This is a genomic window from Klebsiella sp. RIT-PI-d (assembly GCF_001187865.1).
Classification (GTDB): Bacteria; Pseudomonadota; Gammaproteobacteria; order Enterobacterales; family Enterobacteriaceae; genus Superficieibacter.
This window is the reverse complement of record NZ_LGIT01000009.1, coordinates 1,613,051-1,670,721: the sequence shown is the minus strand read 5'-3', so window position 1 is coordinate 1,670,721 and position 57,671 is coordinate 1,613,051. Positions and strand designations below refer to the sequence as shown.

Here is a 57,671-nt window from a genome sequence, read left to right as displayed (position 1 = left end):
AATTCTCAGCCAGTATCTAGTATTTACCAAAAACCAGTAGCAGTCGATGAGAATGTGTACACATCTAAAGGTACGCGTATTGCAGATATTGCACTTTCAAACTACATAACTCAGAATTTGTCTACAAAGGCTAAAAATGCCGATAACGGGAAAGTTTTTTCCCCTAACCCTGAGCAACAAAAAGATGTAAATGATGTTTTACAACTTTTCAACAATGCATTAGAAACGTCTGACGACAGTGAAAATGTAACTTTTACGTTGCCTAAAAGCTCTGAACAAGTTGGTTTGATCTGTATGCTTATAGAGTTAGCAAATCAATCTTCGATTGCCGATACCGAGCTAAGTAGTATGTTTGGTATAATTAGTGCAGAGAGTACTGAAAGTGCTGCTCAAGCCCAGCAAGCCCAGGGGATGGCTATCTTCACCAAAAGTATTCTTTCCTCATCTATTAATCTGGCAGGTACTGCAAACGCTACTCACAAATCTGTTAAAAACTACTCTGCAACTAAAACTAATATCAATCAAAACCTGGCAAATATGCATGAGGCTGATCTTCAGATCAGGCAAATGCAGAATTCACTTAATGCAAGTAAAAATGATCGCCTCGATCTAGCGGATATTACATCCTCTTCCTCCACGATTAAAAAAGCAGATGGCTCAATTGCCGAGTTACGACCTCAGGATCGTGCATTAAGTTCAGAAAACAACGCAATAGCCGCACGTAACCTTGATGAAATTATTAGTAAGCGTGATGCTTTCAATAGCGCTTTCTTACAAGGTGAAGCGCGCACACGCCTGACATCTTCTCAGATTGAGGCCCAACGAGCCATTGGTGTTGCTGGAAGTAGTATCGCTGACGGTACAGGCTCATTGGCACATAATATTGAGCAGAAAGAAGAGACGGAAGAGCGTTCTGAAGCGAAAATCATGGATGGTGCAGTGGAGATGTCCCGTCAGCAGGCTCAAAAATCGCAACAGCTGCTTTCTAGTATGATGAATTTATTAAATGATACTCGGCGTAACACTTCCGATCTGGCTAGCTCTTTTGCATCTAATTTAAAAGCATAGTGATTGGTAGACTCTAAATTTTTATTAATGTAATTATGTATCTGGCTGAATAATATATTTTATGTGGTTCGCAGTAAATGTAATATTATGCCAGATACGTATTGTTCAAAACCTTTGGTAATACTTTCTGGCGCTAAAGTATTTATTAATAAATGACACAAAAATTCTGTATTGGAAACTATTATGTCTGACATTAGAGATGTTTCAAGTTATGCCCGTCCAGTTTACAGGAATGATTATTTTGGTGCGCAGGACTATATGTCTTATGCAGGTGCTCCTGCAGGAATGGAACGCACTTTGCGAACAACCGACCTGTCTATCACTGATGTTCGACAGGTCAATAATTCTCAATTGTCCTTGCCTCAGGCTGCTTCTTCAGGAACAAGGCAGAATTATCGCTATTATGATTTATCACAGATTATAGGTGAAGGTGCGATTAAAGGACAGTGCAATTTAAATGAGATGAATAAAAAATTAGCAACTTTGGTAGTGACACACCTTAGTCAATCTAATCCACAAATAACTCAAGAATTCGTTGAGTTAATGCTTAAAGAATTTATTCAGGGAACATATCTTAATGTTACCGCTCAGGAAGCTTTTATCGCGCTGGCCTTTTTTTTATCTGATGCCAGAAACTGGATAGATAACCATCAAGGCATTATCTTTCCTGATTGGGCTGTTCATTTTTTTCATGAGAATAAACAGTGCATCATTGATTGTGCAAATGATATTCACGATCAACTTCAGGGTAATCATCACTCTCAGAAATTTGAAAAAAAATACCGTTATCACGGAGATAAGGTTTATAATGATGGAGTTTTAAAAACCACTATAAAGCCACAGCGTAAATTAATGTTGAAAGCCGGTGAAGCATACCTCACGCAACAGGATAAATCCAGGGGATATAAAGGACTTACTGATCAACTGCTAGCTTACCACGATGCGGTGGTAGATGGTTTGATGAATGAGATTTGTCCCCATGTTATTGCTGCGGCGCAGGAAAAATTTTCCGTTACATTATGTCATGACAATATTTTAGAAATTATTTCCAAAGATTATCATTTTAAGCAATTTCATGAGCAAGCTAAAGAATTAAAGAAAAATTTACTGTTTTTCGATAATTTATCTTATAACGTACCCAAAGCTTCATCAAAAGCAAAGCATTTATTTCATTTTTCACACACTCATAAAAGCCAACAAAATAATAGTGAATTCCATCCTGACTTTGTAAGGGCAGCAGGATTACTACTTATAAATCTTTATTCTTTCCCAATACCTGATGCTTTTAGAGAAAATATTTTGAAGGAGGGTAGCGATGCCATCTAAATTAACCCGCAGCACATCTGTTGATTCGGCCTTACTAAGGCCCGTCGTGGTCAAAAAAAACCTATCTCAACTTGCCTCAAATCTGCGAAGTGTAAATACTGTTCCTGTAGCAAAACCAGCGGCAACCGATCCTACATCGAAATTTGAATTACTTAAGTTTAGAAATCAATATCGTGAAAGTGTTGCTACAAATTTCATGTCATCTTTTAGTGAAGATTTCAAACTAGCTTATGAGGCCGGTGATAAAGTCCAAAAGCGAAATCTCGAAAACATTGCGGTGGCCATTTATCTGGCTCAGGCTGAGATAATTCGTGACAAGAAAGACGATACTGCTTTTAAAGAGGCAGTATCTGGATGGCTTACTGCTATAAAAGAAGGACATAAAGATCCAAATAGCAACTTCACTAATGAAGCAAATTTTAATGTTCATCATAAGAATAAAGCTCGTGAGAATTATCTGAAAGCTGTTAACAAGTTAGGCAATGTTCTTAAGGAAGCCTTTTTAAATCCTAAACAGCTTGCTAAAGCTGCAATGTGTGATATTAGGCAAAGATGTAGTGATGTTTTAGAGCATCATGGTATTGATATCACACAAGTTCAGGACTTTCTGCAGCAAGCGGCATTTAATGCAGAAAAAAATATGTGTGATGCGCTTGAAAATTTGTCGATGCCGGGAAAAGAGGGCACTGCTTTTTTGCAGCAATCAATTTTCCATGTCAATTCGATGCTTAATTATCCAAACTACTTACGTGAGGTAATCGCTAAAGCGGAAAAACCAGCTGAACAAACACCTCCTCCCCAGCAAAAAAATGATGCCACACCTGCTTCAAATGAAAATAGTGTGCCATTAGGTCGTCAGGATCAAGTTCCGCCGGCATCAAATGGATATTATCCTCCTGCGGCACCGGTTGTTAATCTGAGCAATATTGGTAACCCTGTAATTAATATTGATTTAGCTGATAAATTCGAGCGGCTTGAGAAATTGCTTGAAAAAGGAACCAATGTTTATCACATCCACAATTATAATATTTGTAGGTGTCAGCATGCACTTGGTAGTTCAGCAGAACCTCATAATTTACCTGGCCTAATGCATTTCACCGCTAATGAGAATGCCTATCCTGCACTCGATCGTTCTTCAGAATTTATTGCCTCTAATGTTGAATTAATATCATCCGTGCATCCTGATGCTCAGAGGATGAATAATAATACGGCTCTCACTGGATCATCTACAAGTCAGTCGGTTTCAATCGATCAAATCGATGGAGCCGCCTCTTTAGATGTAGTTGAGAATCTTCATTCTGAAGATATTAATGTAGAAAATAATGCGCAAAATTTCCTGCAGTCTACATTGAGTGAGAGCGCCAATAGTTCCGGTATAATTAATGACTCTACCGGGGTTGACAGTGATAGAGCGGTATCTGATACGGATATCCCGGTATCCTCGGAAATTCATAGTCAAGAAGCAACTAATGATATCGATACTAAATCCATAGCAGATGCTACGTTATCTGTCAGAAATCGCACAGCAATATTCGAGAAGATGTTTAATAATATTCCCGATTCGACAAAATCTTTACAACCGCAGGGGCAGCCTGTAACCGCCTCCAGACGGCCGTTGCCACATATTGATTCCTTCATTGCAAAAGAGGAGCGTGCAGGTCGCGGTGTGACATTGAGTCAAACAGGCTTATTAAGACCCAATATTCCAGGCGCTGATTCAATCACTTTATCTGCCAGACAAGCCGAGTTGGGTCGAACCGAAAATTCTCTAAATGAGACATCAAAAAATAAGTCGTCATTTAGTACGTCTGAGGATATTGATCTGACGGATACTGTTAATGATACAGAAAAATTGAAATCTTTCGTTTCCACCGCATCAATAATGCTTCAGCAGCCTAAACGAGGAATTGAATTTAATAACCTATCACGGCCGCAACAGTTGAACCGCACTGCATCATCTTTACAGGATGCTACCCTGCCCAAAAGCGTGTCTCACGTCCAAACTGTTGCCTCTGACATAAATGATATTTCAGACGAGAATATAAAAACCGTTCAGTTTAATAATGCGATTAATTTTTCTGACCCCGGCGTAAGCAACACTACGTCACAAGTATTCGCTACTGATATGACTAGTCAGCGTGAGACCTTTGGCGCGCCCAAAACCAGGCCCTATAGTCCCTATCTGGATGAAAGTGGCAAACCGCGGCCACGCATTGTTACAACTGTAGATGGTTTACATCCTTCGAAATATTAAATCGGACAACATATTTATGAAAAGTATCGATGAAGTAAATACATACTTGCTGGCGGAAGTCGCAAAAATAAAGTCATTACCTGTCGAATCTGTAACTTTAGAGAGTCATATTCTCTACGATCTTTATTTCGATTCAGTTGATCTTATTGATCTCCTTACATCGATTGAATATGATCTCCATGTTGTTATTGACGATGATGAACTTGATAAGTTTACGACGCTTGCATCTGTAAGCCAGACAATTTTGCGGTTTAGCAAATAGTCTGGTGTAGTGTTGTAGTCGGCAGTACCATCCGTAACGATATTGTAGACTTATCGGGTGTAGTAGCATACTGCTTTGAGATGATGCATATGGATGCTTCATCTATGTAAAAACGGCTGACTCCTTCAGATAGTCAGTCGTTTCCTTCGCCCTGGTATTCTACTTCTTTTCTCTTCCGTCACCAGCCTATCGCAATACGGGTAGGCACAGGACATACTAATGTTAAGATCAAGACAGAACCTTGTGGGTCTAACTGGCTATGTTTATGAAATAAAAATATATACAAAAGGGAGGTACAGAAGAAACACGATTTGTAAAAACAAGGCAGTGTGAAGCGTGGAAATAAAAATTGGCTCCTCTGACTGGACTCGAACCAGTGACATACGGATTAACAGTCCGCCGTTCTACCGACTGAACTACAGAGGAATCGGTTGGAACGTATCTTAGCGGCGCAAAAATTTTTGTCAAACCCTATACTGTTTGAGTGGCTCTTTTTGCAACAATCTGTTGTATTTGCCAACGAATTTTGCAGGAAAATACTTTGCAGGTTTACTCTTTCTCTCCCATTATTTGAAATGTTGTTTCAACATTCTTTTTTAAGGGCAATTTTGGACGTTACTGCTTCTCTGCGCAGGGTCGTTACTCGAACCCCCTGGTACGCGAAACGAAAGAGTTATCGGGTTCTTTTCTGGCGTGAAGTTACGCCACTGGCCATTCCTATTTTCCTCGAAAATACCTGTGTTCTGCTCATGGGCGTTCTTAGCACGTTTCTCGTCAGCTGGCTGGGTAAAGAGGCTATGGCAGGAGTGGGGCTGGCTGACAGCTTCAATATGGTTATCATGGCCTTTTTTACCGCAGTCGATCTTGGTACCACAGTGGTGGTGGCTTTTAGCTTCGGCAAGCTTGATCCCAGCCGGGCGCGAGCGGCGGCCCGGCAGTCGCTGGTCATCATGACCCTGTTTGCCATTGGATTGACGCTCCTTATCCACGCTTTTGGCAGTCAGATCATCGATTTCGTGGCTGGAGAAGCGACGCGAGAGGTTAAGGATCTGGCATTAACTTATCTGGAATTGACAGCTCTAAGCTATCCGGCCGCGGCGATTACTCTGATTGGTAGCGGGGCGCTGCGCGGGGCAGGAAACACTAAGATTCCGCTGCTGATTAATGGCGGGATGAACATCCTTAATATCCTGATCAGTAGCGCACTTATTTATGGCGTGTTTTCCTGGGACGGTCTTGGTTTTATGGGGGCAGGTCTCGGGCTGACGATAGCGCGTTATATTGGCGCAGTTGCGATTATTATCGTGCTGATGATCGGTTTTAACCCGGCGCTTCGTATCTCCCTTAAGAGTTACTTTGCGCCGCTGAATTTCAGTATTCTCTGGGAAGTGCTGGCAATCGGAATTCCGGCGAGCATTGAGTCGGTGCTGTTTAACGGCGGGAAACTGCTGACCCAAATGTTTGTCGCCGGGATGGGGACCGATGTGATCGCGGGGAACTTTATTGCGTTCTCCATTGCCTCGCTTATTAACCTGCCTGGCAATGCACTGGGTTCAGCGTCGACTATTATTACCGGTAAACGGTTGGGTAAAGGCCAAATTGCGCAGGCTGAGCGGCAGTTGCGCCACGTGTTTTGGCTATCAACGATCGGCCTGACGATCATTGCATGGCTCAGTGCGCCTTTTGCCGGATTGATGGCATCTTTTTATACCCATGAAGACGATGTAAAAGAGGTGGTTAAAATTCTCATCTGGCTGAATGCTCTTTTTATGCCTATCTGGGCAGCCTCATGGGTGCTACCGGCTGGGCAGAAGGGCGCTCGTGACGCTCGTTTTTCTATGTGGGTTTCAATGCTAAGTATGTGGGGGTGTCGCGTTGTCGCCGGATATGTACTTGGGATTATGTTGGGAATGGGCGTTGTTGGCGTCTGGCTGGGGATGTTCTTTGACTGGACGGTGCGCGGCATCTGCTTCTACTGGCGAATGATCTCCGGGCGCTGGCTCTGGAAATATCCACGGTTGAAGAAAAACGTCGATTAACTGAACATAAATGCGTTCTTTCTGCGCATTTCGGAGAATAAATCGGCAAACAGTTGGATTTGTACAAACAGGCTTTGACAAGGGGGAGGCGGGTCGCTAATATTCGCCCCGTTCACACGATTCCTCTGTAGTTCAGTCGGTAGAACGGCGGACTGTTAATCCGTATGTCACTGGTTCGAGTCCAGTCAGAGGAGCCAAATTTAAAAAGCCCGCTTTTGCGGGCTTTTTGCTTTTCTGAATTCAGATTATTTGTTTACCGGGCAGAAGATCAGAGTTTTAATCTTTTCAGCATGAACATACTTAGCGTTCCTTTACTCCCCAGCCGCCAGATATGCGTCATATTACCGATCGACTAGTTAGTCATCGGCACGTCATTCTCTGACACGGTGAGTGGCGCGGTTGCCGCCAGCAGCCACGGATGGGCATCCTTTTCCACCAGAGGCAAAAGCGCTTCGCGCACCTGCTGGTGATAATCATCCAGCCACTGCTTTTCCTGTTCGCTTAGTAAAGCCAGCTCAACCTGACTAAGATCGATGGGGATAAGCGTCAGGGAAGAGAAGCGGCAAAATCCCGGACTACTTTCGACAATTTCTACCTGATTCTCAATCCGAATACCGTAGCGATCTTCCAGGTACAGACCTGGCTCGATGGTAATAATATTGCCAGCGGTAAGCGGCCATGGATTCACTTTTTTCGCCATCCGGTGCGGCTGCTCATGGATCAACAACTGATGCCCCACGCCGTGACCGGTGCCATGATCGTAATCCAGCCCCAGCTCCCACAGTGGACGGCGCGCGAAAGCATCAAGCTGATGACCTTGTGTACCCGAAGGGAATTGCAGCGTGATCAAGGCCAGAAAACCCTTTAAGACCGCGGTGTAATGCAGGCGATGCTGTGGCTCTAGCGTACCGAAGGCCATTGTTCGGGTGGCGTCTGTCGTACCGTCGGAGTACTGGCCGCCCGAATCGTTAAGATAGAAGTTGGCACCGGTGATTGCCGCGTTAGTCTTCTCTGTAGAATGGTAATGGCACATCGCCGCATTGCTGCCTGCAGCAGAAATCGTGCTGAAACTCTGCTCAATAAAACCAGGCTGTTGCTGCCGAAAAGTCAGTTGCTTTGCCTGGGCTTCAAGCTCGGTAAGCGGGTTATGTGCAGCTTCACGCAAGGATACTTCCTGCGCCAGCCAGGCTAAAAAATTGACCCAGGCTGCGCCGTCATAGCAATGGCAGCGACGATAGCCCGCCAGCTCAGTCGGATTTTTATTCGCTTTGATTAAAGTGACCGGGTCGGCCTGCCAGGCAACAGTACCGCCTGATTGTTCCACCGCAAAGCGCAGTGCGACAGGGGCATTATCGGCATCCAGTTGAATACACTTGCCTGCCGCAATTTGCTCAAGATGCGGAATAAGCTTTTCTGGCGGCAATATCTTAAGCGAGTTTAAGAGCGCCGCAGGCAAATAGGCGGTTTTATTTTCTGCCACGAACCATTCTATCTCACCATTTTGACTCAGCAGCGCAAATGAGAGCGGTACTGGACTCATTGCAATGTCTGCACCGCGCACGTTGAGCAACCAGGCAATATTGTCCGGCTGTGTAATAACAAGATAATCCACCTGATTTTCACGCAGCAGCGCTGCGATACGCTGGCGTTTTTCTTCGCTGCTTACCCCTGCAATATCATCGGGCATCTGCCGAATCGCAGCATTAGGGGCCGCGGGGCGGGTGGTCCAGATGGCGTCAAAAGGATCCTCTGCGAGTGGCATCAGTTCACAGTGTGTTTTTTTCAGTGCTTCATACTGGCTGTTGACCATCAGCAAGGGTTCAAACGCGATCCGGCTTGCCGGGCTAAGTTCGCTGCTGAGCCATTCGGCAAGCGGCTCATCGTGCAGGTGGTGTATTTCCCAGAGACTAAGATCTACTTCATTGCGCGCCTGAACCTGATAACGTCCGTCCACGAACAGGAGCGCACGATTGTGCAGAACCAGCGCCAGCCCGGCAGAACCAGTAAAGCCCGTTAGCCAGGCAAGTTTGTCATCATGCGGCGCGCAATCTTCACTCTGATGCGCGTCCGCACGCGGAATGATCATGCCATCAAGCGCCTGCATCGTAAGTATGCGACGCAAATCGGAAAGAGAGCTGCTCATAAAAATCCTTATCGTCATTAACGGAATGGTGGTTCGTTAAAGGTGCGCAACTTACGCGAATGTAGACGCTCGCCTTCGGCACGAAGTTGATCAATAGCACGGATACCAATCTGCAAATGCTCCGAAATTGCACCCTCATAAAAACGGTTGGCCTGACCCGGCAGTTTGATTTCACCGTGCAAAGGTTTGTCCGAGACGCACAGCAGAGTGCCATAAGGCACTCGGAAGCGATAACCCTGTGCGGCGATGGTTGCGCTTTCCATATCAATCGCCACCGCGCGGCTCAGGTTAAAACGCAGCGCCGATGCGGAGTAGCGTAATTCCCAGTTGCGGTCGTTGGTAGTAACGACGGTGCCGGTACGCAGACGCTGTTTAACTTCCTCCCCCGGCATTCCGCTGACCTGCTTAGTGGCGTCGTAAAGCGCACGCTGCACTTCCGCAATGCTGGGGATAGGGATATCCGGGGGCAATACGGCATCCAGCACATGATCGTCTCGCAGGTAAGCGTGGGCGAGGACGTAGTCGCCAATAGACTGACTTTCGCGCAGCCCGCCGCAGTGGCCAATCATCAGCCAGACATCCGGACGCAGTACCGCGAGATGATCGCAAATCGTTTTCGCATTCGACGGGCCCACGCCGATGTTAACCAGGGTAATACCCTGACCGTCGGCGGTAATCAGATGCCAGGCGGGCATCTGGTGCTTTTTCCAGGCCAGATCGGAAATAGCCGCTTCCGGCGCTTCAGTTTCAGCGGTGATCCAAATCCCACCTGCGCAGGAAAGGGCAATATAAGGACTGTCGGGATCAAGGATCTGGCTGCATCCCCAGCGAACAAACTCATCCACGTAACGGGTGTAATTGGTAAACAGGACGAACGGTTGAAAATGTTCGACCTGCGTGCCGGTATAGTGACGCAGGCGTGCAAGGGAGAAATCAACGCGACGGGCATCAAAATGCGACAGCGGATAAAATTCGGTAGGGTGAAATAGCCCGTCAGCCGTCTCATCGCCAATCTGAGCCAGTTCGGTGGTTGGAAAATGGCGTGTTAACCCGGCACTCATGGAGCGATCAAGGATGATTTCGGAACCATCAATGACATAAGGAAACGGAATTTCATGCTGTGAAAGGCTGACGGTAATCTCCGCACCATAATCTTCATAAAGCAGCCTGAGTTGTTCCGCGAGATAGTTGCGAAACAGCGCCGGGCGCGTCACCGTGGTGGTGTAACACCCTGCATGCGTAAACCGGCCATAGGCGCGGGTTTTCTGCGCTTTATGCGCATGACCATCCCACGTGACAGAGATTTGCGGATAAACAAACAGCCCTCCCGCCCGCGCTTCGCTATCAGGTACGGTGGCATCGGCGACATAACAGGCAATAGCGTCCCGCAGAGCATTCACCGACTGCTCATAAAATGCCTCCAGCTGATCCAGCGCTTGTTCCGGATTGAGTCCGGTAACCTTGTTGTTCATCATTCGCTCCTTGTGTCAGATAAACTGCATATACCCGATAATAGGTCACAGGAATGTGAAACAAAAGCCAGCGGATCAACGGGACGAACAACAGTCATTGATTAGACTGTCGGGATTTAACGGCAATCATGGTGACAAAAGGATGATATTGCCACGGCACGGCATCGCCTTTTTGATACATCTTCGAAATTGTGCCGTCAAGGTACAGCATCTGTCGAATGTCCAGTTTTGACTGAGCGTAGCAGGCAAAATCATAAAAAGTGGTGGCGCGTTCACTTAACATAAACACTACCCGGCCCTGTGAGGTTACACCCACCGCGTTGCGAATTTTTTGTGAGCTGGAAGTGGGGAGCAGACGCTTGTTGATGTTCCCGTTTTCAATCATCAGTGGCCCTGATTGCACCGCATAGGTTATTCGCATTGATGCTTTGAAGTTAGCCAGGCTGACGATCCCTGCCTGCTTCCCTTTTATATAAAACACGCCGCCGGGACGAATAAAAAAGTTACCGCCGCCGGAGGCCTTGTTAAGCGGGATCCATTGATGTCCCTTTTCAATATACAAGCCGAGCGGCGTATATGATTTAGCATAAATACCGCCATTCATCGCCATCTTTATTCGCCCGTCAGTATTAACGTCAGCCAGCAGCTTTTGTAATGATCCCCAGGCGGTGCCGTCCGCTTTTTTCCAGTACATCACGATATCGTCATGCAGAGGATCGGCAATATAGCTCTGAACGGAGAGCGCCGGATCGTTCAGCTTACAATCGCTGGCAAGAGCAGAACAGGAGAGTAGTGGAAGCGTTAAAAACGCCAGAAGAGCGAATTTCATTAAGGTCAATCCTTACAATGAAATGAATGCGGAGGCGATTCCTCTCCGCAAGAGTGGGGTGCAGATGGATAATGCGGCGTTCAGGCGCACGTGAAAAGCAAAAAACGTGTCAAAATTTGGGCTTACTACCCTGGAGTGCGGCGGTCGGCCTTGTTTTTATCGGTAACGGGCTGGTCTGTACGTTAAGTCGGGATCCCGGCGCGGGGCGAACGATGCGAGAGAAACCAGTATGTGCATCTTGTGTAATTGCACGTTATTGATCTGTTGAACTGTATAGACGTTGTGAACGAGTGAGTTGAAGAGTTTATCAGAGAGCTTGGTGCTGCGGATATTCGTGTCGGAAAGGAACATGCGTGTTCGTTTCATTACCTAACTGAGGTGATCCTGAATCAGCCTACCCATTTTTCTGGATACGAAGAGATAAGTAGATATGTACCGGGAGGGATTCTTGTGCTAACTCTCTGAATCAAAGTACCACAAGGACATACTGAGACACGCAGAAGTAAAAATTTGGCTCTCTGACTGGACTCGCCTTAGCCATTAACTGGCTGATTGGTAAGCTAAAACTAAAAGTTGGGGTTGTCAAGACCACCAGAATGACCACCTATTTTTTCTGGTTTTTTCTTTCTGTACACAAGTCGAGTACTATGGCTTGTACACCACCTCATCTATGCTTTCCTTCAAACCAGATAAAGCGCAAAAAAGCTGTGCGGTAGATCAGCCAAGGATTGCTACATAACATCAGGAGCCAGATAAATGATGGAAGGTAAACTAATTTTCTGCTCGGACTCAATACTACGCTTTCGTTCTGATTACGATGAAACAACAGCTCTTCCGTTACTCTCAATACAGAAAGCCATTTCAGATACCGATCCCTTTTTTCTTCTCAGGTTCTTTCGTCATACCGTGATGATTGAAGAAGGAACAACGCTGGCGAATATCTTTTTTGCAATTGAGCCGTGGAAGGAATTGCTAACCGCTTACTTGGATCGGGATGTTGGAGCCTATATTGACGAAGTAAGAAAACCATCTAAACCGACCACATGGGATCTTGAGTGGATTGGCATTGATCGCCGCAGCTCTGTTTACCACGCATATCAGCATCAGGATATGGGGGACGGTGAGGATTTAACAGCCTGGTTCAACCGTGAGAGGATCCCCACTGACGAATTTGATATAGAAAGTAGCTGCGATGCTTCCGGTTTTATCAAAGGTGATAAAGAACGCTGGAGCCTTAGCGAAAATGTCCACGAAATTAAAAATCTGCCAGTGATCCTCTACAGTAAGCAAACGCTGATGACCTTACAGAAGGATGAGCTGCTAAGAGAAAGTGCCTCTGGGGTAAATAATGCCGATCGTAGCCATTTTGTTTATGGGGATACCTCTTTTTCCTTCTATGAAGTAATGGAAGCGATCTTCATTAGTGGTTTGTTCTTCCATACCCCAAGTACTGCGACAAACTGCTTTGACGGGTTAAAAAACAGTCTTGATGGACTGGAAAACGAGGCGTCGAAGGAGACTGAATCTGATCTTACCGACAGTGAAGAAGAGAAACCGCTAAAAGTAGAAGTTGTCGAGGGGGCTTTTGATTCCCTGATTACCCATATGGAGTCTGAAACCGAAAACTGGCAGCTGCTCAAGAAACAGTGCCAAAAAGAGGGTTCTTTGCCAGTCAGAATTGGGGGTATTACACCTGCAAAGCCGCCTGAGTTGCGATTGTGCGGAGAGATTTGCCGGGATAGTAGTGGCGTTTAAGTTGTTATCGATTTCTATAATGTTTTTGAGGCAGAGGTTGAATTTATGTCACTGTTTCAGCGAGAAAAAAGGATCACCAGCTATTTATTTGATATAACAGCATGGAGACTGAACGAGAAAAGCCGAGGTGAGCTTTATCATGGACAATGTCGCACCTACACCGCAGCAGTTTACTAGCCCACTAAGCTGCATACTGTTAAAAATCAGTAAATACCAGCCGAATTTACATCTTAGCCCTAATGAGTTTAGCTATCTGGCGGCGATGGCTATGTGGGGTATGGAGGAGTCAGGTGTCGAATCAAATAGTGAGCATTACTTTGTACAATCCGGCTACGATGAGACCACATGTCACAGCATCATCCGTTACGTTGATGAAAGAATAAATGAGGATCCTAATACCTCCGATGTTCGGGTTAATAACTTTCTGAAACGAGCGCTGGAACAAGGATTGTTGTCACTGGCCGGAATGTCTGTCGCTGATGTTGGTGGAACATATCGTCTGACTCAGTTGGCACATGATTTGTTAAAACCTTTCCAACAATATGATGAATTAGAGGATAAAGAAACATTAAGTCAACGTTATCTGAGAATTGATCAGGAACTGTCCAGTTTAAATGCTGCCAGCGATGGAGAAAAAATTACTGGTAGTGAATGGTTGGTGAAGGTAGAACTTTTTTTACCGAGCCTGAAGGATCTGCTGACGGGCGTTTTTAAAAATCAGGAATTCCTCATCTCTAAATTTCATTCAATGCGCTCCGAGATACAAACCGAAATTGGTATTTCTCTGGAAACGGAAATTCAGCAACTTCTGGAAATAATACGCACGCTGGCTGGCCAGATCAACGATTTGAGAATGTTAGTAATGAACCGTGCCGATGCGGTATTAATGCAACTGGAAATTTTGCAAAATACAGTCGTACAAAAAGGTGGGGCTCAGCGATTAAAAAATACATTATCCTCTTTGTTTGGTTCATTAATGGATGTTCGAGAATTTGCTAATCATTCCTTAAGGGATTTATCCGGATTCTTTAGCAGCGTGCTGGACCGTATACGCATCCGTATCGCGTTAGATCCCAATGCTAATCTGGGGTATTTAATCGATCGTACTATCGAGTTGTTTGGTCGGTCATCATGGTCGTTAGTATTACCTTCGACGGTTAAGCTAATGCAATTACGTGAATGGGACACACCGCCGCCTCCAGCGGATAATGCGTTGTTCCTCGATGATAATGATGATGAAGAACTGGTGCGGGAGATGCCTGCGTTTCAGTTAGAGAGTTTCGCAAGGGAGTTTGTTGAGAAGGCATTAAGTGATAATAAACCGGTGAGTAACGTTTCTGTTATCAGAAATATTTTAAGTAAATTCCCATTCAATGAAATGGATCGCTTTCGCTTGGCACAGTGCACAATAAAAGAACTGATGAAACAAAGTGACAATATTCAGGATGATATCTCCCCAGAATGGGTTTTAATGGATGAGTCAGCAAATTACGAAATCGAAGAGCAATGGCTAATTTCACAAGGTGATCTCAATGACTGAGCTTGGATCTACACAGGGTGATCAATTTAATACATTTCTGGATGTGATGAAATCACCTCTATTCCCCGTCGTAGATTATAAATTACGTAGAGGAATTAATATATTACCTGCGGATTATATGCTGTATTCATTTGTTAATCAGGCATTTAATCCGCTTTGTGAATATTACGACTGCTTGTCTTTATCTTTATGCTTTTCCAATGAATTTGTTTATTATTTACTGCCTCAGCACCGTGGGAAAATACCATTAGAGCGATTTAATGAGTTGCAGATGGTCACTGGTTTGATAATTGTTGCAATGGAACTCGAAAAACAGCTTAGTCAAAAAGAGTGGTTCACAACGAATCAACTACTGGATCGAATGAGCAATCAATTATCCGAAACCAGACTGCTGGAATTATTTCGCCGTCGTCCTGGCCAACAGACCCAATACGATTTATCTAAAATCCAGGATGAAATCAGAAAGTCGCTCATAGTATTCGATCGCTATGCTTTTATTCAACTCTCTAAGGATCGGCAATCCTTCCAGACAACACCCGCTATCTATCGTTTTATTGAACCGCTGCGAGGATTACAGCAAGAGTCAGAAATTCCACAACGCCTGGCTGAACTGATCCAGGAGGGTTATCTGGTCAATATTGATGAGGCGGTGCGGGATAGTGTAGATGAAGATTTGGCAGAAAGCGATCGTTTCTCTGCCGAAGAAGAAATGGATGCAACGGGTGATTTATTTGCTTCCGGGACTCATAAAGGGGAACAATTGTGAACCACTACCCTCTGATACGTAGCCTCAGTATTGTCAACATTAATGGCATTATGGCCCGAACGTTAAATCTGGTGAATCCTCACGCACTGCGTACATCGCGACAGTATGGTGGTACCGTTTCATTGTTGGGCAATAATGGGGCGGGAAAAACGTCTTTGTTGGGCGCGTTTATGTTCAGCCAGATCCCTGATATTCGCTACATTAGCTTAGGGACTAAGGATGATTTCAAAGTTTCAACATCAATAAAAGACAGTGAAATGTTTCCACGTTTAGGGCAGCCCAGTATTGTTGCTCTGGAGATTGAGGCCCGAGGGACAGGCCACCGGCATCTGTACGTCGTCAGGGCTGAAAAAAAGACAGGAACAACATTAGAAACCCAGCTATTTTGTTTGAAACTTCCAGATAACGTTAATCCACTGGATTGTTTACTTGATCGTAAAGGACAAGTGGCTCACCCGGTAACGACAGACCAGTTACGGGATAAAGCCGCACTATTAGGATGCGCCATTCAGTCATTTAAAGACCCAAATGCCTACATGTTGGCACTGTTTCAGCATGGCATTTTACCCCGAGCCTGTCAGTCACCCGATGATAAATATCGTCTGGCCCAGATCCTTCATTCGGCAATGGCAGGGCGTCTGGATAAATCGATAGAAAAACACCTCAGCGCTTATTTAATGGCCCATACTCGCGGGAATATACATTCCGTAGTGAATATGGTGCATGAGTCCATGATCAAAGTCAGGCTTACGCAGCAAGACCTGCAAAATTATCAAAAGGATTATCAATTTTTTAATTCATTACTTACGTTGAGCTTATCATTTTCAGCCAATACGTGGTCAGTTATTGAGAAAACACTGGCGATGAATGATGAAGAGCGCACTATTATTCAGAAAGAAAAATATCGAATCGAACGTGAGCTGGAAAAAATTGAGGAAAGCCTGAGTTCCCTAAGGCGCAAGGAAGACGCCATAAAATCGGAACAGTCAATAGCGCAACAACAGATGAGTGATATTGAGCCTCGGCGGCTATGTGCTCGTGATGGTAGGATTTACTTCGATCAAGAGCAAAAAGCAATTGGTGAACTGAATAAACTTGAACCGCAGTTAGAGAGTGCGGAAGAAGCAAGCAAACTCCAGCAAGGTATTGTTGATGAGCTGGAAAGAAAGAAAAGTGAGAATGAAGAGGGCCAGCTACGCATAGCCCAACAGTTATCTAATGTTGTCTCGCATTATAACATTGCTCAGAAAATGGCATCGCAATATAACCACGCAAAACAGCTATATGATGAGATTAACCAATGGAACATGGTTTTTACGCTGTCTGGATTAACCGCATTCATTGAACAGCTAGCGAATCAGGAAAAAGAGGCGGGGAATGCATTCAGTCATGCAACGCGTCAATTACGATCTCATCAGGATATCCTGAATGCTTATACTTTCGCCGCAAACAGCGCACGAAAATTGGGGGATGATATCTCTCCTCCAGACGCTCAGCGCTGGTTTATGGAAAAATGTGCTCAACTGGAAAAATGGCGTATCGAAGACGCTCAACTGGGTGGATGGCGACAGCATCAAAATACGTTACAAAGCGATCATCAAAAACAGCGGCGTCTTCAGCAACGGCTTCGTGATGCTGGCATGCTATCGTTACCATTGAGCGATGAGGATTTTGCGCAGCAACTGGCGATGCAACAAGAGCAAGAATTGCACTTAAATGAACAAAAGGAACAATTAACGCAACGTCAGACTGAAGTACAGGAACAAATTAAGCAGCTTGATATCGATATTGTACGCTATGAGCAACAGAGTCAGCAGTGGCACCAATATCAGCCATCGGTTAGCTATTTACGCACTATTTTTCCTGATGATGATTTGACGCCGCAACGCTGCGAACAACTTATTCTTGACCATGCGTTACACATTAAATCACTTCGGCAGGTAGCCATTGGCTACGAAACGGAAATCAAACAATGCCAGGGGCGTCGTGACAAACTGAGTGGAAGAGAAGCCGGAAGTCTTGAGTATTTACGGACTCTTGCCGCTGATGTATCGGGAATATCGGTTGCTGAGCTGTACGCAGATATCGAAGTACAGGACGCCGGATATTTTGAGGCAGCATTAGGGCCGTTAATGTTTGCCATACTTGTCAATGGTGATGTCGATGATGCCGCTAGGCAATTGCTTACACAATACGATGAGCAATGGCCGCTTCCCGATATTTTATTGATCAGTGTCACCCAGCCTATAGACGTTTTGCGCAACGAACCGTTCGAGTCGGAATTACTTTTTAAAGATATCACCGACGAATATAACACGGAGGAGAGTATTCTCCCGCCCTGGTGTGTTATAGATGAACCGCGATACCGCCGCATCAGCCAGATACGTTCAGAGCCCGTATTAGGTGATAAAGCCCGCGAGGCGCTTATCCTTCAATTGGACCAACAGATTCAACTGGCAGAAGAAAAGAGCGAGACGCTGGAACGTGAGATTGAAGACGTTGAACGTAACAACGAACATCTTAAGGCCGTTAGCGCGGCCCCCTCATTTATTTGGGATGATGAACCGCCGCTGGAGGATACTCGCCGACAGCGAAGTCATCGTTATACCGCTCTGACAGATATTGAAGAAAAATACAGAAGCGTGTCCAGTCAGTGGAAAAAAAGCCGGAATCTCTTACTGGCGCTACAGGAATGTGAGCCAGACAGTAAAATCCTGTTTCGGGATTTTCCTCAGGAGCTGGCCGAGATTGCTGATCAGATAAAGCGGGCTGAAGCTGCCGGGCGTGATATTAGACGCTATCAGCCATTAATTAATCAGATAGAAAAAGAGTATCCATTACTACGGGAAGAATACCCTGAGAATATAGCGCAAGTACGCCAGCAGGTTGAGCAGAACGAGAAAACCTGGCAAACCTCTGCAATGCGAGTTCGACTGGTGAAAGAGTTAAACAGTGTGCGTGCTCACCTTAACCAGGAATATGTTAATGCTCAGAAAATACTGGAAGATGAAGCACAAGCACAAATCCTCTTATCTGGCGATCAAAAACGGCTGGATCAGGACGGCGAACGAATTAAACAAGAACTCAAAAATGCAAAAAAAGAGTTAGCTGAAAAAGATAAGTTTTATTCAGAAATGACATCCGAGATTACTCGCCACCACCAGAATCGTGATGAGGCTAAAAAAGATCTGGATAGTTTGCCATTTCCCTACACATTCGGCCTGGAAACTAAACTTGCCTCACAACTCGCGCATTTACAGGGCCAACTTAAAAAACTGAATAACAGTTTAAGAGAGTGCAATACAAAAACGACTGAGACGCATCAGCAACGCTTAAGCGAAGAGTTAAACCTGAAAAACCAGAATGATAAACTCACTGTCCTGATAGAAAAAATTGAACAGATAACTCAGCAGCGCAACGGAATTATAAGCGCATTAAAAGTCGATGGCTCTTATGGTGAGCTGGAACCTGCAATGCGCGAGATGCTGATAAATAGCAAAGCACTATCACCAGAGGCACCATTGCTGGTCGATCAACCCTTGCTGGCTCAACTGACCCGGCTAACTGTTGAATATTCAATTTCTTCAGCCGACCCCTTTATGCAGCAATTAGCGTCCTGCGGTCAAAATACATCTGACATCGCTGAAGTCTGTACCACGCTTTATAGCCACGCAGTGGCGCTGTTTCGTCGCCGTGCCCGTCAGGATATCCAGCGCACCACGCAACCCCGGGAAATGCTGCTGGCATTGTCTCAGGCGGCGAAAGATGCACAGAAGATGCTGGCTGAAACCGAAGCCACGTTCCAGATGAGCCGGAATGAACTGGCCGACGCGCTATCGCGCCGGATCAACGATGAAAAAAGGGCGATAAGCCGGTTAAGTGCTGAACTTACCGGAATTGGTTTTGGGCAGGTTGCCAGTGTGCGTCTGGAAGCCAGAACGGTTAAACATTTTCAGGATACTCTGAACGCTCTGAAATCAGGCGGTTACGGCATGGACGATCTCTTTTCCACGGCAGGAACCGTTACTGAAGCTCTGGCTGGCCTGTATAAAAAAATCAATCAACATGAAATTGATGGTTCACATTTGCTGGATCACCGTAACTACCTGGATGTAAAAACGCTAATACAGCGTCGTGGTGCAGAGCAGTTTGAACCACTGAACGCTTCCAGCCTGTCAACCGGGGAACGAATCGGCTCCGGGCTGGCAGTGCTGATTGCCGTGCTCAGGCACTGGGGACGTAGCTCTCACGGCAATAAAGAGCCTTTCACTTTGCCGCTGGTGATGGACGAGGTTTCCCGTCTGGATGCCGCCTCTCAGGCGACAGTCCACGAACTGGCGGTAAGAACCGGGTGCCAGATGTTGGTTGCGGCCCCGGAAACGTTAGGGAAAATTACCGGAACCGGCTACCAGTTGGTGCGCATAGTCAGGACAGAGGACACGGGAGCCAACGGGCAAAGTGTTACGCATCATCAGGTGAAAATTACCGGTGTCCGCGACGCCCAGCAGTTGCCATTTGACGTTGATAGCTATCTGGCTACAGCAGAGAATGCTGAAAGTGACGAGGTGAAAACAATTTAATGCATAATGAACTGTTTCAGTTAGGTTTCCCAGTTAGTGAACTTGGCGATATTCTTCAGCAACTGAAAGAACGGCAAATGATGTCCGAAAATGCTAAGGAAAAGTCGCTACGAAATTATCTGGCTGAATTGGGTATTATCATCCCTTCCACGCACAATCGCTGGCGGCTGGTGGAAAGTGAACGCTTGGATATTCTGCTCGCTCAGGTGCAGCAACAGATACAACAACAGATCATTGGCAGAAAAGAGCATCACCCGGCCATCCCTCGGCGAATGCAGAGGATCCATCATAAATCAGCGTCGGCATGGCGAGGTAACAGTAAAGCAGGTCTGAGCCAACCCTTAGTCAAAGGGCAGACCGTTACCTATGATGATATCTTACGACTTCGTAGCCAGGGGACGGAGCTGCGGCTAACGTTTACCTGTAATAACGGAGAAAACGTTTTGTTTGCCGATGATGAGAGTCGATGGCGTTCGGAGTGTTGTTTGCCAGAACGAATGCTACTTGATTTACTCTCTGTAGACATGTCATCGGCGCAACTGATCATGACCGTCGAGAATTTAGGCGCTTATGTTGATATGCCGCTTGTCGATGGTTTGATACTGATCTTTGCCCCCGGTCTGAATTATCAACTCGCCTGTCGGTGGATTTCTCAATACGGGCAGGATGTACCCTGGGTACATTTTCCCGATCTCGATCCGAATGGTTTGGCGATTGCGCGGCAACTATCCCACGCATTGGCCCGACCCTGCCGGATCTGGTTACCGGACTTTTGGCCGTCAGCACACCAGGTAAATGAGGTGATTGGGGCCGGAAAACATGCCTGGGATACCGCGCCGGATTGTCCTCAACTTACGCAATTAAGGCAGGAACAGCGCTGGATTGAACAGGAGGTGTTGGTTGTGGACTATCGTTTTAATGCAGCGATGCAGAGGTTGGTAAATCATTCTGGTGATGAAATAGCACTTATCGAATCGACGGAAAACTCAATTGAACAAGATGTGTAGAAAAAAGAAATTAGACTTGTAGAATTCATAAGGGATAATTTAATGATTGACAGATTAGAGCTTACAAAAAATGTCCAGTTCTATGATCTTAAAATTCCTCTCGATAATGAGGAAAGACAAATTACAAATGACGAAATTCTGAGCATCCTGAATTCTGCCGATGATAATATTGAATCAGATTCTGATTATCTGATAAATGATTTCAGGGTGGGAAGGAACTTTATTGATGCTGATGTTAATTTTATTTATTCTCTGCGCGTCTTCCCTACACTAAGGCCTGTCTATTTTATGGGGGAGGCTGAAGGTGGTGAGAATTTTTACGATACAATATATGCATTCATATTGATTCTGGAATTTGATAACAGTATAGCCATAATAAAAAAGAGCTGTGCAAACATATCTGATAAATTAGAGAAAGATTTTAATTTAATCACAAGTCACTCATTGGCAGGAACATTTAATGATTCTGATGTTTCATTTCAGAAAATATCCACGCGAAGTATGACTAATTCGGATAAAGCCATCAGGAATCGTTCATTTGAATCATCAGATCTTAAGGGGGCTTTTTCTACACATGCCGCTGGCAGATCTATACCTTACTATTTGAAACTTCGACAAGGCCCAACAATCAAGACAATTTCAGGCAGTGGCAGATTAGTTGAAGCATCACAGAGAATTAGTTTCGATGATATTGCCTCATGGTCTTACCATCAATTATGTCTTGTCAGACAAGGTGGCGGTATCAAAGATTTTTTAAATTATTTTGCACAACAGAAAGAATTAAATGAAGTTATGGCATTAACTCTGCCGAATGCACTCCTCATTGAAAGTACTGCTTTGTATGAAAAAATAGAGTCAGAAGGGCTAAGGATTAAATATAAACTTCCCGACGGTGAAGATTGTTATCTATCTGAGAAGAAGCTTAATAAGCTTTTTCAAAAACTCGAAAAAGTTTATGAAATCAGAAATGATTTGACGCTTGATTCAGCTATTGGCAGTGCAAAAATAAAAAGGAATAATAAAACGCTTACAATAGAGTCTACTATCCTTAGACGGTTAAAAGTTGTATCGAATGGTAAAGAATCTACGCTCCAGAGTTTCATCTTTAAAAATGGATTCTATAGTATAACATTCCAGGATCCTCGTTATATGTATTTTATGGGGAATTGCTTCGAGGATGCGTCTGGAATTTCAGAAATAAATAGTATTCTGGAAATTCTTATGCCTGTTGACAATATGGATAAGGTACTAAGTGAAAAGGGTACTTTTACAAAACTGAGTACTAAATTCTCTACGGGATCAATGTTTGATTTAGTTGAAGAAATTCATAAGAATGATGACTATATATTTTGCGACGATCTGGGGAACGAATGGGCTGACCACATTACGTTTAATAAACAAGATTCTTGCATCAGTTTCATTCATTCAAAACATGGCTCGAAGACGACGTCAGCAAGCAAGTTACATGATGTTGTCGGACAGGCAATTAAAAATCTTGGATACATGTATTTTAGCGCGCCGGATCTTTTAGATAAAGTTAGAAATAAACTAAAGAAAAATTATGCAAATAACAATACCGAAACGAAGATCAAAAAGATAAGAAAAGGTGATACAAGAAAACTCAAAAAGTATCTTGATGATTTATCAAAAGATGTCAAATTGCACAGAAAATGTATTTTGAGCTGTTCATTTATTTCAAAAAATGAAGTTAAGCGTGAGTTTGGTAAATTGCGACGTAATCTGCCAGTAAAGCCGCATGTGATCCAACTTTTATGGATACTGTCTTCCTTTTCTCATGCGGTCAAAGAAGTTAATGCAGTGCCTGTAATATATTGTGCAAAATGATCGTGTTAGGGCATACTTACTGTGACGATGCCCGGTTTAAGCCGGGCATCTAGGATATATTGTTTTTATACTTCCTGATATTCCCCAATACTTTTCAACAAATAATTGTACTGGTCAGGGTCTGATTTGTGCATTTTATCCAGAACGAAATTGGCCACCCTGGAAATCTCAGGAACCTCAAGTGGTTTAAATCCACGGTCAGGTATTGATTCAAGATGCGAATATTCATTGTTGAGGCGATTTATCAATGCAATGGCAGTCGCATCCTCTTCGCCAAAAAATTTCTTGATCTTCTCAAATGAATCATTTTTATCGTCATGCCAGGGATACTTGAAGTACAGGAATGCTTCCAGAAATTTTCTGAGATTATTTCCGAAACCATAAAATGGTTCGTAGGATTCATTTGCCATAGTCTGATCTCGGCATTTGTAAATCTGCTGAAAAAGATAATTAAATTCCGTAATATAATCATTCAAATACGCAGGCATAAGAATAATATTACTTCCTCTGCCGTTACGTTCCAGCATGAAGTTTTCTTTGTCTTCGACGTTTCTTGCCTTACCTTCACCGACCGTGATTTTCTTTTTAGGAATAGATAATCTTTTGAGGTATTTTAAAAAATCCAGATTATGCGTGGAAATGAAAAGTTGCTTGTATCGATAGCTATTGGAATTATCAGTATTTTTAATTGGTTTAGCTATCAATCCTTCAATCAGGCTGAACATAAAAAATATATGATTCCCATCTAAACTGGAGATTGGGTCATCAATATAAATAATAAGCTCTTTACCTTTACTCTCTGGTTCTTCCAGTTTTGCGATAAAATAGCAAAGTGCGATTAAACTACATTCACCTTCGCTTAGGTTGAAGGCCGATTTTCCTCCTCGCATAATTTCGAATTTAACTGATGTTTTAATCGAATCGTCTTTGGCTTCTAATTGTATGCTATCGTGTCCAAAGTAATGATTGAGCAGTGCATTTACTTTTTCTGGTCCTTTGCGTTCGTCTTTTTGTTCACCCTGCAGTTGTGTGATCTTTTTTTCGCGTTCAGTGACTTGAGTTCTGGCATCAAGAAGATCAGTGGACACTTTATTGGCTTCTGTTTTTAAATTCTCTATACGAATTAATTCATCATCATAGTTAATTGTTTGAATGAAGGATGCAACATCAGTAAGTCTTAGTGCGTCGCGGGCTGCAATCTTATCTTTTTCGAGTGTCTTTGTTCGAGTGTTGTTTTTACTCACCAAGCTATTTATATCGTGAGAACACTGCTGAATTTTTTCAACAGAATAATGAGAGTCGGGTATTTCTAACGGTTTAAACAGATCGTTTTTTCTTGAAGTTAATGCTTTTTCCAAAAATTCCAGATCTTGTTTGTTGACGGCTAATTCTTCATCAAGGTTCGTCTTACTTTGCTCGAATGCAACACGCTCTTCAGGATAAAACATATTCCCTGTCAAAGTCATAAATGTAGGAATCTTAACAATTGCATTTGAGATAGACGTTAAGCAGCTATCAATGTCTGATTCCAGAACTGAGGACTCCTTGTTAAAATGAGAGTCCAGAACCTGCCAGATATCATGCGGCAAATTTTGGCGACAGAAAGCACACGTCTCTCTCTTTTCTTTATGAAGTGGGATCCCCTGTTTTACCCATGTTTGTAAAATGCTATCGTTAAGTAGTTCCTGGAGAGGTTGGGTAGGTATAATCCGTCTGGAGAGAAGCTCTTCTGCTATTTTTCTGATTTCTGCGATTTTAAGATCAATATTTATCAAGGTAGTAATGTCAGGAAGCGCCTCTTGTCTCAGGAGCGAAATCTTGTGCGCTTGCTCTTCCATACTAAGACATCTAAATTCAACTTTCTTAATGGCCGAGATATCCTGTTTTATATTTGTAATGCTGTAAACTGATTTCCCATATTCTCGATTCTTTTTTATCTTATTATTAGCGTGAGATCTTAGTTTTTCTTCCAGAGCATCTGAAGCAGTTTGATGATTGGTCTTAGCCTGATTCCATTTTTTGTTTTTTTCTTCCTGATTAAAGCGAAAACCTGATTTTGTTTCTATGCTACCAAGTTCGGTTTCTATTTCTGCAATGGCATCTTCGATTTCTTTATTTTTCTCACCAACGATAGCAAATGTTTTGATTTCACCACTATCCTGATTGACAAGAAAACTGAGGTTATCGTTCACAAAATCACGATTATAGACTCTGATATCGTAGTGGTGGTTATTGACGTCGGCAGAAGTAATATTACCCTTATCGCCGTAAATAGTTAAAGATGGAGTCGTAAAGTTAGGGGGAAGATGTTTTGTCTCTAAAGCTCGAAAGATCCGTGATAAGGTAGTTTTTCCCGAATAGTTGCGCCCATACAAGACATTTAATCGTTTAAAGCTCTGAACATTATTACCGCGATCTTTAACACTTTTTCGCCAGGTAAAATCACTAAAACTACCAAAATTAGAAATGTCAATCTGATTGATCATTGATGTATCATCCTCATACATATCTCTTAAATACGATAGACAATCAGTCCAACTGAATCCTACCGTTCATTCCACGACTAATATTGCTGCGAACAAAGTATTCAAATACCCATATGGGCACTTTCAATACTTAAACTGATCCAGTTTAATGAGAGAAAATTGTGCATAATTTGATATGGTTCTGAAATTTCGACTTTTTACGTGCTAAAGAAAAATTATCTGGGGGTATTGTATTTCTGCTTCTATTTTCCATCGATGCTTCTTGCTGTCCATCCCCAATCGCAGTATCCTTACCCCGCATCTGCAAAATCAGGTGCCGGGATTGGAACCCTGAGAAATGTTACAGGCGACATACGACGCGTCCCGCGTCTTTTTTATGTTGTGCGCTCGGTTATACCTCAATGGTGGGCTGGGCGGGGGCACCGCAAGGTGCGCCGGTTGCCTGTAACGCCGGTAGTTCCAACCCCGTTCAGTCCACCACCATGAGATTGGAACCTCTGGTGGTGGGTTTTAAACCTGTTACAGGAGGTTGCCTCTATGGCTACGATCCCCACCAAAACACATCCGTTACTTGCTGTTCCCTTTAATACCGCCACGGACTTCACCGTCCTTGCCGATCACTGCGAAAACTTCGCCGAAACCCTGATTGAAAGCAACGATCCCACACTGAAAATGGCGCTCTGCGGCAGACTCAACGCCTGTCTGACGCTGTTGCAGCCCACGTTGTTAGAACCCGTTCCTCCCCATCTTATTGAAAGCCTGACCGTTGACACTCTCCCTGCAAATTCCCCCCGTTTCGAGCCTGAATGCACAGAGCTTTGTCGCTACTGTCTCTCCCTGACGCAGACGCTGGCGGAGCAAGGATTTTCTTCTGAAAAGGAGAAACAGCTTAGCTACTTGCTGTATGACCTGATCAACTACTTCGCTGCGGAAATGAAAGCCCCGCGCTGGCTCCGCACCGCCGATGGTGTGAAGTTTATCGACGAGGTGGCCGCATGATGCGACAGGACTGGCATTCGGCCGATATTATTGCCGGGCTGAAAAAACGTGGCACTTCGCTGTCAGCACTTTCGCGTCAGGCGGGGCTGGCATCCTCCACGCTGGCTAATGCGCTTACCCGCCGCTGGCCCAAAGGTGAAAGGTTAATTGCCGAAGCGTTAGATATCGCGCCTGAGCAAATCTGGCCTTCGCGCTATCGCTGATGTTCCTCCGGCGCAGCCCGGATACGGAAGCTGCGCCGCATTTTGTTTATCCGATCCACAAGAATCCTTTGAACTGCAAAAACAGTTTTCTATTATCGGCCTTCTTTGTTACGCACTAAGCTCCCGCCTGCATGAAATGCTTCGTGACCTGAAAGAAGCGCCTGATGTATCAGGACGGTTGCCGTTTTACCGGCAATGTCGCCTTTGAAAACTGCCGGATCTGTCCTCTGATGGATTAAGGCTTTCTTCACGCTTTATTACGCTAAGGAAATCACAATGAATCCGATGAATAATTGTGCATCGCCTGCTGTAGATGTTATATTAAAATATAATATCCGGAGGTGCTCTATGTATACAACTCGCCTGAAAAAGGTCGGCGGATCCATCATGCTGGCGGTTCCTCCCGCCGTGCTGAAAACGCTGGAGCTGTCGACGGACAGCGAAGTGGGTATGACCATTGATAATGGCTGCCTGATTATTGAACCCCAGAAACGGCCCCGTTATTCGCTTGAGGAACTGCTGGCACAGTGCGATCCGCATGCTGAAATAAGCGAAGAGGGTCGGGAATGGATTGATGCACCTGCGGTGGGCAAGGAGATCCTGTAGATGGACAGAGGGGAAATTTGGCTTGTTTCACTGGATCCGATTGCCGGCCACGAGCAAAGCGGAAAACGTTCGGTGCTTATCGTATCGAAGGCATCATTTAACACGTTCACCCGGTTGCCCGTTGTTGTCCCTGTGACCAGCGGCGGAAACTTTGCTCGCGAAGCCGGTTTTACCGTCTCACTGGACGGCGCGGGAACAAAAACAACGGGCGTGATCCGCTGCGACCAGCCCAGAACCATTGATATGGGAGCCCGAAATGGTAAGCGACTGGAGCGCATACCCGACGCTGTCGTGAATGAGGTGCTGGCCCGGCTGGAGGCCATTTTGAGCTGATGTTTTTTATGTAACCTGAAGGAGAGCGCTGTCACATACAGCGCTCTCCTTTTTTATAACGACATGTGATTAAAAAATCCTTTTGTTGGTAAAAATAGTTTCTCCTTTCCGCGCCAGCGGCACTGGCATAGTCTCCCCGTTGCCCTATGCTGTCGTTGACAGCGCCACGCTTCACAACCTGAAAGAAGCGCCTGTTATCAGGACGGTTGATCCGTTTACTGGTGCCGACCTCTGCAAACACCGGGTCGCAGAACATCGCGACGGAGGCCAGAGTTTTAACACGATACATCCTTTACTGCGCCAGACTGCTGGTCTGAATCTGCACCGCGCCGGAATTCTCCCGGCTAACTTATATCTGCTGACACCCTCAGTGCTTTTTACCTTACGGACTGCGGCCTGCATTGCCGCAAGGCTTTGCTGCCGCGTGGCCGTAAAGCTGCACCAGACGGTAAATTTTCAGACACTGCACCAGTGCCAGTGCGTCACTTTAACCGCGCAGAGCGGGAAAGTGACGCACGCAGCCTTTTCGACCTGCACCAGAAAACTCAACTGCGCCAGCTCACGGCTGGATCCTGACACCGCCTTTTCAGGCCATTTGACCAATAAGGAGAACATGAACCGATACCAGAGGGGATCAGGACGATCCGGGGGATGACCCGCTAATGCGGGCGGCTGCTCAGAGAGCACAACCGAAGCCCCTCCACACCTCAACGGCTGCCGCCCCGGCGCTCAGGTATCGTTCGCAGCCCCGGCAAAAAAACAGGGGCTATCGGCCTACGCGCCGGGGAAAGCTGTATCAGTGTTGGTTTTTTGGCGATGAGTTTGCGGCAATCATGAAAGGGGGAAAATATGGGGATTCTGGAGCAGGAAATGAAGCGCCTTGCGCAGCAGGCAGGCGGTAGCCATAAAACGGTTCACGACCGCATTAAGCTGGCGCAGCGGTTTTGTGAACGTCTGGTACTGGCGCAGAATGTGCAGATCCGACGGGTGGAGCAGCTTAAGGCGCGGCATGTAGAGGGTTATATCCGTGAACGGCTGGCGCAGGGCATCACGAAGCGTTCCCTGCAAAACGAGATGGCAGCGGTACGCTGCATTCTGAAACAGGCCGGGCGTGACAGGCTGGCGCAGAGTGAGCGGCTGAATAACCGCTCGCTGGGATTATCCGGCGCATCCCGTAACGGTACGAAGCTGGCTATCGCGCCGGAGCATTACCGTCATGTGCTGGAAACCGCCCGCGCAAAAGATCCGGGGCTGGCGGCAGCGCTGGAACTCTCAAGGCTGATGGGGTTGCGTTCACAGGAGGCGGTGCAGAGCGTACAGTCGCTGAAAACATGGCGGCAGGCGCTGGATCGTGGCGATACCCGGTTAACCGTGGTGTTTGGCACTAAAGGTGGACGGCTGCGTGAAACCGTCATTCTTGATGCTGGCGCTGTCAGAAAAGCGCTGGATAATGCGCTGGCTGTGGCAGAAGATCGTCATGGCAGGCTGATAGATAAGCCCGATCTGAAAAGCGCGATGAAGTACTGGCACAGTCAGGCGTCATGTCTCGGGTTAACGGGCGTATATTCCCCGCACTCGTTGCGTTATGCATGGGCGCAGGATGCTATTCGTCATTATCTGGCGCAGGGATTTGGTGAAAAGGAAGCGCTGGCAATGACGGCGATGGATTTGGGGCACGGCGACGGGCGCGGGCGGTATGTGGCGCAGGTTTACGGAAGAAGAGATTGATTGGCAAAAAATAATAGTTTCCAACTCGTAAAATATGATTATTAATAGGTAAGATGTTGATATTATGACAGTTGTTACAAAAGGTACGGACAAACTGGCGAAGTTGATTGATAGCCGTTGCCTTGAAAAAATCGAGTTATCCATCGGTTTTCGTACAAAATTATTTGCCCTCAAATAATTTCGGGTGATTTCCTATTAATCTAGGGGTATTAATCGGTTTTTTGCATACTTTCCTATCAATATTGATAAGAATAATAATCATCGACTATTGAATTCATTGTTATTCATTATAAATCAATAGATTATGTTTTGATGGTCGATTTTTGATAGCCATCACATTATAAAATATCCTTTATTCATCGTTATCCACCGAAAAAATTTCTACGTAGAAATTTTTTGTACGGTTTCCTTTTAATAACAATGTTTCTGAACGGTATGGCCTATTAACAGATTTCTGGTGCAGCGTTACGGTATTTTGCTGATGATTGCGCCAGCAAAAGGAAAAAGGCCAGATAAAGGTAAAGGGCGACTAAGGGTAACAGCGCCAGACCGGAAAAGGCCTTTATACTGGCGCAGTTTGATGTTTATCCGGCAGTATCTGGCGCAGTCCTGACACAGGCAGGCGACGGCAGACTGGTGCAGGTAAACGATGGCACTGAACTGGTGCAACTATGGCGTATCGGTAAATCGGTTTCTGGTGCAGATTGTCTGGCAGCTCTCGCCTGAAATTATTCACTGTGGATAATTTTCGTTATTTGCCTATTGATTCGTAATATATTGATAGGTTTTCGTACAGAATTATTCTACGTAGAATAATTTTGTACGCTTTTCGATTAATAACCCAAAAATTGAAAGCAAATCCTTTCAACGCAAAAAGCAGACCCGGATTCAATCAGGATCTGCTTTTTCATTTTTAATAAATCATACTTCTACTGACTCAGGCCGCTTTATGTTGCCGGGCATAAATATACGGCGCAACGTACCCCTCGCGACTCACGTCCAGATAGTCCGACCACCACTGCATCATGTCCTTGCGTGCATCAAGATGCTCGGCGCGGTGGATATATGCCGCCCGCACGCTGTTGCGCTCCTGATGGCTCATCTGCCGCTCCACGGCATCCCGCGACCAGAGTTCAGATTCCACCAGTGCGCTACAGGCCATTGCGCGGAAGCCATGTCCGCAGACATCGGTTTTAGTATCATAGCCCATCAGACGCAGCGCCCGATTGATGGTATTTTCACTCATCGGTTTATACGGGTTATGGTCGCCGGGGAACACCAGTTCCAGATGGCCGGAAATTTCGTGTATCTGTTTCAGAATGGCGATAGCCTGACGAGAAAGCGGCACAATATGTGGAGTACGCATTTTTGCGCCACGGCCAGAGAAACGGACTTTCTCAATTGTTTCCCTTGTGGCGGGAATGGTCCAGATTTTGTTTCTGAAATCAATCTCGCTCCAGCGGGCGAAGCGCAGTTTACTGGAGCGAATAAACAGATGGAGTGTCAGCACCACCGCCAGCCTCGTAAGCTGCCGTCCCTGCTGATAGTCGCCAATGCGCTCAAACAATTCGGGCAACCGCTCCAGCGGCAGGGCGGGATAGTGATTCTTAACCGGCGGTGCGGTGACGCCTTCCAGATGCTGCGCCGGGTTGCTTTCGGTCAGTCCCTGCTGAACGGCGTAACGCATGATGTTGCAGAGTTGCTGCCGGGTACGGGACGCGACTTCCAGAAAGCCTTTATCCTCGATAACCCGCAATAACGCCGTGAAATGCTGAGTTTTCAGCATCGTTACGGGCAGATGACCGATTGCCGGGAAGATATGGTTTTTCATACTGGCAAGAATGCGCTCTGCATAGTCAGCCGACCACTTTTTGTTGGTTTTGTGCCATGCCACCGCAACGGCCTCAAAGCATTTTTCCGGTGACGCGGCGGCTTTTTCAGTCATGCGTTGTTGTGCGGGATTGATATTTTGTGCCAGTAGCTTACGGATACCGTCGCGCTGCTGGCGGGCGTCGGAAAGCGAGACCTGCGGATAGGCACCTAATGCGATACGGGATTCTTTTCGGTTGAAGCGATATTTGAGATACCAGAGGCGTGAACCGCCCGGATTGATAAGCAGATACAGACCATGAGAATCGGTCAGTTTAAAGGGTTTATCAGAAGGCTTGATACTACGGATTTTCGCGTCGGACAGGGACATATGGTGGTCACTCCATTATTGAACTGAAATGACCCCAAATCAGACCACCAATTTCGCCGGATGCGCAGGGAAAACCAGATACGCATCGGGAAAGATTTTCACGCTAACTTATTGAAACCTAATCGAATAGGGACTTTTAAGCACGCATAAAAACAAGAATTTGGCTCCTCTGACTGGACTCGAACCAGTGACATACGGATTAACAGTCCGCCGTTCTACCGACTGAACTACAGAGGAATCGTGTGAACGAAGCGAATATTAGCGGTGCTCTTACGCCTTGTCAAAGGATGGATGCAGAGAAACAGTTTGATTGCTGACAAAATCAACAATCTGGCAATTATAATCCTATTTATGCCCTCCTACGGTGCAGCCTACCCCTTTATAGGGCATAGCGATTTCAGCTGACTCGAGAATAAAACAGCGTTTCAAATCAAAAATTCTTATTATCCAGCCAGTTAGTCGCTTAAAAAAGGCGGATTTCAAAACTGGCAGATATATTGCACTACTGTTCTTAAGATTATTGCCAGCATTCAAACTGGCTTTCCTGACCGGAGGCATAATGAACTTAAGACGGCTGAAATATTTTGTAAAAATCGTCGATATCGGCAGTCTGACGCAGGCAGCGGAAGTACTGCACATTGCACAGCCCGCGTTAAGTCAGCAGGTTGCTACTCTCGAAGGGGAAATGGACCAGCAGTTATTGATTCGGACTAAGCGCGGCGTGACGCCGACAGAAGCGGGCAAAATTCTATACACCCATGCCCGGACAATCCTGCGCCAGTGCGAGCAAGCACAGCTGGCCGTTAATAATGTAGGGCAAACACTGCGTGGGCAGGTATCTATTGGCCTTGCGCCGGGCACGGCGGCATCTTCCGTTACCATGCCGTTGTTACAGGCGGTACGCGCAGAATTACCGGATGTGCAGGTTTATCTACATGAGAACAGCGGCACAGTGCTGAATGATAAATTACTCTGTGGTCAGCTGGATATGGCAGTGCTTTATGAGCGCTCGCCGATAGCAGGTATTACCAGCCAGCCACTACTGAAAGAGGACCTTTATTTGGTAGGTACTCGCGATTGCCCTGGTCAAAGTGTTGATCTTGCTGCGGTGGCTGAAATGAGCCTATTTTTGCCGCGCGATTACAGTGCGGTGCGTCTGCGGGTTGATGAAGCCTTTTCGCTCCGTCGCCTGACGGCAAAAATTGTGGGTGAAATTGATTCCATCGCGACGCTTACCGCTGCAATCGCCAGCGGTATGGGCGTCACCGTACTTCCTGAATCTGCGGCCCGCACGCTTTCCAGCGCGGCCAACGGCTGGATGGCACGAATTTCAACGCCGTCAATGAGTCTTCCTCTCTCACTTAATATTTCCGCCCGCGGTTCGCTGTCGCCCCAGGCGCAGGCCGTAAGGGAAATCCTGATGTCGCTGGTTACCAGGCCCGCGCTGGAGAACCGCGAACTGCTGCTGGTAAGTTGATGTTATAACTAAAAGGAATAAGTTGCTGGTTTTTATTATTTGTTCTACCGGGCCCGGGACTTTAACAATAGTGTTATGTCATAGCGCCCCGGAGGGTAGGGTGAATTTCCAGCAACTTAAAATTATTCGCGAGGCGGCACGTCAGGATTTTAATCTGACCGAGGTCGCCAATATGCTTTATACCTCGCAATCCGGTGTGAGTCGTCATATCCGTGAGCTGGAGGAAGAGCTCGGCATCGAAATATTTATCCGCCGGGGAAAACGCTTACTCGGCATGACGGAGCCGGGAAAAGCATTACTGGTCATCGCGGAAAGAATACTTAACGAGGCCAGTAACGTTCGTCGACTGGCCGATCTCTTCACTAATGATGCGTCTGGTGTACTGACTATCGCAACGACTCATACTCAGGCCCGTTACAGTCTGCCGCCGGTCATTAAAGCCTTTCGTGAAATGTTCAGAGACGTTCGCCTGGAACTGGTGCAGGGAACGCCACAGGAAATTGAAGCTCTGCTGCATAATGGTGGCGCTGATATTGGTATTGCCAGTGAACGCCTGACTAACGATCCGACGCTGGTGGCTTTTCCGTGGTTCCGCTGGCACCACAGTCTGTTGTTACCTAACGACCATCCGCTGACTCACCTCACGCCACTGACTCTGGAAGATATCGCTCGTTGGCCACTCATCACCTATCGACAGGGTATTACGGGGCGTTCACGTATTGATGAGGCTTTTAGCCGCAAAGGGTTAACGCCAGATGTGGTGCTGAGTGCGCAGGATTCAGACGTCATCAAAACCTATGTAGGGTTAGGGTTGGGGATAGGGCTGGTGGCTGAACAATCGACAGGGGAACAGGAGAACGGCGGGTTGGTGCGACTGGATACCCGGCATCTGTTTGATGCCAGTACAGTCTGGCTGGGCCTCAAGCGTGGGCAACTGCAGCGAAACTATGTATGGCAGTTTATTGAACTGTGTAATGCCGGGCTATCTCTGGCTGAAATTAAACGTCAGGCAATGGAGCCTGATGAAGTTGTGATTGATTATCAAATCTGAATCTATGACCAATGTATCTGCATGATACAAAGGGAGTATAGCAATATTTAGAAAGAAAAAGAGCCTGTTTGTAAACAGGCTCTTTTATAAGAACTTATCGACAAATAAACGGATGTCCTACCTTAATGACTTCATTGTTAGATAGGTAGTGTTAGAGCCAGAAGTTATTTACCATCCTATAAAGTAATGTTTATTATTCATCTATAAAAAAATCTGATATATAAATACTTGTTTATGTATTTGGTCTCGCTAGTCGCGCAAAGTTAGCTTCAGAATGTAAGCTTATGTGTAATAAATTCGAAGGGTGTTATGACAGGTCTAAATAATATATTTAAAATATTATCAGGGCTAAGAGGTTGCCGACGACTACCATGGCGGAGTTTCTTATATCCCCTTTAATTATTAACCCTTATTTTAATTAATAATTCATTGGGTTAATTTTAAACTCAATGAGGTTTCTTTAACCATTCAAGGATCTCGTCATGTTTTCCATTAAAAACCATCATATTTCTCCTGCCGTACCCTCTCATCAGGTAATTACCGTGCAACCTGAGAATACAACTCTGGCAACAGTAAATACACTGATTGAAAATTTGCCAAAGTTACCAGGTGCAGGGGATAAAGCATCACCTGAGCAAATAGAGCGGCATCGACAAAATTTGCATAAATGTCTTTCAGAGCTTGATGTTACCGGACGCTGGATGCGAGACCAGGGCGATGCTGTCGTCCGACCTGTTGCTGTTGGGATGCAGGCAATTGTTGAACATGCTTTATTGCAGGATCTGGCACAGAACAAAATCAAAGACGTTTCTGTCATTTTTACTACTAAATATCCCCCTACACCACTTTGTAGCGAATTAAATACATTAGATGCCTCACTGGCCACCCCGGACGTAATTAACTCACCCGGCAGCTATGATACTGTTATCTCCCGGCAGGCTTCTTTGCGTTCGCTCATCGATCAGCCCGGAGTAGATACCTGGGCTTTTTATACCAGAGTAAGGGAAGAAGATAGCGAACAGAAAATCTTTGACACGATTGCTGGCAGCAAAGGCGATCGCTTTCATGCTGTTAATACCAATAGTGAATTACCGGAAAGTTTGTCTGGGGCGACATATGTTATTACTGCTCTGGATGGTCAAAAATCAGTCCTCGGTATACGTATTACCCAGGCGAATGAAAAGGAAAAACAGTGTGTACTGTTTACAGAAAAGGGCGGGCAGCAAGAATTAAAAGATTTACATCATTACCTGGCGCAATTGCCGCCACAAAATCAGGCGTCGCTGCCTGAAAACCTGTTTTTATAACCGCTGTGCTTTTCTGTCAGGGTTAATAAAGTGCTGGCCAGACGGCAAGCGACGTTAAGCTGGTGCTTACATATCCAGAATGAGCAATATTGCCATAGCAAAAAGCCCGCTAAAAGCGGGCTTCTCTATAGTAGATCACTTCAAAGGCACTTAGCCCGGATTGTGCAGTCTGATCAATCCTCAACTATCTCAAACCACAACTAACCTCGCTACAGTGTTGAAAAATGCTTTGGAGCGTTAAAGGCATTCCGTCGAGTGGCTACCCGTTATGAGAAAAAAACAAGAAACTATCGTAGACCCGCTTTTATATCCAAAAATACAAATTAGCTTTGCACGTATGCATAATACAACACAGTCCTTGATATATACTGAAAACGCAAAATCTGTCCTGAACAGGTTTTTTAATTGGTTTTATTAATAAATATTCATTCAACAAAATGGTTTTATTTCATCATAATTCAAGAGTGGGATATTCATTCTGCATGCGGATTCTAATAATTATTAGTTAGTAAATAAATTAATATTTTTTATATCCCATAAGTAAACTTTATATTTAAATGGCTATTTATGTTTTTGGTGTCATTAATGATGCAAGGTTATTAACTCAACGTAGAGGCATGCGAGCTAGTTCTAAAGTTGGAAAAAGCGAGTAAATACATCATGCTTGAAGTCAGGATAAGTTTTTCTAAAATATTTACATCCTATAAATTTTTGCTAAATAATCAAGGAACCCAGTATATTGTCTATTACAAACTATCATTTATCACTCACAATTTACTTACACAAGCCAATTTCAGGACAATCTGATAATATCACGCTGGCGTTAGTAGATATGCTTACTAATAATTTAGCCAAATTTCAGCGCAGTGACCTAAGGAATTAAGCGCAATGTATTTCCAGAGAACCATAGGTAATGTCTGGTAAAAAACTTAATCAAGAGCATTTTGCTGTAAATAGAATTTATCCTGTTATGACCGGAGTAATTATGAAGCTAGAAAATTTACAATCAAATAATCAATGTGTTGCAGGGGAAATAAATAATGATTTAGTTCGTGAGTTTAACTCAGCACCACTGCCAATACCATCTCATTTATCTGGTAATTTAAAAAATATTAAAAATGTACATGTGAAACCTTCCAGCGATGAGAATCCCACGAATCCTGAGTTGGGTAATATTAAAGAGGTAACAGCAAATAATAAACAAAATAATCTATCCCAGAAACGAAAATCACCCATCGCTGAAAACACTCAGATCAGTACTGTATCTCCGATGAAAAAAATATCGCTTGTGCTCCATGATTCAGACAGTAAAAAATCAAATAGCAAAGAGATTGTGTCCTCGATACAGTCAACGTCCGCAACATCATTATCCTTTAATGCGTTATCAGAAAATCAGAAAAATATTGTAGAATCTACTCTTAGAGAACTATCCGGTAATAAACAATTGTCTAATGAAAGCGAGGGAATACTGCCAGAGATAATTCAGACGATGCCAGAGTTTTCAGAGTATTTACTAGTAATTGAAAATCCAGATAATGTGGCGGCAAAAGAAATAAGGTTATCAAGTAAACATAATTATACAAAAGTGTTACACATAAAAAAAGATAAAACAGGCTATACATTATTAACCACGGATAACAAATTAATAAAGCTCGGGAATAGTATTGATGATATATATAAAGCTATATTATTATCAGTTAATGAAAGCAGCAGAACGAAAATCAGTTCGATCCCAAAGGGAAGTGAAATAGATACACATATAAAGGCGCTTAAAGAAAAAGTTATACAACATATTTATAACAGTCCGAACAGAGTGTTATATGGTCTGTTAGCAAAAAGTCCGTACGATACAGTGACCAAAAAAAACATCCCAGATTTGTCATTTCAATGTGATGAGCCATCTTTGTTAAGAGTTCGCCATGATGCATTAGCGCGAGACAGAAAAGAGTATTTTACCTTTAAAGAAAATCAGGATTTTGCAAGCAAACTTATCAGCAAGAATGAAATCCAAAGTAATAATCGGAGTAATAATGCTGAAGATGAGGAATATACTAAATGTTATAAACAATTAAACAAGACGATGAAAGCAGCTTATACCAATAGTCCGACATTCAGGCGGCTATTCAACTATGCCTTTGATACCGGTCTTGCTAAGTGGTCTCTTGTAGTAGATGAAAAATTTAGTACTACTCAGGCTGCGAAAAATAGCGGAAGATGCGTTATTTCGATGAATATGAGATCCGGTATAGACAACAAAGACGAAATTTACATTACTACCGATGGTAGTAAGCTATTTAATAGTAGACGTTCTATTATTAATCAACTGGTCAGTGCACTGACTGGATTGACGCATGATGAATTAGGACATCCGCGCGGACCGATAATTGAATATAGCAATATCATTCTGAAAGAAATGGGTGACACCACATCACCCCAGATTGCAGGTAAAGCTAAAACTGTAAAGGATATTGTAACTAAAGATAGCCAATCTGATATTAAACAAAAATCATCTATGGACGTGGCCACTGAAGTTAGCTTTGGCATACCGATTAAAAAGAGATCATCTCAAGTTGTCCATGATAGTTCACAAGAATCCATACGTAAAAAAAATAAGCCAAGTGTGAAAAAGTCAACTGAGACACAGTTTCCATTATCAGTTAAGCTAGGCACAAATTTAGATACAGGTTTAACTTTAGAGGAATTTAATGAAATAGAAAACTACAATGCAGCGCGACTGCAAAGCTTATCAGAAATTCATCCGGTATTAGCCAGCAATGTTGAGACGGAATTACTTGATAAAGGCTTTTTACTCACACGTGTAAAAAATTCACCAACAGATACATTATTTGTTACATTACACAGCAGTTTTAGTCAGGCCGTTAATGACAATTCTCGTCTTAAAATTGATGAGAATGAAATTACAACTAAAATACCTGAAGGAATGGAGTTAAATTTTTTAAGTCCTCACGGTTATAATCTTATGATTGCTATTCCTGAGAAACAAGATGAATATGTGAGCGCTGAGGAAGATATTATGAGCATGGAAGGTAAAACCATCTCAATATATTCAAGATTAGCATCCACTAATTCTATGAGGGATAATGTTCAATATTCTGAATTTACTGAGGATACAGCTGGAACGTCAGAAGAAGGAAAGATTAGGAATTATACTTGTAAACCTGATATTCTTAGTGGCAGAACGGTAGCTAGCATATCGGTAATTAGAAATCGTGTTCGTGGCGAAAACTTAATGGATATACTAACACTAGAATCACACCCCGATTCTTCAGGCAAAGAGAGAAACATTAATACATTTAAAGATTTGCTTTCTGTTATTGAATGCTCTCACCCTGAGTATAAGAAGATAGTTTTCGCCACTTGTCGCGGTTCAAGTGGAAAATCAGATAAATATTACACATATCCGACTGAACATGCGACTGACATACAAATTCCAGTTTTGGCAAAAAATGTTGCTGAATTGAGTAATACAGCATTAGTAAATCAGTCAAACCCTACAAAACCCACTCTTGATTCAATAAATGATCCGGCAATAGCGGCAAATTATGTTGCTGAGGAGGTTCGAAAACCCGGGCAATGGACGACGTTGTGTGAACGAGTTGTACCGTATGCGTTAATGAGAATGCCTGCATTTAAGGACACCCAACTCAATTTATATAGACCATCGGGAACACCAGGTAAATATAAGGCTTATTCACGAATTTCCGTTAATAAAGCCGGGGAGAGCAAGTACTATATCAATCTTGCAAAGACAGACGATGGCAGGTATTCCGTGATAAATCCTAAATACAAGCCTATCGAAATTCTAAATAAAAATGACAGTTTTTATGCATCAATTATTGATGCAATGTCAAAAGAGCAATGGGAATCTATAATTATGGGTAATGGTTCTCAAGCTGAAATATTGGACTTAAGACATAGGGTCGCTGATACGATATTACGTGATAAAGATCTTATTAATTTAATTTCTAATGCCGACTATGAATTTATCATTAACAGGAAAGTTCCAGTTAAAGCTGAATCTCGGGCTAAAGCCGAAGCTATTCTGCCTACAAAAATGCCTACAGATCCTTCGCAAAATATTCCTTTTGCAAAGCGGTTTTCCACTGAGATAAGAAAGATGGGGGAATTCAGAAATCAGCATGCTGAAATACTCCCACAGATAATATACCACCTTCCAGAACTGGCGAATATAAAATTTGAAATCACCGTGGAGAGCGATATTCCAGGACAAAGCTATAAAATAGGAGCTTCTAATGAAGATTCTTCCAGAAATGTTGCTGCTAAACTAATATTGAGCGGTCAACACTATTGGGCTGTATCTGCCGATGGACGCAAGATAGCAGTACCTGCTGATGGTGATTGCTTCTATCATGCTGTGCTTGCTTCGCTTCCCCCGGCGGTGCGTCAGACGATTGTAGGACAAGCCTCAGGTACAGAAAGTGTCAGAATATTACGTAATAAAATTGCTGACCATGTCTTAAAACACCCTGAAATTGTTGATGGTTTCGTAGTTTCAACATCAGCATATGAGCATAATAGGGAGCTCTATGAAGAGAAGGAAGTAAAGATGCGCAGTCTGGATGTTCAAAAGCATGCGCAGAATAGGACTGATAGTATCACCAGCTTGATTTCAGTTGAATCTAACACTAATGTTCAACGTGTAGAAAGAAGTGAAAGGAATAGTAAATCATCAGTAATGAAAGGTTCTTTTCGTTCAGATGAAGAGCATAATAATATATTACCGGTATCACACCAGCATGTTAATACAACATCTATAAATCCTGCAATTATATCTAGTCTAGATAATGATAATAGTACGTTAATTTCTTCTCCTATAAATCAAGTTGATAAAAATGAATTTGAAAATAAGACTTGCTTAGAAGAACTTGATGATCGTCTTAATTCTGCTTGTGCTAATTTGGAAGGCTTAGACCTACAGAATTTAACGCATTCTGATATAGAAAGTATTTTTGAAAACAAATCGTTAACTGAATCTATTATCAGTGAAAAAAATATAATTGCTGAACACGACTTTTCCGCAAAAAAGAGTTTTAAGAAAGAATATGTCTCTGCACAGCAATGGGGTGATAATGTTTTAAATGATTGGCGACTGGGCGTAAACTATATTGAGAAAGCTGTTAAAACAAAGGACGAATCTGCATTCAACGATGCCTGCCAAGTTTTTGTACCTGATAATTTCGATTTTCATTCCTTTTCAAAGCTTCCAAAGGGGACTAAAGCTTTTTATTTTTCAACGCTCGAATATTTAGTTAGCAACAATTTAGTTTCTCGACCATTTATTCAGAAAGTTTTACAATTATTGATTGGTGCAGGTTTGGATAAAGATAATAATTCGAATATTCTGGCCAAAATTGTTTTTCCGGCTTCTGGCAATCCGCACTTTGCTGACAGTATCTGGTATCCAACCTTGTGGCGTATTTTGGTCACTTGTGGTAAGAAGTTAGATCCCGCTAGTGGTGTATCAAAGATAATAGAAATCTTACTTACCCATAAATATAAATCTTCGTTTGTTGGGATGCCAGTCATATTTTTGAACTATAATCGTAGTATGAACTTTTATCGAGCTACACTAGGAGATAGAAAATATCTCAGAGATTATTATGCCGTTCCATGCTCACTGTTACCATCTTATCGGCAGATGATAGATTCAAATAAAAGTTCAGGTTTTATAAAAATGATTAATAGTTATCGTCCGCATGCTCATGAGCTGAATTCAAATCTTGCTGCAACTCTTCCCGAGCTTGACAGAATGAAAGATCTAGTTGGTGTTGATGGGCCTGTATTAGAAAAATATAGAGATCGAGCTACACTGTATCCAACTGCGGAAGCAATTCTGCTTCCAATTAAAATAGTAGACCAGTTGATAAGAAACTTAATCGAAAAAGAATCTGCTTCTTCTATTTTTGATAAAGATAAAAGACCAGGTTCTCAGCGTCTTTCTCAACAATTTATGCGCGCGTTCGAGTGTGACAAACAAGCTGGATCTGACCTTTTCGCATTGTTTCTGAAATCACTGTCAACTTCAGTGAGCCAAAATACAAGCAATAGCAAGTTTATTCGAAATATGGTCAGTTTAATTCAACGCAATGATGATTCTTTTAAATCTACTATACATGAAATTATTTCAATAAATAATGATGTTTTTTATATTTATTTGTCTCTACTGAATTCGATTTATGAAAAAACAGGGGATAAAAACATTAAAAAAATGATAAAGAAATGTATAAAAGATTTTCATGTGGAAGAAAAAAATCTTTCAGTAGATGAGCGAAAAGTCTTTATGGAGCGATTGACTCGTCATAAGGAAGATACGTTCCCTGGTCAGAATGCTCAACTTGCTCAGCTTGATGCAATTGCTGAAAAAGCAAATGAGGATTTGACTAAGCGATTAGATAATCAGATTAAAAAAAATGAAACTTCAAAAGAAGTCAATGATAATGCGCATAAATTAAATGGAATTATCGGTGCATTTGGCATGATTGTTCCTGAAACTGCCTACGAACTCCTTAGCTGTGATAGTAATGCAAAGGAGAATGAATTGACTGTTGCTTTAGATCTTTACAGAATAATGTCTGAAACGCTTGAACAGGTCAATGAACAGTATGAAGTTTTTGAAAAAAATAGATTTAATAACTGTAAAAGACTAAACCTTTTAAATGATATTAAAGAAAGTAATTATCAACTCGAGAATCTTAAAACGAAGAACCATGGATCAACCTCATATCAGATCGGATTAAATTACGAGACACAACGTAAAAATATTGAATCTAAAATAATAAGGCTGCAATCAGAATTGCATAGCCTTAACAAGAATGTCGTTAATTATGAATCTCAAGAATTCAATGATTTGGCAAATTGCATTTATACATTTTCTGAGGATAATTACCTGTTACTCAGTGGCATTAAAAAAACGCTTCTTGAGCTCGAAAGTTCTCATAGAAGTAAACGTAATGAATTAGCGGAATTACAAAAAAAAGCAAATGTTACAGATTCTGTTAAATCATCTGAAGATTTAGATAAATTAACCTCTCAACTTGCTGAAATTCGCCAGCAAATCAGTACTGAAAAGCAAAAGGAACAATATTATTTAAAACATCCTTATGTTGCTTACGATTCAAAACTTCAAAAAGTAGTAGATAGACTACATAAATTGAATGCTGATAGTACAAAATTGAAATTGCAACGTGACGAAGCACAAGCAAAGATTAAAAGTGATATTTCTACATATGAAAAAGAAAATCTCTATATTTTAACGAATACGTTACAAGATAAGTACATTGCAACATTAGCAGAGATTAAAGAATTAAAGAAAAAGGAAAATATAATACGTCATCAGCATATTTTAAAAATTAAAGAGTCATTTTTTACTTCTTTTCAAAAAGAAACTATGGCTGAAGGTAAAAAAAAATATGCTACGGATAGCCATATTAAATGGTTGCGTGAAAATGCGGACCAATATAAAAAAGAAATTGAACGTCTTACTGGTAAACGCAATGAAACATACTCTAAGTCAGTGCCTAAAATGCCGCCCGCTCAAGCATTACTTATAGATTCAGAACTGGAAGAGTTAGATCTCAAAATTAGTCAAGCTCGTTTATCATTATCTTTTAAGAACAGAGAGTTTGAACAATACAAGAAAAAAAACTATCCGAATGAAAGATTTTCATTATATGATGATTTTACAAAACCAATATCATCGCCATTAAAGACAAAACGAGACAAGTTAAAAGAGAGAGTTAAAGTTCTTGAAGATGAGCTTAATAGAAATATAGTCGACAAACTTACTGCTAGTGCAAAAATTAATGAAATTCAAAAAATTCTAAAAGGGAAAATCAATGAGAATAATCTTTCAATTATTCAATCGCGTCATTTAGAACTTGATTCTGTGTTGTCCAATGCCGAATTTTATATTAAAGCAACTGAACGCAAACTTGAAGGAGTAAAAAAAAGACTTACTGAAATTGATAAGGAGGTCGATAAGGAAAGCGGTCAGAATATATTATTTTTTTCCAAAGAGATTACACATTCCTTGGCGAATAAATTAAGTTATGAGTATATTTCTTATAATGTTCCAGTGATCAACTCTGTGCGTTTAAATGATGAGGTTAAAGCACACATGGCGCAGCCTGTTTTACGGGAAAAATGTAATGATGCAATTAAGAAATCATACTCTTATGGAGAACTAGATAAATCAAAATTAAGATCTAACCTGGAAACAGTTATTCGTAGTCATATAATGTCCTGCAAATATTATATTGATGTTATAAATAATATATCTAATTGTCTTAAAGCTCATTCGGCAGACAATCGCGACCACTCCGACTTATCTAAAAATGCCAGAAACATATGGCTTAATAATTATATTTCAGGCGTAGTTTCATCATATGTTAATGCTGTTTATACATCTTCTGTTTCCCAAAATGAAAAGATTAAAGCAGAAATTGCTACTAACCTTGTAGCGATGAGTGAAGATGCCCGCAGGCAGTATGCACAGTATAAACTGAATAAGGTATCCAAAAGCTCTCCACCGATATCTGATGCTGGGCTAAAAATCAAAATGAAGAGTTCATTAGTGGGTGAAGTTTTTCATCTTTCAACTCTATCTGACGAAAATACCAGAGAGGTGCAACGAACCTTGAAGGCTCAAGAGTCTCCCAAAGAAAGTGATCATAAAATATCTGCTTCAGGAAAAAACTCCTCAGATTCTGCTGCTGATACGATTAAAATATCATCTTTACCTGACAGTATTGATGTGGAATCAAAGGGCAATCTCGAAGCGCTGCCCGATCCCGGAGTACTCTTATCAACTGGTTCTAATGAAAATAGGACCTCTGAGTCGGAAAATGCTGCCACTAATTCCACATCTGTTACAGTGCAACATGCTGACTTACCGGCCGTTTCTGAGCTGGATAAATTGCCGACTTCGAAACCCGAAGATATAAATAATGTAGACCAAAATAAGTTATTTGATTCATCGTCAGAAAGTGAATTAGCACCCCTGTCAGAGCTAGTACGCTCCAACGATCAAGACATTAACTCTGCCATTGATACACACCAACAAGTTCAGGGTTTGTTACCCGAACTTAATGAGGATATTTTCACTCACGCTCTGGATATATTCGAATCTGAAGGATTGCATATGTTTTTATCCAGCATTGAAAATGCAGAACAGGAAGTTTTTGATCAATTATTGGGTACTGAGGACGTTAGGGAAAAGCTGCTTGGGATTCCAGAAGAACTGAATGACCATGAGAAAACTCAGGTACCTCTTTTGGCTGGTAAGTTGGAGACGAGCAACACTCAATCCTCCAGTATTCAACCTGCTGCGCCAAACGTAGCTGATGTAGCGGATAAGCTTCCCAAAGTAACATTGGGTACTGAGGACGTTAGGGAAAAGCTGCTTGGGATTCCAGAAGAACTGAATGACCATGAGAAAATTCAGGTACCTCTTTTGGCTGGTAAGTTGGAGACGAGCAACACTCAATCTCCCAGTATTCAACCTGCTGCGCCAAACGTAGCTGATGTAGCTGATAAGCTTCCCAAAGTAACAGACACTCTTAAAAACACCGGAGCAGTTGGTGGTAATGAGTCTAAAGTCGAGGGGCCTGAAACTAAAGATCAGATCAGTTTACTGGATAAAGCAGCGCAATTTAAAAAAACCAGCTGGTCTGAAAAAATTGATAGTTATCTTGAACAGCTTGAAGAAACTTCTGACATTCCTAAGTTCAGTGATTATCAGGAAAAAAATGTTCCACAACTAATGAATGAACTTGAGGTTTATGACGGGAAGCCTGAATCTTTGAAGCAGAAAAAAAATGATGAGAAGACTGTGGTTCGCAATAATGTTAATCATAAAATACCTGACGAAAAATATAAAGATTTCGACTATCGGTTGTTGAATTTACCTGGTAAAGCGGAAGAACATGCTCTTCCACACCATAATTTCTCAGCCAGTATATCAAGAATAAATACAACCAATCCTAACGAATTATCACTTCCTGATGTTCCTTATGATAAACCTGGTATGAGAGCGTTAAGTGAACAATCGAGTAGGCTAAGTACTGCAGATAAAATAAATGAATATATAAAAAACATGCCTGATACTGCCGGTGAAAATATTTCTATTTTACCTGAGCATAATGTATCTCACCCTCTTGAAATTAACGATAGAAATTTATCGGCATTGATGCCGGAACCGCCAAGAAATGAACCAATATCTTTCCTTGAAGAAATAGAAAAAGATACTGGTACAAGCTTAAGAGAAGATTTTATTGATAGATATATTAAAAACCTTCCTGCTACAAATCCACAGGGTGTGAAAAGTTTCACGGCACTGGATGCCAGTCAAGTTCAACTTGAGTTGCCTGATGTGCCAAAAGACCAGGTTGACAGGTTTGATTATATGGCAAAAATCAAGGGTAAAGTTATTGATAACGTTAACAAAGAACTTACTATCTTTATGCAGCAGGAGGTTGATGATATTCGAAAACAGTTTAATTTTATTCCTTTACTTGAACGTATGGAGAATATGACTAAAAAGGATACGCTTACACGACTTAAGCTTCTTGAAAATGATATTAAAAAGGTTGAAGGTACGACCAGCATTAAGGATGAAAAAATTTTCAACCTACTGGCTAGCCTACCTATTGATAAGGCAGAGTCTATTCAGAAGGAACATTCCATAACAAGTGATATATATGAAAGTCGGTATGTTTATTTGGATAAACAAGTTAGACAAGTTTTCATTGATAATATTAAGTCAGGATTATTCCAACCTGATTTAGATATATCCTCCACTAGATTTAATATGGCTACTAACAATATGGATAATGCTAAGAAGACATTAGAAGCGTTAATGAAGAAGCGCGTAATAACTTATTTAGAAAAATCTATCAAATAAGTTGCCGTAAAATCAAAGCGTGCTTGTATTTGGGGATCGTAACTGAATAACATTGCGCAATCCTACCCAGTAGTCAGGTTCGGTCCGGAAGCATTCGATGGCCTTCGGACCGAGTTAAGGGCCAGTATGTGTCCCTTAATTACATACTCTTCTGAGAAAAAGATGGATACTGTCCGGTTTTACCATCATAAGATAGTTTCTTGCTGTTTTTCATAACGGGTAGCCACTCGACGGAGCTCTTTTAACGCTCCAAATAATCTTTCAACAACGTTACGGAATTTGTCTGAATTGACAAGCTGATACAGACCGTGTGAATCAGTCAGTTTAAAGGGTTTGTCAGGAGGCTTGATACTGCGGATTTTCGCTACGGGCAGCGACATTAGGTGTTCACTGCATTATCGAACTGAAATGACCTTAAATCAGACCACCATTTTCGCCGGATGCGCAGGGAAAACCAGATACGCATCGGGAAAGATTTTCACGCTAACTTATTAAAACCTGGTTGAATAGGGACTTATAAGCACGCCTGAAAACAGGGATTTGGCTCCTCTGACTGGACTCGAACCAGTGACATACGGATTAACAGTCCGCCGTTCTACCGACTGAACTACAGAGGAATCGTGTGAACGGGGCGAATATTACTGCCCCTGTAATTTTGTGTCAACGATAAAATTAACTCATTGATTCAAATGATTAATAATAAGCCAGATTGTATTTTTAGTGTACCAGGAAGGCATGTCCCGCTGATTCTCCGCTTTCGCGCAGCCGTTGTAAGGGGTCCTGTTGATAGAACTGGCAGAAACGCTGCCACAGCGCCGGGAAACGTGGTGCAAAAAGTTCGGGAGCGCTGAAAAAGTATTCTGATAGCACGGCGAAGCATTCAGCGGGATCGGTTGCCGCATAAGCATCAATACTTGCTGCACTTTCGCCAACCATATCGATCTCATCCTGAATATTATTCATCGCTGCATGCAGGTCATGCTCCCAGCCAGCGACGTCGCGCAGGGGGATCGAGGGGACGCCACTGGCACGGTCGCCGTTGCGCGTGTCCAGCTTATGCGCAACCTCATGCACAATCAGATTAAAGCCTGATGCATCGAAGGAATCCTGAATATCCAGCCAGTTGAGAATGATCGGACCCTGTTGCCAGCTCTGGCCCGACTGAACCATGCGCTGAGTATGAACCAGGCCAATGTCATCTTCCCATTCATCATCAACAATAAATGGGGCGGGGTAGACTAAAATCTCGTGAAAACCGTCGAGCCATTCGATGCCTAATTCCAGAACTGGAAGACAGAAGAGCAGTGCGATACGGCAATTCTGTAGCAAATCAAGCTCGAGATTTTGTAGGGCAACAATGCGTTTTTGCTGCAGGAAGCGCCCGGCAAGCTGGATTAACTTTGCCCGATCGTCCACTGTAAGCGTGGCGAGAACAGGTATTGCCAGTGCCTGCTCCCACGGCAATTCGGGGCTGCGGGGTGATTCTTGTGCTTTCCAGGGCCACTTAATCATCGTTTTGCTCGCAAACTCATCACTTAAACACAGTTGAAGGGGCTGGGACTGTTAAAATGCCAAATTTCCGGGCATTATTGCAACCATTAAAACGGAGAGATGCCGGAGCGGCTGAACGGACCGGTCTCGAAAACCGGAGTAGGGGCAACTCTACCGGGGGTTCAAATCCCCCTCTCTCCGCCATTCCATCCTGTTATTTTCTATACTATCAATCAGTTATCTGTCAGTTATTTTTTCAGTATGCCACTCAGTATGCCATAAACGGCTGGCTTCACTTCTATAAAATTAGTATCCATCGGACACCATTAGATTTAGCTTTGTGCGTTATAAATGTGTTGTCAGCGCCTGCGGATAATACTTTGCCACAATGTCATTCATTTTTTCCACCAGGTCGGTCGCAAAAATGAGATATGCGCTGAGCCTTTCTGGAAATAACATATCATCAGATAGTCGTCGGTATAATCCTCTGCGGTTTTGCGCTTACCATCACCAAAAGTAACAGAGAGTTTAATTATGGCAATTCCGGTTTATCTGTGGCGGAAGGTCGACGGCGGCGTGGATATCAAAGGTTCCGTGGATGTAAAGGACCGCGAAGGCAGCATTGAGGTGGTGGCACAGGAGCATAATCTGTATATCCAGACCGATAACAACACCGGTAAGCTGACCGGGACGGTATCCACACACCGTTCCTGTTCACCAGGGAAATCGACTCTTCCAGCCCGTATCTGTATAAGGCGGTCACCACCGGACAGACCCTGAAGTCTGCCGGGTTCACGTGATACAAAATCAACGACGCCGGACAGTAAGCCGGGCACTTCAACACCTAACTGGAAAACGTGAAGATGAACCCGGTGATGTACGCCATTAAGGACTTGTCCAAAAATAAGCACAACCATCTGGAAACGCTGAAGGTCATTGCCGGGCCGGGCGGCGGCGGAGATGCCCGCTGGCATATGACGCTACAACCCTCGACGGGCAGTGACTGCTGGCATGTCATCCTGGATAGCAGTGTGACGAGAACTGTCGACATCAATAAACGTGAGCGGTTGGGACACCGTTTTTAATCTCCACCTGAAACGGAGAAGGGCAGTCGCGCTTCTCTGGATTATGGCGAGATGATTTCCCTGAGTGTCTGTCCGGACGGGCGCTCAGGAAAACGCATGCAGACTTCATCATTTCTTCGCATTCAACGACTCCCGTCACAAATGTTTTCTTACTTGTTAACGATTATTTTATAATCGATCTGTCTTATATGCGCTAAGAAAGCTCTCTCACAGAGACAAAAAAGCCCGCGCGTGGCGGGCTTACTGTACTGGTAATGATTAGAACTGATAAACCAGACCCACTGCGACAATGTCATCGGTCGCAATGCCATTATCTGCATAGAAGCTGTCATCTTCGTCCAGCAGGTTGATTTTATAATCAACATAGGTAGACATGTTTTTGTTGAAGTAATAAGTTGCACCAACATCGACATATTTAACCAGGTCTTTATCGGTATAGCGCCATTGACCTTGTCTCGCGACCTGACCACCTAAGTCATAGCCTTTTGATTGCAGGTAAGCGACGGACGGACGCAGGCCGAAATCAAACTGATACTGGGCAACCACTTCGACGTTCTGCGTTTTATTAGCGATACCCCCCGTCCACTCACCATCACCGTTGCCGTATGACGTCATATTACGGGTCTCAGCGTACATTGCGGCCAGATACATATTATACGCGTCGTATTTCGCACCAACGGTCCAGGCTTCAGCCTTGTCGCCGCCAGCATAGTTATTGGCATAGCTGACGCCGTCACGGTAGCCGCGGGCAACCTGGTTATCAGTACGGTCGGAATTAGAATAGGCTGCACCCAGGCTCAGGCCGAAGTCAAAGTCATAAGATGTAGACATACCGTAACCGTCGCCGTTTTCACGAGCCAGTTTACGATTACCGTTATTAGTACCTTCACCTGAACCCGGGTTTTCGTTATTGCCCTGGTATTGCAGCGCGAATTTCAGGCCGTCAACCAGACCGAAGAAGTCGTTGTTACGATAGGTGGCTACGCCATTGGTACGGCCCAGCATGTAAACGTCCGTCTGCGTGTAGGTGTCACCGCCAAATTCTGGCAGCATATCGGTCCAGGCTTCAACGTCATAAACCACGCCGTAGTTACGTCCATAATCAAATGAACCGTAATCACCAAAACCAAGGCCGGCAAAGCCCAGGCGGGTCCAGCCATTGGTGCCTTCACCTTCGGTAGAATTTGCCTGAACGTTGTACTCCCACTGACCAAAACCGGTCAATTGATCGTTGATTTGGGTTTCACCCTTGAAACCAAGACGGGCGTATGTTTGATCGCCATCGCTGGCAGCATCATCAGAAAAATAATGCAGGGCATCGACTTTACCGTACAGATCTAATTTATTACCGTCCTGGTTATAGACTTCAGCGGCATTTGCTGCGCCAGCCAGTAACAGAGCGGGCATAAGAATTGCCAGTGCTTTTCTTTTCATTATATATTTCCTTCCAAGGATAATTTTTATGAATATATGTAATCTTCGTCAGAGTACAGCACTGATACTATTCTATTAAGTTCATTTAATTTAAAAAGAAAGATGTAAGTAAACTATATCTAATATTTCAAATTGTTTCTATTTGATTTGATATTCATATAGGGAATGTGTTCACTAATTCCATATAACCCATTGATTGGTTAAGTATTTTTATGGTGTATGATTTGTGTTTATAAATTCAGTGTGTGAATTAAATATATTATTTGAATGACCTTTTTAATTTTATAAAAGTAAAGAATGCATTGAGATAAGTACAAAAAAACCTGACCAGAGGATCAGGTTTGAATTTTTCAAAAATATAAGGTGTTAACAGTTGCAGCAATGGAGGCAAAAGGATGATAACGGTGGGATAATTGCATAGATTCGGTGGCTAATAAAGTCTTTTTCCGGTCTTAATACTGTTAAAAAACATATTGAAATATAATATGTATATATTTTTTATATCTGTCTTCCTGGATAAAGCCGATCCTGGACTACACTGTGACAGCATTTACCAAAAGCGTGAAAAATTGCCTGCTCAACACGATTAACCTGAACAACAGAGAACATGTTATGGACGAAAAATTGAACCGTAGCCCGGGTGGCAAGCTGGCGCTATGGCTATTTTATGGCTTCTGCGGCTATTTTGCCTGGGCTATGGTGCGCTACTGCTGGATAGTGAGTCATGTGCAAAGCATTCCCGGCGCGACCGTCGATGGGGACTGGGGAACGGCAACCGGAAAATGGCTGGGCGCGCTGCTCGGTTTTTTGGTGTTGAGTACTATCACACTGGTGCTGGGGGCCATAGCCTGGTACACGCGCCCGCGCCAGACTGACATGCAGCAGGACATATGAATCTTACTGACTGGCAACAGCGTTTTGAAAAGTGGTTTCACGAGAATTACCGCAGCGATGATGCTGCTCACGATCTGGCCCATTTTCGACGGGTATGGTCGACTGCGCGACAACTGGCAGCCGGGACCCGGGCCGACGAGCTGGTTATTCTTACTGCCTGTTACTTTCATGACATCGTAAGCCTGCCAAAAAACGATCCCCTCAGGCACACTTCATCGCGGCAGGCCGCCGAAAAAACGCGGCGTATTCTGGCTGAAGATTTTGCTGATTTCCCGCCCGAATCACTGCCAGGCGTGATACACACTATTGAGGCCCACAGTTATAGCGCAGGGATCGCGCCTGAGACGTTGGAAGCCGGTATCGTTCAGGATGCCGACCGGCTGGAAGCGCTGGGTGCGATTGGTCTGGCGAGAGTCTTCGCCGTTGCAGGCGCGCTGGGCACTGCACTCTTTGACGCAGACGATCCATTTGCTGAAAAGCGCCCGCCTGACGACAGGCGTTATGCCCTCGATCATTTTCAAACTAAGCTATTGCGTCTGCCCGCAACAATGCAAACAGAAAAGGGCAGAGCGTTGGCGCAGGAGAATGCACATTTTCTTATACAGTATATGGCTAAGTTGAGTGCAGAGTTGCAGGGCAATTACATGACAGTAGATGAAGACATCGTGACGCGTTTTACAGCCAGCGGCTGAAACGCTGGCGACAAATTTATGATATTCTGACAGATATTTGTCTTGTGCGGTCAATTGTTATGCAGGAAAACTTTTCACCTTCAGCCGATCGAGAGTCGGTTGCGGATACCCGTTCAGTCGCTGTGCACGCGCTGCTGCGTCAGGTGATGGCAATTTATGACGTTAAGACGTTAGTCGCTGAACTGAGTTCGCTGGGGGAGCATCACTGGAGTCCGGCCATTCTTAAACGGATGATGACCAGCGAGCGCGCCTGGCAGCGTCTGAGTGCCAGTGAACAAGCCCATCTTGCCGCACTATTGCCGCAACCGCCTGCCCATCATCCGCATTATGCATTCCGTTTTGTCGATCTGTTTGCCGGAATCGGCGGCATCCGCACGGGGTTTGAAGCCATTGGCGGCCAGTGTGTTTTCACCAGCGAGTGGAATAAACATGCGGTACGTACCTATAAAGCCAACTGGTATTGCGATCCTGAGCAGCACCATTTTAATGACGATATTCGCGATGTCACGCTGAGCCATCAGCCGCAGGTAAGCGATCCGCAGGCAGCGGAGCATATTCGCCAGGTTATTCCTCAGCACGATGTCTTGCTGGCAGGCTTTCCCTGTCAGCCCTTTTCGCTGGCCGGCGTGTCGAAAAAAAATGCGCTGGGTCGCGCCCATGGCTTCGCCTGCGATACGCAGGGCACGCTTTTTTTTGATGTGGTACGAATTATCGATGCCTGCCGTCCGTCCATTTTTGTGCTTGAGAACGTTAAAAATCTGAAGAGCCATGATGGCGGGAAAACTTTCCGTATCATTATGCAGACGCTGGATGATTTAGGTTATGAGGTGGCTAATGCCGCCGAAATGGGAAAGGACGATCCAAAAATCATTGATGGTAAACATTTCTTACCGCAGCATCGGGAGCGCATCGTACTGGTGGGCTTTCGCCGTGATTTGAATCTACATCATGGCTTCACCCTGCGCGATCTCCCGGCATTTTATCCCGAGCGGCGGCTGACGTTTGCTGAGCTGCTCGAACCTGATGTAGAGGCTAAATTTATCCTGACGCCGGTGCTGTGGAAATATCTCTACCGCTACGCGCAGAAGCATCAGGCGCGAGGGAATGGTTTTGGCTTTGGCCTGGTTGACCCGACGGATCCAAATAGTATTACCCGTACGCTTTCCGCCCGCTATTACAAAGATGGAGCGGAAATTTTGGTCGATCGTGGCTGGGATCGGGCCTTAGGTGAGGTGAATTTTGACGATCCGCGTAATCAGCAGTATCGCCCGCGCCGTTTGACCCCGCGTGAGTGCGCCCGACTGATGGGATTTGAAGCGCCTCAGGGCTATCAGTTTCGTATTCCGGTTTCTGATACGCAGGCTTATCGTCAGTTTGGCAACTCGGTAGTCGTTCCGGCCTTTGCCGCAGTAGCAAAACTGCTGAAGCCACGTATTGCACAAGCGGTGGCATTACGTAAAAAAGGAAGCAAGCCGGATGGACGTTCATAACAAGGCTACGCGCAGTAAAAATATGCGCGCAATAGGCACTCGCGATACGGCGATTGAGAAACGGCTGGCGGCGCTGCTGGAGCCGCCAGGTTTTACCTTTACCGTTCAGGACGCTACGCTGCCCGGCCGCCCTGATTTTGTGCTCACCGATTATCGCTGCGTTATTTTTACCCACGGGTGTTTCTGGCATCATCACGACTGTTACCTGTTCAAAGTGCCTGCCACCCGGACAGCATTCTGGCTGGAAAAAATCGGTAAAAATGTTGAACGCGACAAGCGTGACGTACTGCGCCTGAAAGAGCAGGGCTGGCGGGTGCTGATTATCTGGGAATGCGCCCTGCGGGGAAGGGAAAAGCTCAGCGACAACGCGTTAAGCGAGCGGCTGGAAGAGTGGATCTGCGGCGGCGGCGAGTGCGCGCAGATCGACACCCTGGGTATACACCCGTTATCTATTACTTCTTAATCTCGCACGGTGTGACAACAGGGCGTGCCGGGAAGAGATATTTTCCAAGCGTCACCAGAATTACCGCAAAGACGATCACCGCCAGCGCCAGCCACTCAATCGATGAGAGACTCTCGCCGCCAAAGCTGGTACCCAGCAGGACCGCAACCACCGGGTTAACATAAGCATAGCTGGTGGCAATGGCAGGCGTAACGTTGCGAATAAGATACATATAAGCATTAATTGCAATGACCGATCCAAAAATGGCCAGATAACCAACGGCAAGGAAACCCGACAATGTTGGCATCGTCGTTAATTTTTCGCCGGTTATCAATGATGCTGTCAGTAGAACAATGCCCGCCGCCAGCATTTCAATCGCACCTGCCATCATGCCAACGGGCAGTTCAATGCGTGAACCATATACAGAACCAAATGCCCAGCTCACGGAACCGATGAGAATTAAAATTGCTCCCCAGGGGTTACCGCTCAGGTTGCCACCGCTGTTAAGCAGTACGATCCCGGCAAGGCCAATGGCGATGCCCACCCATTCCAGCTTGCGGGTCGCGATACCAAAGAAGCGACTAAAGCACAGTGTAAAGAGGGGAACCGTAGCGACCATCACCGCAGCGATACCGGAGGGAACGTGCTGGTGCTCGGCGATAGTGACAAAACCGTTGCCGACGGCAAGCAAAAGCACGCCAATCAGCGCCGCATTGAGTAGCGGGCGCAGCGGGGGCAGTTTATGCCCGCTAAGCAGTAAATAGGCCATTAACAGCACGCCTGCCGCCGTAAACCGCACCCCGGCCATTAGCAGCGGCGGCCAGCTTTCAACGCCGATGCTGATAACGAAATAGGTGGAACCCCAGATAATATAAAGCGCGAAAAGCGCACTAATGAGCGGTAAAAGTTGCCTGAAACGCATACTGCCTCGTAGCCACAAAGAAAGGTCGCATATAGTAAACGTGAAAACTATCTCTCTGGCGAGCAGATAATCTCCGTTTGAATGTTAATTAAATGTTGACTTTATTCTGCTGTACCCGAGGACGTACTTTTTGTTCCATACTATTGACTTCAGATGTTTAAAAACAAAGGAAAGACATTTTGGCCGGATCGAGTTTGTTAACGCTGTTAGATGATATTGCCACCCTGCTGGATGATATTTCAATGATGGGAAAACTGGCGGCGAAGAAAACCGCGGGTGTACTGGGAGATGATTTATCGCTTAACGCGCAGCAAGTCACCGGCGTTCGTGCCAACCGGGAATTGCCGGTAGTCTGGGGAGTGGCAAAAGGTTCGCTGCTCAATAAAGTGATTCTGGTACCGCTGGCATTGCTCATCAGCGCATTTCTTCCCTGGGCTATCACGCCATTGCTGATGGTCGGTGGCGCCTTTCTGTGCTTTGAAGGGGCGGAAAAAATTCTGCACACGCTGCATGCGCGTAAACACAAGGAAAGCCCGGAAGCGCGTCAGAAACGCCTGGCAGATATTGCTAAACAGGATCCAAAAACCTTTGAGCGCGATAAAGTAAAAGGTGCAATCCGTACCGATTTTATTTTATCTGCTGAAATTGTGGCGATCACGCTTGGGATTGTTGCTGATGCACCGCTGTTAACACAGGTCCTTATTCTTTCTGGCATCGCGCTCCTTGTGACCATTGGCGTATATGGGATTGTCGCCGTCATTGTCAGGCTGGATGATATGGGATACTGGCTAGTAGAAAAAAGCAGTGCCGTGGCGCAGGCCACCGGTAAGGCACTGTTATTTACGGCCCCGTGGTTGATGAAAATTCTTTCGGTGGTTGGCACACTGGCGATGTTTCTGGTTGGTGGCGGCATTGTGGTTCATGGTATTTCACCACTACACCATGCGATTGAGCATTTTAGCGAGCAGCAAAATGCGGCGATCCAGTGGCTTATCTCGCCGCTGATAAACCTGGTGCTGGGATTTATCCTCGGACTGATCGTCGTTGCGGTAGTAAAAATGGTGTCACGCTTGCGGCAGACTGCTCACTAAATATCCATAGCGGGTACGCAAAAAGTCATAATGTCGTCTAAGGTGAAAAAGTTTCATGCCGATACCGGAGACAAAAAAGGGTCTTTATGGTCGGCGACGAGGTTATGACTAAACATAATGAGCAGCGAGAGATCATCGCGCTCTACATCAATGCAGGGATGATGTGCCGGTGGTACAACGTCTTTAATATCAAGCAGGACGTTTCAGGGAAAAGCGTTGTTACCGGGTGACGGGGATGTTCACCGTCATCCGGATCCTTAACCCTCATCGCCCGGTCTGCCGCGAACCGGACATTTTATTCACCTCAGCAAGATCCCGGTTGGATAAAGCAACGCCAGGAGTTTGCCTTTAGCGCGAGATAGTAGTGGAAAAAACTCAGTGGCTGAGCAAGTTTGGCCTGCGCTTTACGCCTGGTCAGGTAGTAAGCCTTTGCTTTATCGTGGTTTTGATCTGTTCTTCGTTTCTGACCTGGCGAGAAGTCGCCGTACTCGAAGATAGCTATATCAATAGCCAGCGTAATCGTCTTGAGAGCGTTTCACACGGTATGGATATGCAGCTCCAGTTCAATATGGACCGGCTATTTTTCCTACGCAACGGTATGCAGGCTGCCCTGAAAACGCCTCTCCAGCTGCAAAGTACCTATAACGCCCGACGCCAGTTTGAGGTGAAACGCCAGCAGGATGTCTGGTCACTACAGTCCAGTACCCGGCATTTATTGACCGCCCACGGCGTATCAGATCGATTTGTAGAAAATGCGGCAGACCTCAATCGCGACGGTGCGCTTTTGCATAATGAGCTAACATCGGCGCTTGAACTGGGTTACCTTCTGCATCTTTCTTCCAGCAGCAATAGCATTGAACTGCGAACGCAGTACGTTTCGCGCGCGGGATTTTTTGTCACAAGCGACCCTGCTGAAATAGCGGATATCGCTGCCTATTACACCGATCTGATTGCCAGACCGTGGTTTTTCACTCAATCCATTCGCGAGAACCGCGGACGCGGCATTCGCTGGTATACGGAACAGCGCCAGGAGCAGGGGAGCCAGGTGATCACTGCCAGCATCCCGTTGGATATGAGCGGACAGTGGTACGGTGTGCTGGCCATGGATATCAGCGTCAGTGCGCTTCAGCGTCTGCTGCTTGAGGCGATTGGTGCTCAGAAAGAGGGCGCGTGGCAACTTTACGATAGTCAGCTTACCTGGCTAACCTCAAGTGCGACCGGAGAAGGACAACGTTCTCCGCTGTCGGCGGCGGAGCGTCAGCATATTATTAAGGCACTTGAAAACGATACGCGGGGAGGAATGTTCACCTCAACCCGCTATATCAGCTGGCAGAAGCTCAAAAATTTTGATGGCATCGTGCTACATATTCATACGCTGCGCGAAGCGCTTGGCGGTGCGTTTGGTAACATTATTATCGCATTAACGCTGCTGTGGCTGGTGTTTACCTTTATTCTGATCCTCTCATGGATAGTGCTACTTCGGATGGTGCGCAACATGATTGCGATGCAGGAGTCGCTGAAATGGCAAGCCTGGTACGATGCACTCACCCGGCTACCTAATCGTGGGGCATTGTTTGATCGGGCTGAAATGATGGTCAGAGCCTGTCAACAGGCGCAGCAACCGCTGTGCATTATTCAGCTGGATCTTGACCATTTTAAAAGTATCAATGATCGGTTCGGACATCAGGCCGGAGACCGGGTGCTGTCGCATGTCGGTACACTTATTGCCACTGCCCTGCGTGAAAACGATATCGCGGGCCGGGTGGGAGGGGAAGAGTTTTGCATTGTCCTGCCGGGAACCACGGCAGCTACAGGGGCGAAAATAGCCGAGAGAATACGTAAGCGTATCTGTGCAAAAGAACTGCTGATCCGCAAAAACACCACGCTTCGCGTTAGCGCCTCGCTGGGCATC

37 protein-coding genes, 5 tRNA genes and 1 pseudogene (2 of these 43 running past the window's edge) are annotated in these 57,671 nt (G+C 44.4%); 30 read left to right on the top strand and 13 right to left on the bottom strand.

Annotated elements, in window-relative coordinates; all coding sequences use genetic code 11:
* From AC791_RS14285 to AC791_RS14270, 4 genes are all read left to right on the top strand, one after another.
* Nucleotides 1-1,068, top strand: the 3' portion of a protein-coding gene (locus AC791_RS14285; protein ID WP_049841072.1) for an IpaC/SipC family type III secretion system effector. The gene continues 18 nt to the left of window position 1, outside the view; only the last 1,068 of its 1,086 coding nucleotides appear in the window; the start codon falls outside the window, past its left edge; its stop codon occupies nucleotides 1,066-1,068.
* Nucleotides 1,069-1,251: 183 nt separating this feature from the next.
* The gene (locus AC791_RS14280) at nucleotides 1,252-2,394 is read left to right on the top strand and encodes a hypothetical protein (protein WP_148677803.1); all 1,143 of its coding nucleotides are present in this window, start codon (nucleotides 1,252-1,254) and stop codon (nucleotides 2,392-2,394) included.
* The gene (locus AC791_RS14275) at nucleotides 2,384-4,648 is read left to right on the top strand and encodes a hypothetical protein (RefSeq protein ID WP_049841070.1); all 2,265 of its coding nucleotides are present in this window, start codon (nucleotides 2,384-2,386) and stop codon (nucleotides 4,646-4,648) included. Before AC791_RS14280 ends, AC791_RS14275 begins: the two co-directional genes overlap by 11 nt.
* A 16-nt stretch (nucleotides 4,649-4,664) precedes the next feature.
* Nucleotides 4,665-4,910, top strand: coding sequence for an acyl carrier protein (locus AC791_RS14270; RefSeq protein ID WP_158443035.1), 246 nt, complete (start codon nucleotides 4,665-4,667; stop codon nucleotides 4,908-4,910).
* 350 nt (nucleotides 4,911-5,260) lie between these two features.
* Here the strand turns inward: AC791_RS14270 and AC791_RS14265 are convergent.
* A tRNA-Asn gene (locus AC791_RS14265) sits at nucleotides 5,261-5,336 on the bottom strand.
* A 149-nt stretch (nucleotides 5,337-5,485) separates the two neighbouring features.
* On the opposite strand from AC791_RS14265, the gene AC791_RS14260 reads away from it, so the two are divergent.
* Entirely contained in the window at nucleotides 5,486-6,949 is a 1,464-nt protein-coding gene (locus AC791_RS14260; protein ID WP_077264640.1) for an EmmdR/YeeO family multidrug/toxin efflux MATE transporter, read from the top strand.
* A gap of 121 nt (nucleotides 6,950-7,070) precedes the next feature.
* Nucleotides 7,071-7,146, top strand: a tRNA-Asn gene (locus AC791_RS14255).
* Nucleotides 7,147-7,301: 155 nt separating this feature from the next.
* On the opposite strand, the gene AC791_RS14250 is transcribed toward AC791_RS14255, so the two are convergent.
* The 3 genes from AC791_RS14250 to AC791_RS14240 all read right to left on the bottom strand — a co-directional run bounded on the left by AC791_RS14250 (nucleotide 7,302) and on the right by AC791_RS14240 (nucleotide 11,393).
* A complete protein-coding gene (locus tag AC791_RS14250) occupies nucleotides 7,302-9,098 on the bottom strand; it encodes an aminopeptidase P family protein (protein ID WP_148677824.1) in 1,797 nt (598 codons plus the stop codon).
* A gap of 11 nt (nucleotides 9,099-9,109) precedes the next feature.
* Nucleotides 9,110-10,564: an AMP nucleosidase gene (locus AC791_RS14245; RefSeq protein ID WP_049841066.1), complete on the bottom strand. Its 1,455-nt coding sequence runs from the start codon at nucleotides 10,562-10,564 to the stop codon at nucleotides 9,110-9,112.
* Between the two features lie 94 nt (nucleotides 10,565-10,658).
* The gene (locus AC791_RS14240; protein WP_049841065.1) at nucleotides 10,659-11,393 is read right to left on the bottom strand and encodes a phosphodiester glycosidase family protein; all 735 of its coding nucleotides are present in this window, start codon (nucleotides 11,391-11,393) and stop codon (nucleotides 10,659-10,661) included.
* Nucleotides 11,394-12,152: 759 nt separating this feature from the next.
* On the opposite strand from AC791_RS14240, the gene AC791_RS14235 reads away from it, so the two are divergent.
* From AC791_RS14235 to AC791_RS14210, 6 genes are all read left to right on the top strand, one after another.
* Nucleotides 12,153-13,148, top strand: a complete 996-nt coding sequence (locus AC791_RS14235) for a hypothetical protein (protein ID WP_049841644.1) — start codon at nucleotides 12,153-12,155, stop codon at nucleotides 13,146-13,148.
* A 139-nt stretch (nucleotides 13,149-13,287) separates the two neighbouring features.
* Complete coding sequence (locus AC791_RS14230) at nucleotides 13,288-14,688, top strand: hypothetical protein (RefSeq protein WP_049841064.1); 1,401 nt, start codon at nucleotides 13,288-13,290, stop codon at nucleotides 14,686-14,688.
* Nucleotides 14,681-15,454, top strand: a complete 774-nt coding sequence (locus AC791_RS14225; RefSeq protein WP_049841063.1) for a chromosome partition protein MukE — start codon at nucleotides 14,681-14,683, stop codon at nucleotides 15,452-15,454. Before AC791_RS14230 ends, AC791_RS14225 begins: the two co-directional genes overlap by 8 nt.
* Nucleotides 15,451-20,034 (top strand): chromosome partition protein MukB, encoded by a 4,584-nt coding sequence (gene mukB / locus AC791_RS14220; protein WP_049841062.1) that lies wholly within the window; start codon nucleotides 15,451-15,453, stop codon nucleotides 20,032-20,034. Before AC791_RS14225 ends, mukB begins: the two co-directional genes overlap by 4 nt.
* Nucleotides 20,034-21,041: a Wadjet anti-phage system protein JetD domain-containing protein gene (locus AC791_RS14215; RefSeq protein ID WP_049841061.1), complete on the top strand. Its 1,008-nt coding sequence runs from the start codon at nucleotides 20,034-20,036 to the stop codon at nucleotides 21,039-21,041. The genes mukB and AC791_RS14215 overlap by 1 nt, the downstream gene beginning before the upstream one ends.
* Before the next feature lie 42 nt (nucleotides 21,042-21,083).
* The gene (locus tag AC791_RS14210; RefSeq protein WP_049841060.1) at nucleotides 21,084-22,886 is read left to right on the top strand and encodes a hypothetical protein; all 1,803 of its coding nucleotides are present in this window, start codon (nucleotides 21,084-21,086) and stop codon (nucleotides 22,884-22,886) included.
* Nucleotides 22,887-22,951: 65 nt separating this feature from the next.
* On the opposite strand, the gene AC791_RS14205 is transcribed toward AC791_RS14210, so the two are convergent.
* Complete coding sequence (locus AC791_RS14205; RefSeq protein WP_049841059.1) at nucleotides 22,952-25,372, bottom strand: AAA family ATPase; 2,421 nt, start codon at nucleotides 25,370-25,372, stop codon at nucleotides 22,952-22,954.
* A 537-nt stretch (nucleotides 25,373-25,909) separates the two neighbouring features.
* Between AC791_RS14205 and AC791_RS14200 the strand changes: the two genes are divergently transcribed.
* From AC791_RS14200 to AC791_RS14185, 4 genes are all read left to right on the top strand, one after another.
* A complete protein-coding gene (locus tag AC791_RS14200; protein ID WP_049841058.1) occupies nucleotides 25,910-26,371 on the top strand; it encodes a hypothetical protein in 462 nt (153 codons plus the stop codon).
* On the top strand, nucleotides 26,368-26,574 hold the full coding sequence (locus AC791_RS14195; RefSeq protein WP_049841057.1) for a helix-turn-helix domain-containing protein: 207 nt from the start codon (nucleotides 26,368-26,370) through the stop codon (nucleotides 26,572-26,574). Before AC791_RS14200 ends, AC791_RS14195 begins: the two co-directional genes overlap by 4 nt.
* A 348-nt stretch (nucleotides 26,575-26,922) precedes the next feature.
* On the top strand, nucleotides 26,923-27,180 hold the full coding sequence (locus AC791_RS14190) for an AbrB/MazE/SpoVT family DNA-binding domain-containing protein (RefSeq protein ID WP_049841056.1): 258 nt from the start codon (nucleotides 26,923-26,925) through the stop codon (nucleotides 27,178-27,180).
* Entirely contained in the window at nucleotides 27,181-27,513 is a 333-nt protein-coding gene (locus tag AC791_RS14185; RefSeq protein WP_049841055.1) for a type II toxin-antitoxin system PemK/MazF family toxin, read from the top strand. It abuts the gene before it with no gap.
* Between the two features lie 31 nt (nucleotides 27,514-27,544).
* On the opposite strand, the gene AC791_RS14180 is transcribed toward AC791_RS14185, so the two are convergent.
* A complete protein-coding gene (locus AC791_RS14180) occupies nucleotides 27,545-27,802 on the bottom strand; it encodes a hypothetical protein (protein WP_199485520.1) in 258 nt (85 codons plus the stop codon).
* 560 nt (nucleotides 27,803-28,362) lie between these two features.
* Between AC791_RS14180 and AC791_RS14170 the strand changes: the two genes are divergently transcribed.
* Nucleotides 28,363-29,241, top strand: coding sequence for an integrase domain-containing protein (locus AC791_RS14170; protein WP_049841054.1), 879 nt, complete (start codon nucleotides 28,363-28,365; stop codon nucleotides 29,239-29,241).
* A gap of 937 nt (nucleotides 29,242-30,178) precedes the next feature.
* Here AC791_RS14170 and AC791_RS14165 read toward each other — a convergent pair.
* Entirely contained in the window at nucleotides 30,179-31,441 is a 1,263-nt protein-coding gene (locus AC791_RS14165) for a tyrosine-type recombinase/integrase (protein ID WP_049841053.1), read from the bottom strand.
* A 161-nt stretch (nucleotides 31,442-31,602) separates the two neighbouring features.
* Nucleotides 31,603-31,678: transfer RNA gene (locus AC791_RS14160), tRNA-Asn, on the bottom strand.
* Between the two features lie 322 nt (nucleotides 31,679-32,000).
* Between AC791_RS14160 and nac the strand changes: the two genes are divergently transcribed.
* The 4 genes from nac to AC791_RS14140 all read left to right on the top strand — a co-directional run bounded on the left by nac (nucleotide 32,001) and on the right by AC791_RS14140 (nucleotide 46,218).
* Nucleotides 32,001-32,918 carry a nitrogen assimilation transcriptional regulator NAC gene (gene nac / locus AC791_RS14155; protein WP_049841052.1) on the top strand — a complete coding sequence of 306 codons (918 nt, stop codon included), beginning with the start codon at nucleotides 32,001-32,003 and terminating at the stop codon, nucleotides 32,916-32,918.
* Nucleotides 32,919-33,018: 100 nt separating this feature from the next.
* Nucleotides 33,019-33,969 (top strand): HTH-type transcriptional regulator Cbl, encoded by a 951-nt coding sequence (gene cbl, locus AC791_RS14150; protein WP_049841051.1) that lies wholly within the window; start codon nucleotides 33,019-33,021, stop codon nucleotides 33,967-33,969.
* A 482-nt stretch (nucleotides 33,970-34,451) separates the two neighbouring features.
* Entirely contained in the window at nucleotides 34,452-35,276 is an 825-nt protein-coding gene (locus tag AC791_RS14145) for a hypothetical protein (RefSeq protein WP_049841050.1), read from the top strand.
* A 913-nt stretch (nucleotides 35,277-36,189) separates the two neighbouring features.
* Nucleotides 36,190-46,218 carry a PipA/GogA/GtgA family type III secretion system effector gene (locus tag AC791_RS14140; protein ID WP_049841049.1) on the top strand — a complete coding sequence of 3,343 codons (10,029 nt, stop codon included), beginning with the start codon at nucleotides 36,190-36,192 and terminating at the stop codon, nucleotides 46,216-46,218.
* Between the two features lie 185 nt (nucleotides 46,219-46,403).
* Here AC791_RS14140 and AC791_RS20970 read toward each other — a convergent pair whose 3' ends face one another.
* The 3 genes from AC791_RS20970 to mtfA form a co-directional block, all read right to left on the bottom strand.
* Nucleotides 46,404-46,598: a transposase gene (locus AC791_RS20970; protein ID WP_049841048.1), complete on the bottom strand. Its 195-nt coding sequence runs from the start codon at nucleotides 46,596-46,598 to the stop codon at nucleotides 46,404-46,406.
* Between the two features lie 161 nt (nucleotides 46,599-46,759).
* Nucleotides 46,760-46,835 (bottom strand) — tRNA-Asn (locus AC791_RS14130).
* A gap of 100 nt (nucleotides 46,836-46,935) precedes the next feature.
* Nucleotides 46,936-47,730 carry a DgsA anti-repressor MtfA gene (gene mtfA, locus AC791_RS14125; protein WP_049841047.1) on the bottom strand — a complete coding sequence of 265 codons (795 nt, stop codon included), beginning with the start codon at nucleotides 47,728-47,730 and terminating at the stop codon, nucleotides 46,936-46,938.
* Between the two features lie 93 nt (nucleotides 47,731-47,823).
* Here mtfA and AC791_RS14120 point away from each other — a divergent pair.
* Both AC791_RS14120 and AC791_RS14115 read left to right on the top strand, forming a co-directional pair.
* Nucleotides 47,824-47,913 (top strand) — tRNA-Ser (locus AC791_RS14120).
* A gap of 330 nt (nucleotides 47,914-48,243) precedes the next feature.
* Nucleotides 48,244-48,644: pseudogene (locus AC791_RS14115) on the top strand (Hcp family type VI secretion system effector); the annotation flags it as partial.
* A gap of 408 nt (nucleotides 48,645-49,052) precedes the next feature.
* Here the strand turns inward: AC791_RS14115 and ompC are convergent.
* Nucleotides 49,053-50,228 carry a porin OmpC gene (gene ompC / locus AC791_RS14110; RefSeq protein ID WP_049841046.1) on the bottom strand — a complete coding sequence of 392 codons (1,176 nt, stop codon included), beginning with the start codon at nucleotides 50,226-50,228 and terminating at the stop codon, nucleotides 49,053-49,055.
* Nucleotides 50,229-50,840: 612 nt separating this feature from the next.
* On the opposite strand from ompC, the gene drpB reads away from it, so the two are divergent.
* The 4 genes from drpB (at nucleotide 50,841) to AC791_RS14090 (ending at nucleotide 53,767) form a co-directional block, all read left to right on the top strand.
* On the top strand, nucleotides 50,841-51,122 hold the full coding sequence (gene drpB / locus AC791_RS14105) for a cell division protein DrpB (protein ID WP_049841643.1): 282 nt from the start codon (nucleotides 50,841-50,843) through the stop codon (nucleotides 51,120-51,122).
* Nucleotides 51,119-51,814, top strand: a complete 696-nt coding sequence (locus tag AC791_RS14100; protein WP_049841045.1) for a phosphohydrolase — start codon at nucleotides 51,119-51,121, stop codon at nucleotides 51,812-51,814. Before drpB ends, AC791_RS14100 begins: the two co-directional genes overlap by 4 nt.
* A 146-nt stretch (nucleotides 51,815-51,960) precedes the next feature.
* Complete coding sequence (locus AC791_RS14095; protein WP_049841642.1) at nucleotides 51,961-53,304, top strand: DNA cytosine methyltransferase; 1,344 nt, start codon at nucleotides 51,961-51,963, stop codon at nucleotides 53,302-53,304.
* Nucleotides 53,291-53,767 carry a very short patch repair endonuclease gene (locus tag AC791_RS14090; RefSeq protein WP_049841044.1) on the top strand — a complete coding sequence of 159 codons (477 nt, stop codon included), beginning with the start codon at nucleotides 53,291-53,293 and terminating at the stop codon, nucleotides 53,765-53,767. Before AC791_RS14095 ends, AC791_RS14090 begins: the two co-directional genes overlap by 14 nt.
* Here the strand turns inward: AC791_RS14090 and yedA are convergent.
* Nucleotides 53,757-54,668, bottom strand: coding sequence for a drug/metabolite exporter YedA (gene yedA / locus AC791_RS14085; protein WP_049841043.1), 912 nt, complete (start codon nucleotides 54,666-54,668; stop codon nucleotides 53,757-53,759). The genes AC791_RS14090 and yedA overlap by 11 nt on opposite strands.
* 179 nt (nucleotides 54,669-54,847) lie before the next feature.
* Between yedA and AC791_RS14080 the strand changes: the two genes are divergently transcribed.
* The 3 genes from AC791_RS14080 to dgcQ all read left to right on the top strand — a co-directional run.
* Nucleotides 54,848-55,759 (top strand): DUF808 domain-containing protein, encoded by a 912-nt coding sequence (locus AC791_RS14080; protein WP_049841042.1) that lies wholly within the window; start codon nucleotides 54,848-54,850, stop codon nucleotides 55,757-55,759.
* 104 nt (nucleotides 55,760-55,863) lie between these two features.
* Entirely contained in the window at nucleotides 55,864-55,989 is a 126-nt protein-coding gene (locus tag AC791_RS20875; protein WP_265597051.1) for a hypothetical protein, read from the top strand.
* Nucleotides 55,990-56,123: 134 nt separating this feature from the next.
* Nucleotides 56,124-57,671: the 5' portion of a cellulose biosynthesis regulator diguanylate cyclase DgcQ gene (gene dgcQ / locus AC791_RS14075; RefSeq protein ID WP_049841041.1), read on the top strand. 114 nt of this gene lie beyond the right edge of the window; 1,548 of the gene's 1,662 nt are visible here — the first part of the coding sequence; it begins with the start codon at nucleotides 56,124-56,126; its stop codon lies off the right edge, out of view.

What these genes read in the sequence shown, in the direction of transcription:
- AC791_RS14280 (WP_148677803.1), top strand. Translation starts at nt 1,252, where the DNA reads ATGTCTGACATTAGAGATGTTTCAAGTTATGCCCGTCCAGTTTACAGG.
- AC791_RS14275 (WP_049841070.1), top strand. Translation starts at nt 2,384, where the DNA reads ATGCCATCTAAATTAACCCGCAGCACATCTGTTGATTCGGCCTTACTA.
- AC791_RS14270 (WP_158443035.1), top strand. Translation starts at nt 4,665, where the DNA reads ATGAAAAGTATCGATGAAGTAAATACATACTTGCTGGCGGAAGTCGCA.
- AC791_RS14260 (WP_077264640.1), top strand. Translation starts at nt 5,486, where the DNA reads ATGTTGTTTCAACATTCTTTTTTAAGGGCAATTTTGGACGTTACTGCT.
- AC791_RS14245 (WP_049841066.1), bottom strand. Translation starts at nt 10,564, where the DNA reads ATGAACAACAAGGTTACCGGACTCAATCCGGAACAAGCGCTGGATCAG.
- AC791_RS14240 (WP_049841065.1), bottom strand. Translation starts at nt 11,393, where the DNA reads ATGAAATTCGCTCTTCTGGCGTTTTTAACGCTTCCACTACTCTCCTGT.
- AC791_RS14235 (WP_049841644.1), top strand. Translation starts at nt 12,153, where the DNA reads ATGGAAGGTAAACTAATTTTCTGCTCGGACTCAATACTACGCTTTCGT.
- AC791_RS14230 (WP_049841064.1), top strand. Translation starts at nt 13,288, where the DNA reads ATGGACAATGTCGCACCTACACCGCAGCAGTTTACTAGCCCACTAAGC.
- AC791_RS14225 (WP_049841063.1), top strand. Translation starts at nt 14,681, where the DNA reads ATGACTGAGCTTGGATCTACACAGGGTGATCAATTTAATACATTTCTG.
- AC791_RS14215 (WP_049841061.1), top strand. Translation starts at nt 20,034, where the DNA reads ATGCATAATGAACTGTTTCAGTTAGGTTTCCCAGTTAGTGAACTTGGC.
- AC791_RS14210 (WP_049841060.1), top strand. Translation starts at nt 21,084, where the DNA reads ATGATTGACAGATTAGAGCTTACAAAAAATGTCCAGTTCTATGATCTT.
- AC791_RS14205 (WP_049841059.1), bottom strand. Translation starts at nt 25,372, where the DNA reads ATGATCAATCAGATTGACATTTCTAATTTTGGTAGTTTTAGTGATTTT.
- AC791_RS14200 (WP_049841058.1), top strand. Translation starts at nt 25,910, where the DNA reads ATGGCTACGATCCCCACCAAAACACATCCGTTACTTGCTGTTCCCTTT.
- AC791_RS14195 (WP_049841057.1), top strand. Translation starts at nt 26,368, where the DNA reads ATGATGCGACAGGACTGGCATTCGGCCGATATTATTGCCGGGCTGAAA.
- AC791_RS14190 (WP_049841056.1), top strand. Translation starts at nt 26,923, where the DNA reads ATGTATACAACTCGCCTGAAAAAGGTCGGCGGATCCATCATGCTGGCG.
- AC791_RS14185 (WP_049841055.1), top strand. Translation starts at nt 27,181, where the DNA reads ATGGACAGAGGGGAAATTTGGCTTGTTTCACTGGATCCGATTGCCGGC.
- AC791_RS14180 (WP_199485520.1), bottom strand. Translation starts at nt 27,802, where the DNA reads ATGTATCGTGTTAAAACTCTGGCCTCCGTCGCGATGTTCTGCGACCCG.
- AC791_RS14170 (WP_049841054.1), top strand. Translation starts at nt 28,363, where the DNA reads ATGGGGATTCTGGAGCAGGAAATGAAGCGCCTTGCGCAGCAGGCAGGC.
- AC791_RS14165 (WP_049841053.1), bottom strand. Translation starts at nt 31,441, where the DNA reads ATGTCCCTGTCCGACGCGAAAATCCGTAGTATCAAGCCTTCTGATAAA.
- nac (WP_049841052.1), top strand. Translation starts at nt 32,001, where the DNA reads ATGAACTTAAGACGGCTGAAATATTTTGTAAAAATCGTCGATATCGGC.
- AC791_RS14145 (WP_049841050.1), top strand. Translation starts at nt 34,452, where the DNA reads ATGTTTTCCATTAAAAACCATCATATTTCTCCTGCCGTACCCTCTCAT.
- AC791_RS14140 (WP_049841049.1), top strand. Translation starts at nt 36,190, where the DNA reads ATGTCTGGTAAAAAACTTAATCAAGAGCATTTTGCTGTAAATAGAATT.
- AC791_RS20970 (WP_049841048.1), bottom strand. Translation starts at nt 46,598, where the DNA reads ATGTCGCTGCCCGTAGCGAAAATCCGCAGTATCAAGCCTCCTGACAAA.
- mtfA (WP_049841047.1), bottom strand. Translation starts at nt 47,730, where the DNA reads ATGATTAAGTGGCCCTGGAAAGCACAAGAATCACCCCGCAGCCCCGAA.
- ompC (WP_049841046.1), bottom strand. Translation starts at nt 50,228, where the DNA reads ATGAAAAGAAAAGCACTGGCAATTCTTATGCCCGCTCTGTTACTGGCT.
- drpB (WP_049841643.1), top strand. Translation starts at nt 50,841, where the DNA reads ATGGACGAAAAATTGAACCGTAGCCCGGGTGGCAAGCTGGCGCTATGG.
- AC791_RS14100 (WP_049841045.1), top strand. Translation starts at nt 51,119, where the DNA reads ATGAATCTTACTGACTGGCAACAGCGTTTTGAAAAGTGGTTTCACGAG.
- AC791_RS14095 (WP_049841642.1), top strand. Translation starts at nt 51,961, where the DNA reads ATGGCAATTTATGACGTTAAGACGTTAGTCGCTGAACTGAGTTCGCTG.
- AC791_RS14090 (WP_049841044.1), top strand. Translation starts at nt 53,291, where the DNA reads ATGGACGTTCATAACAAGGCTACGCGCAGTAAAAATATGCGCGCAATA.
- yedA (WP_049841043.1), bottom strand. Translation starts at nt 54,668, where the DNA reads ATGCGTTTCAGGCAACTTTTACCGCTCATTAGTGCGCTTTTCGCGCTT.
- AC791_RS20875 (WP_265597051.1), top strand. Translation starts at nt 55,864, where the DNA reads ATGACTAAACATAATGAGCAGCGAGAGATCATCGCGCTCTACATCAAT.